We start from the raw sequence: 57,671 nt of genomic DNA on the forward strand, positions 1-57,671 counted from the left end.
TGTGCTTGACCGAGATCTTGATGTCACGGAAGTCGTGCTCCTCGAAGAGGGACGCCTCCCACAGCGCGGACTCGACGAGCGCCTCGGGCGTCGCCTTGCCGTACTTCTGGAGCAGCCGCTTGTCGAGGGAGCCGGCGTTGACGCCGATCCGGATCGGGGTGCCGGTGTCCTTCGCGGCCCGCGCGATCTCCTTGACCTGGTCGTCGAACTGCTTGATGTTGCCGGGGTTGACTCGGACGGCCGCGCAGCCGGCGTCGATCGCGGCGAACACGTACTTCGGCTGGAAGTGGATGTCCGCGATGACGGGGATCTGGGACTTCCTGGCGATGGTCGCGAGCGCGTCGGCGTCGTCCTGGGTCGGGCAGGCGACCCGGACGATCTGGCAGCCGGACGCGGTCAGCTCGGCGATCTGCTGGAGCGTGGCGCCGATGTCCGACGTGCGCGTGGTCGTCATCGACTGCACCGAGACAGGCGCGTCTCCACCCACGGCCACGGTTCCGACCTGGATCTGCCGGGTCTTCCGGCGCTCGGCCAGCTTGGTCGGAACGGACGGCATGCCGAGAGAAATCGCAGTCATCTGCTGTGCAACCCCAAGTTATGGATCAAGGTCCCGGAAATCGTGGGCTCCGGGCTTCGAGATTACGGTACGAGCGCGCCACCGGGCACATCACGCCCCCGGCACTCAAACCCACTCAATGGAAGGCGGCCGGACACCCAGGGTGCCCGGCCGCCACCAACACGGTATGACTATGAGATTTTCACGGGATTTACGACGTCGGCGATGAAGACGAGGACCGTGAAGCAGACGAAGATCCCGGCCACCACGTAGGCCACCGGCATCAGCTTCGCCACGTCGAACGGGCCCGGGTCCGGGCGGCGCATGACGCGGGCGAGGTTCCGCCGCAGGGACTCCCACAGGGCACCCGCGATGTGCCCGCCGTCGAGCGGGAGCAGCGGGAGCATGTTGAACAGGAACAGGGAGAGGTTGAACCCGGCGACCAGCAGGAGCATCATCGCGACCTGCTGCGACGCGGGGATGTCCAGGGTGAAGACGTCGCCGCCGATACGGGCCGCGCCGACCACGCCCATCGGGGAGTCGGCCTTGCGCGGGCCGTCGCCGAAGGCCGCGTCCCACAGGTCGGGCACCTTGCCGGGCAGCGACACGAGGGACTCGACGCCGTTCTGCATCATGTCGCCCATGCGGTCCACGGACTGGCCGAAGGACTGCTCGACGATGCCGGTGGCGGGTGTGAAGCCGAGGAAGCCGGCGTACACGTACTTGCCCTCGACGTAGCCGCCGTTGCCGTCGGTCTTGCTCACCTGGTTCTTGATCAGCAGGGCCTTCAGCTCGACCCGCTCGCCCTTGCGGTCGACGACGATCGTGACGTCCTTGCCGGGGTTGGCCCGGATGTCGGACTGGAGGGCCGCCCAGTCGTCGACGGACTTGCCGTCGAACGCGATGATCTTGTCGCCGCCGCGAAGCCCGGCCGCCTTGGCCGGCGCCGCCTTGTCGCCCGCCGCGCACTTCGTGCGGTTCTCGCTCTGCTGGATGACGCAGTCGGAGACCTTGCCGACCGTGGTGGTCTGGGTCTGGACGCCGAACGTCATCATCACGCCGAGGAAGATCGCGACGGCGAGGATCAGGTTCATGAAGGGACCGGCGAACATCACGATCACGCGCTTCCACGGCTTGCGCGTGTAGAAGAGGCGGGTCTCGTCCCCGGGCTGCAGTTCCTCGAAGGCCGCCGACCGGGCGTCCTCGATCATCCCCCGGAAGGGGGACGTCGAGCGGGCCTCGATCCGGCCGTCCGGGCCGGGCGGGAACATCCCGATCATGCGGATGTAGCCGCCGAGCGGAACGGCCTTGATGCCGTACTCGGTGTCGCCCTTCTTGCGCGACCAGATGGTCGGGCCGAAGCCGACCATGTACTGCGGCACCCGGATGCCGAAGAGCTTGGCCGTCGACAGATGTCCCAGCTCGTGCCACGCGATCGAGATCAGCAGGCCGACCACGAAGACGACTATGCCGAGGATCATCATCAGGGTCGTCATGCACGAGCCTCCGCGATTGTCGTCTGTGCCGTCAGTTCACGGGCCCGGGCCCGAGCCCAGGTCTCCGCTTCGAGGACGTCCGCGAGGGTCAGGGAAGTTCCCGTACGCGGTGTGCCGTGTTCCTCGACGACCCGGGTGACAGTCTCCATGATCCCGTTGAACGGCAGGGTGCCGTTCAGGAACGCGTCCACGCACTCCTCGTTGGCGGCATTGAACACCGCCGGGGCCGTACCCGCGAGCCGCCCCACGTGCCGGGCGAGTCCCACCGACGGGAAGGCGTCGTTGTCGAGCGGGAAGAACTCCCAGGTCGACGCCTTCGTCCAGTCGAAGGCGGGCGCCGCGTCCGGGACGCGCTCGGGCCAGCCGACGCCGATGGCGATGGGCCCCCGCATGTCGGGGGGCGTCGCCTGGGCGATCGTCGAGCCGTCCGTGAATTCCACCATCGAGTGGACATACGACTGCGGGTGCACGACCACCTCAATGCGGTCGAAGGGAATGTCGTAGAGGAGGTGCGCCTCGATGACTTCCAGTCCCTTGTTGACCAGGGTCGCGGAATTGACGGTGATCACCGGGCCCATGGCCCAGGTGGGGTGCGCGAGGGCGTCGGCCGGTGCCACGTTCGCCAGCTCCGCCTTCGTACGGCCGCGGAACGGGCCCCCGGAGGCGGTCACCACGAGCTTGCGCACATCGGCGCGCGTGCCGGAGGCCAGCGCCTGGAAGAGGGCCGCGTGCTCGGAGTCGACCGGGATGATCTGGCCCGGCTTCGCCAGCGCCTTCACCAGCGGGCCGCCGACGATGAGCGACTCCTTGTTGGCGAGCGCGAGGGTGCGGCCCGCCTCCAGCGCGGCGAGGGTGGGCGCGAGGCCGATGGAACCGGTGATGCCGTTCAGGACGGTGTGACAGCGCGACGCGGCGACCTGGGCGGCCGCGTCCGGTCCGGCGAGGATCTCGGGAAGGGTCTCACCGGGTGCGTACCGGGCCGCGAGGGCCTCCCTGAGCGCCGGGACGGCGTCCTCGCGCGCCACGGCGACCGTCCGTACCCGCAGCCGGTGGGCCTGCTCGGCGAGCAGGGCGACCCTGCCGCCGGCGGCGGACAGCGCGGTGACCCGGAACCGGTCGGGGTTGCGCAGCACGAGGTTGATGGCCTGGGTGCCGATCGATCCGGTGGATCCGAGGATCACGACATCCCGGACTCCGGTCACGGGGTCGAAGACGAGATGCGGATCAGCGAGGGGGGCTGGACTGTCGCTCATCCCCCCATTGTGGCCGCAACGCGGCGGCCGTAGGACAGGGCGTCCCTCATTCCCACCGTCTCTCCCCGTGAACGGCGGCGCTCCGGCGCGTCGGGAAGCGACGGCGGGAGCGCGCGTCGGCGGGGGCCGCGGGGCCGGGTGCCCGGCGACGCGCGGCCGTGGTGAGACCGTCCGCCCTGCTGATCCGCAGGTCGGCGCCCACGGTGGCGCACGGGCGCGGGCTCCGGCGGGCGGGGACGGCCGCGCACGGGCCGCCCGACGGGCGGCCCGTGCGCCTTCGCGGGACGGACGTCAGCGAATGGGCCGGTGCACGTTCTCCCGGGTGCTCGCGCCGGGGGTGGCGTCGGCGATCCAGGGGCCTTCGCCCGACGGGTCCAGGACGCCTTCCTCCAGCCAGGTGTACGTGCCCGACAGGACCCCCTTGACGACCTTGCGGTCGAGGTCGTCGGTGTTGGTCCACAGGCGTCCGAAGAGTTCCTCGACACGGATGCGGGACTGGCGGCAGAAGGCGTCGGCGAGCTGGTAGGCCTCGCGCCCGTGATCGCCCTTCTTGCGCAGGTGTTCCGCCCGTACGCAGGCCGCGCTCATCGCGAAGAGCTCGGCGCCGATGTCGACGATCCGGCCCAGGAAGCCCTGCTTGGTCTCCATGCGGCCCTGCCAGCGCGACATCGCGTAGAAGGTGGACCGGGCGAGCTTGCGGGCGTTGCGCTCCACGTACCGCAGATGCGTGGACAGGTCCACGTCCTGGTGGAACTCGCTGTACGAGCGCGGGAGCTGGCCCGCGCCCGCCACCAGTTTCGGCAGCCACTTGGCGTAGAAGACACCGGCGTTCGCGCCCGCCTTCGCCTTCTCGGAGAGGGACTTGTCGGGGTCGATGAGGTCGCCGGCGACCGAGAGGTGGGCGTCGACGGCCTCCCGGGCGATCAGCAGGTGCATGATCTCCGTGGAGCCCTCGAAGATGCGGTTGATGCGCAGGTCGCGCAGGACCTGTTCGGCGGGGACCGCTCGCTCGCCGCGGGCCGCCAGCGACGCGGCCGTCTCGAAGCCCCGGCCGCCGCGGATCTGGACCAGCTCGTCGGCCATCAGGCAGGCCATCTCGGAGCCGTACAGCTTGGCGAGGGCGGCCTCGATGCGGATGTCGTTGCGGTTCTCGTCGGCCATCTGCGACGACAGGTCGAGCACGGCCTCCAGCGCGAAGGTGGTGGCCGCGATGAAGGAGATCTTGGAGCCGACGGCCTCGTGGAAGGCGACCGGCTTGCCCCACTGCTCACGCACCGACGTCCACTCACGGGCGATCTTCAGGCACCACTTGCCGGCGCCCACGCACATCGCGGGCAGCGAGAGGCGGCCGGTGTTGAGGGTGGTGAGGGCGATCTTCAGGCCCGCCCCCTCGGGTCCGATGCGGTTGGCGGCGGGCACGCGCACCCGGTGGAAGCGGGTGACGCCGTTCTCCAGGCCGCGCAGGCCCATGAACGCGTTGCGGTTCTCGACGGTGACGCCCTCCGAGGCCGCCTCCACCACGAACGCCGTGATGCCGCCCTTGCTGTCCTCGGACTTCGGGACACGCGCCATGACGACGAGGAGGTCCGCGACGACGCCGTTGGTCGTCCAGAGCTTCACCCCGTCGAGGATGTAGTCGTCGCCGTCCGGCACGGCGGTCGTGGCGAGCCGCGCCGGGTCGGAGCCGACATCCGGTTCGGTGAGCAGGAAGGCGGAGATGTCGGTGCGGGCGCAGCGCGGCAGGAAGATGTCCCGCTGCTCCTGGGTGCCGAAGAGCTTCAGCGGCTGGGGCACGCCGATCGACTGGTGGGCGGACAGCAGCGCGCCGAGCGCCGGGTTCACGGAGCCGACCAGGGCGAGGGCCTTGTTGTAGTACACCTGGGTGAGGCCGAGACCCCCGTACTTGGTGTCGATCTTCATGCCGAGCGCGCCGATTTCCTTGAGCCCGGTGATCGTCTCGTCCGGGATCCGTGCGTCGCGCTCGATCCGGGCGGAGTCGATCTTCGTCTCGCAGAAGTCCCGCAGTTTGGCCAGGAACTCCTCGCCGCGCAGCGTGTCCTCGTCGGCCGGGAGCGGGTGTGGGTGGATCAGGTCGAGCCGGAAGCGGCCCAGGAAGAGTTCCTTCGCGAAGCTGGGCTTGCGCCAGTCCTGTTCGCGCGCGGCCTCGGCGACCTGCCGTGCCTCGCGCTCGGTGACTGTGGGCTGGTGGGGTGTGGCGGACATGAGGCTCACCTCGCCGCGAATAGGGATCTTGGGACAGTCCATTACCGACCGGTTCTACTCGATCGTATTTACCCGATTCCGGATGACCCCACCAGTCCTCGCGCAGCGTTCGGCCCGATGCGCTCCCCCCGCGAACCGGCCACCGGCGTTGCGCCGGAGGCCCGCTTCGCGGGACGGTCTGAATGCTCCGAACGGGGGAGGCGCCGCTCGGCCGGGAGGGAGGTGCGCCGCGATCGGGGATCACCGTCGCGCCACGGCCGGGATCGGCGCCGCGCTGCGGCCGGAATCGCCGCTGTAGTGCGGCCGGGACCGGCGCTGTGACGCGGCCGGAATCGCCGCTGGGCCGCGTCCGGGATCGCCGTCGCACCACGGCCCGGAAATCACCTTCGCACCGAGGCCGGGAAACCACTGTCGAAGCGCTTCGACAGCCTCTGGACACGATTCCTTCACCGAGCTAGTGTCGAGCCACCCTCATTCGCCCCGATCGGTACCGCGCGCACTGTCGAAGCGCTTCACAAAACTGGGAGAGCTGGATGGTCACCCTCGCCGAGGTCGCCCAGCACGCCGGAGTCTCGGCGAGCACGGTGAGCTATGTCCTCAGCGGCAAGCGGTCCATCTCCGCGACCACCCGGCAGCGGGTCGAGCGGAGCATCCAGGAACTCGGCTACCACCCGAACGCGGGCGCCCGCGCCCTGGCGAGCAACCGGTCCAACATCATCGCGCTGATGGTCCCGCTGCGCACCGACATGTACGTACCCGTGATGATGGAGATCGCCATCGCCGTGGCCACCAGCGCCCGGACCCACGGTTACGACGTCCTGCTGCTCACCGGCGAGGAGGGGCCCGACGCGGTGCGCCGGGTCACCGGCAGCGGGCTCGCCGACGCGATGATCCTGATGGACGTCGAACTCGACGACGAGCGGCTGCCGTTGCTGCGCGCGACGGACCAGCCGTCCGTGCTCATCGGGCTCCCCGCCGAGACCACCGGCCTGACCTGCGTCGACCTCGACTTCGGGGCGACGGGCGCGCTGTGCGCCGAGCATCTGGCGCTGCTCGGTCACCGTGACATCGCTGTCATCGGCGAGGCGCCCGCCGTCTACGAGCGGCACACCGGCTTCGCCGAGCGGACGCTCGACGGACTCCGGGCCCGTTCCCGGGAGTTGGGGCTGCGCGTGCTGCACCGGCCCTGCGAGGGCGGCTACGACGCGATGGCCCTCACCCTCGCCCGCGTCTTCGACGAGCGCCCGGGCACCACGGGCTTCGTCGTGCAGAACGAGTCGGCGGTCGAACCGCTGCTCGCGCTGCTGCGCCAGAAGGGCCGTGCCGTGCCCGAGGACATCTCGGTGATCGCGATCTGCCCGGACCAGGTCGCCACCCAGGCCTCGGTGCGGCTGACGTCGGTCGCCATTCCCGCACAGGACATGGGCCGCCATGCCGTCGAGCATCTGATCGCCAAGATCGAAAGGCGCGGCAAGGACGAACTCGTACTGCTCGCACCCAAGTTGACGGTACGGGCGAGCACGGGTCCGGCGCCGGCCGCTCCCTGAACCGCTCTCCCGTCGGGGGCCCGCCCGGCGGCACCCCCCTCGCGGACCTCGCGTCCCCTGCCGGGTGTTCCCGCCGTCCACGTGCTCTCCGTGCCACCGCCCCGCCCGAACCCGTCGCGTCCACGCCCCACCCGTGTCCCAGCGTCTGTTCCCCGCTCCGCTCCTCCGGGCCGTCCCCTCCGTCCGCACCCCGGAACGGCCCCTACCGCACTCCCTGTCTGCATTCCTTGCGCAGGTGCGGCAACTCGGAGTTGACGGTGGTTGCTTGACGGTGGTCGGCGGCCGGGGTGGTCACTCGCACGGGTGATGTCGGTCGATGGTGTGCGCGGTCGGGGAACGCGTTGGCTAGGTTCACGGTCATGGCACGGTTTCGGATGTACCCGACGAGCGAGCAGGCGGGCGTCATGCTTGGCCACTGCGCGCATGCCCGGTACGTCTGGAACCTGGCCGTCGAGCAGCACGCGCACTGGTACAAGGGCCGCGGTGCGGCGCCCGGCTTCGCCGAGCAGTGCCGCCAGCTCACCGAGGCCCGGCGTGACAACGCATGGCTGGCCGCAGGCAATGCCGATGTGCAGCAGCAGGCCCTGAAGGACTTCGCCAAAGCCAAGAACGCCATGTTCACCTCCGGCTTCGGTGAGCCGACCTGGCGCAGGAAGCACGTGCACGAGGGTTTCCGTGTAATCGGCACGGACCGTATCGGGGAGTTCGAGGCGGACGGTTCACCGAAGCTGAACGCCAGGGGCAGGCAGGTCATGGGCCGCTCGGTGGTGATGCAAAAACTCAGTCGGCGGTGGGCGCGGGTGAAGGTGCCCGGCTGCGGCTGGGTCCGCTTCCGGCTCAGCCGCAAGGGCAGGGGCTCTGAACTGCCGAAGGCGAAGACGTTCCGTGTCACCTGCCGCAACGGCCAGTGGCACATCGCGTTCGCCGTCGTCCCTGCCCCCATCGAGACGCCCGGCACGGGCGAGATCATCGGCATCGACCGGGGCGTGGCCATCACCGCCGCTCTCTCTGACGGGCGGCAACTGAACTGCCCCCAGCTCACCGTCAGGGAACGCGTCCGGATCCGCAAACACCAGCGCCGGGCTGCCCGCGCACCCAGGGGCAGTGAGCGCAAGAGCACTGAGTACGCGAAGGCCGCCCGTATCAAGGCCCGCGAAGCGAACCGGCGCAAGGACTGGTGCGAGAAGACCAGCACGATGCTCGCCCGCACCTATGACCTGGTGCGGTTCGAGAAGCTGAACATCAAGAACATGACCCGCTCGGCCAGGGGAACCACCGAGCAGCCCGGCAAGCAGGTCAGGCAGAAGGCCGGCCTGAACCGGGCGATCCTGGCCCAGGGCTGGGGCCTGCTCCGGCAACGCACCGGGCACAAGGCCCCGGGCCGCATCGAGACCCGGGGCTGCCGCTCGGCCCCGGGATGACCGGCGGCCCGAACGAGGTCTGGTCGTACGGCGAGGAGGCCGACGCCGTCATGGAGAAGTACCTGCGCCTGCGGGAGCGCCTGAAGCCGTATCTGCTGGACGTGATGCGGGAGGCCCACGAGGAGGGGCTGCCGGTGATGCGCCCGCTGCTCCTGGAGTTCCCCGGCGACCAGACGGCCTGGTCGGTGGACGACGCCTACCTCCTCGGCCCCGACCTGCTGGTCGCTCCGGTCCTCACCGCGGGCGCGACGGCCCGTACGGCGTATCTCCCGGCGGGCGCGCGCTGGACGGACGCGTGGACCGGGGAGTCGTACGAGGGGGGCGCGTGGGTGACGGTGGACGCGCCACTGGACCGGATCCCGCTGTTCCTGCGGGACGGCGCACGGCTGCCCGTGGCGGGCTAGGACACTCCCGAAGGTGCGGCCGACCCCCGCGAGGGACCGGCCGCACCCGCGCGTCCGGATCAGCTACTGCTGACCGTCAGGTTGTTGGTGACGAAGTCGAGGCCGCCCGCCGACGAGGTGATCTCGAAGCCGAACTGCACGTCCCCGATGGTCGCGCCGCTCGACATCCAGCCCTTGGTGTTCGCGATCCACTTCAGGATGGGGAGGATGTTCATGGTTCCGGAGGTGGAGTCGGAGCTGCGGAGGAACGAGAAGACGTCGTTCGCGCCGTTGTTGCCCTTGTAGACGGTCCAGGTGTTGCCGCCCAGCGTGAGCATTCCCTGCGAGGTGCCGAGCGCGCCGACGGCTCCGTTGTAGTTGACCCAGAGCATGATCTCGTGGACGTAGCCGGTGTCCCAGATGTCGTACGAGGTGTTGTACGCGCCGGATGACGGGACGGTGACGTTGTAGCTGCTGGTGAGGGAGGACAGCCCGGCGATCGTCCTGCCCACGTACTTCTTGGAGTTGGGGTAGGACTTGATGCCGCCGGTGTTGGGGTGGTTGGCCCAGACTCCCCAGTTGGTGCCGGAGTTGGCCCAGACGCACTGGCTGCCCGCTCCGGAGCCCCAGATGTTGTTGTAGAGCGTGTAACCGTTCAGGGTGGTGTTGCCCCACTGGTCGCAGGAGGACCAGACGGCGGCCTGGGCGGGGGCCGAGGCGAGGCCGATCGTGGCTCCGAGTGCCAGCGCGGGGGCGATCAGCGCCCTGGTGATCCTGTTCAGCGTGCGAAGTGCCATGGCTTTCCTTCCATGGGTGGGGGGATGTGCGGGGGCTACCGCGGCCCCAGGGTGAGGACGCGGTCTTCTCCGGCGCTCAGGGAGAGCGGTCGCGCGCCGGTGGAAGTCCGGAGTTCGATGCGGCACGTGCGGCCCGGACGCAGGACGACGGTGGCGCCGTCGGGGGTCCAGGTGAGGTCGGCCTCCGCGCCGAACCTCGTCCGGAGGCCTCGGAGTTCGCCGCTCGGCAGGCTCGTGGGGAGCGCCGGGAAGAGGACGAGCCGCCGTGGGGTGGACTGGAGAAGTGCCTCGATGACGACGGAGGGCAGGGTGTGGGCGGCGTCTGCGTTGTAGACGTGGCGGTTCGGGTAGTGGCCGCTCATCAGGGAGACGTGGAAGAAGTCCCCGGCCAGGACGTTGTCGAGGGCCCGCGCCACCCGCCCGGCGTCCCGCAGCCGGGCGGCCACCAGGGCGTGGTGGAGGTGGCCGTGCGCCGAGTCGTTCTCGGCGCCGCGCAGTTCGAGGGCGCGGCGGGCCGCGGCGGCGAGGCCGGGGGCGTCGTAGGGATTGATCTCGTCGAGGGGCCAGACGCCGTAGAGGTGGCTGAGGTGCCGGTGGTCGTAGGTGTCGTCGAGTCCGGGACGGGCCCATTCGGCCAGCGCTCCGTCGCAGTTGACCCGGTGGGGCGGCAGCCGGTCGGCGAGCGCGAGCCAGCGTTCGGCGTCGGGGCCCGGGTGGTACTCGGCCGCTGTGCGCAGGGCGTGACGGGCCGCCGAGAGGTCCATGGCGGCGTTGACGGTGACCCAGCTCGCGTTCGCGGGACGGTTCTCCGGGGAGTAGGACGGCACGATCACCAGGTGGCCGTCGGCGTCGGTCCGGGTGAGGAAGTCCTCGTAGAAGCGGGCGGTCTCGGCGAGGGCGGCGGCGAGGCGCGGGTCGCGGCCGCCGTGTGTCTCGTCGTGGTCCACGAGGGGCTTGAGCAGCCAGTCGGCGCCCGCGGTCCACACGTGGAGCGGGTAGGCGCGGCTGAGGTGGTGGATGTGTCCCGACTCGCCGTCGGTGTGGGCGGGGGCGACCACGCCGCGGGCGCCGAACACGGCTCGGGCGTTGTCCCGCCAGTGCGGCAACTGGCCGTGGACCAGGGCCGCGTGGGCCTCGGTGACCTCGGGGAGGGCGGCCGCGGCAGCCGACGCCGTCTGCAGGTTGAGGTTGGCGTCCGTGGTGAACGCCCCGGACCAGGCGGTGTCCCAGTCGCCGGTCCACAGACCCGTCAGCCGTGGCGGGAGGGTGCCGGACGCGGACAGCAGGTGGTACCGGCCGGCCGCGAAGAGCCGTTCCACGAGAGCGGGGCTCTTCGGGCGCAGGACCAGCTCCGATCCCGGCAGTGCCCGTTCGGCCGGATCGGCGCCCAGGTCGAGGGTGACCCGCAGATAGGCGGCCCGGTGCGGGGCGGTGTGCCGGGCGAGCAGGTGGGTGTACGCGTGCTCGATGCCCTCGGGGCCGCCGTGACCGGCCTCGGGCAGCACCTCCCGCAGCGCGCGGAGCTCCGCGAGGGCGTCCGGGTCGCCCCGGTGCCGGCGCACCCGGGTGAGCAGCAGCATCGAGCGGGCGCCGTCGACCCGTACGCCGGGAAGGGCGGGACGGACGGCGCCGTCCGTGACGAGGAGGGTGACCCCGGTGTACGCCAGGTCGCTGCCCGGGTAGCGGGCGCGCAGGGTGAGCAGGGCGCCCTCGGGGGTGTGGACGGTTCCGTGCTCCACTGCCAGGTCCGCGGGCGCTCCCGGCAGCCGGTGGTCCAGCGTCACCTCGGTCGCGGGGCCGGGGGTCCTCACGTACTGCGTGATCACGTCGTCGGCGCGTGAGACGAACACCTCGGCCCGCCGGTCCCCGCTCACTGAGCGGACGACCCCGGTGGTGAAGTCGCTCTCGCGCCGGTAGCCGCGCGGTTCCTCGGCGGGGCGGCGCAACCGCACCTGGAACGCCGGGTGGAAGGGCTGTACCCAGAGCAGCGGCCGGCCGTCGGTGAAGTCCTCGCCGGCTCTCGCGTCTCCGGCGAGCAGCCGGTCCTGCACGTCGGTGAGGCGGTCGGCGAGCTCGGGCGGGCGGGCTTCCGAGCTGCCGTTCGGACGGACCAGACGGTGATGGTTGACGATGACCCGGTCGTCGTTCGGATCGCCGAAGACCATGACGCCGTGTGTGCCGTTGCCGCTCAGGAAGGCGTCCTCCCAGCGGGCGGCGGGCTGCGGTTCCCAGGTGCCGTGGACGGGGGCGGAGCCGAGGCCGCCCTCCGTCGCGGGGCGGTCCGCGTGGGGGCGGGGGCGGGCCTGACCGGTCATGGGGCGAGCACCGCCGCCCCGTACCGCTCCAGTCGTACGGAGTCCCGCACCGACGCGCCGCCGAGCAGGTCGCGGTGGGTGCCCGGCACCTCGACGGTCACCGGGGCGCGCCCGTGGTTGAGCAGGAAGAGCAGGTCGCCGCGCCGGACGGCCTCGACACCCTCGGGCAGTCCGTCGAGCACCGCCCGGACGCCCGCGCCCAGGGCCGCCCCCGCCAGCAGGGCACGCAGGGCGGCCGGTTCGGGGAGCGTGGAGAGGTAGCGGGCGGTGCCCCTACGGAGCACGGCGGGCCGTCCGTCCAATTCACCGCCGCGGTACCGCGCCTCGACGGCCGCGGCGTCCTCGGCCTCGATCTCCTCGGACCAGAGCGTGCCCGTGAAGCCGTCGCACGCCACCTTCTCCCCCGCGTCCAGCGGCCACCATTCGTGCAGCGCCCGGATGCCGAACAGCGCGCGCAGCCGCTCGTCCATGCCGCCCGGCCGCACCCGGTCGTCCTCGTCCGCGACGCCGGTGAGGAAGCCGCAGACGAGCGTGCCGCCCGCTCGCGCGTAGGCCAGGAGGTTCTCGACGGCCGTGTCGGTGAGCAGGTAGAGCTGGGGCACGACGACCATCCGGTAGGCGGAGAGGTCGTGCTCGGGATGGGCGAACGCGGTGGTGAGGTGGGCCTCCCACAGGGCGCGGTGCCAGGCCCGTACGACCTCGGCGCAGTCGTTCTCCGCGGACAGCCGGCCGTCGTGCGCTCCCGCCCACCAGGAGTTCCAGTCGTGCAGGACCGCGATCTCCGCGCCGACCCGAGTACCCGTCACATGGGGCGCGAGGGCCGCCAGTTCGGCGCCGATCTGTTTGATCTCCTGGAAGGTACGGCCCCGCTCCCCCGCGTGGCCGATCATCCCGGAGTGGAACTTCTCTGCGCCCTGCCGGGACTGCCGCCACTGGAAGTAGCAGACGGCGTCGGCGCCGCGCGCCACGGCCTGCAGGGACCACAGCCGGTTCAGCCCGCGCGGCTTGGGGTGGTTCACGCCGCGCCAGTTGACCGCTCCGGCGGCCTGTTCCATGAGCATCCAGGAGCCGCCCGCCGCCTGCGAGCGTGTCATGTCCTGGATGAGCGCGCCGTGCTGCGCCCCGAGGGGGTCGCGCGGGTCGGGGTAGAGGTCGACCGAGACGACGTCCTCCTCCCCGGCCCACCGCCAGGCGTCCTGGCCGACCCACATCGGCATGAAGTTGCTGGTCACCGGGATGCCGGGGCTGTGGCGACGCACGATGTCCCGCTCGGCGACGTAACACTCCAGGAGCATGTCGGAGGTGAACCGCTTGAAGTCGAGGGCATGCGTCGGGTTCTTCATGTAGTGGGCGTGACGCGGTGGGATCACCTCGTGCCAGCCGTCGTAGCCCTGGCCCCAGAAGGCCGTACCCCAGGCCGTGTTGAGTGCCTCGACGGTGCCGTATCTGTTCCGGAGCCAGCGCCGGAAGGCGGCGGCCGCCTCGTCGCCGTAGTCGAAGGTGCAGTACTCGTTGTTGATGTGCCACATGGTGAGGGCGGGGTGGCCCGTGTAGCGGGCGGCCAGGTCCTCGGTGATGGCGGCGGCACAGCGGCGGTAGACGGCGCTTGAGTGCGAGAAGTGCTGCCGTGAGCCCCACCATTCGGTGCGGCCGTCCTCGTCCCGGGGCAGGGTCTCGGGGTGCAGCCGGCCCATCCAGGGTGGCGGGGAGGAGGTGGGGGTGGCGAGCACGACGCCGACGCCGTGCTCGTGCATCAGGTCCATGACCCGGTCCAGCCAGCCGAACTCGCGTGCTCCCGGGCGGGGTTCGAGTCTCGCCCAGGAGAAGACGCCGACGGTGACGGAGTTGACGCCGGCCTCCTTCATGAGACGGACGTCCTCGTGCCAGATCTCCTCGGGCCACTGCTCGGGGTTGTAGTCGCCGCCGAACAGGATGCGGCCCCGGGTGGCCGCGCTCAGACTCGGCCGCCCGGTCTCTCGGCCGGTTCCGCGGAGCGTGCGCATGAGCCACCTCGATCGGGGTGAGGGAGTGGACCGCCGCGGCCGGCCGCCGGTCAGGAGCGGGTCGGCCGCGGCGAGCTGGGAAGGCGGCGCAGGGCGGGCAGGGCGGTACCCCGGCAGGGCGGGCCGGCCGGGTCAGCCCTTCACCGCGCCGGTGAGCATGCCCTTCTTGAAGTGCCGCTGGACGAAGGGAGAGAGGACCGCGACGGGCAGCAGCGCCATCACCATGACGGCCATCTGGATGGCGAGCGGGGACAGTTGACCGGTGTTGATCTGGGTGGCGAGGCCGACCGGCCGTTCCTGCTTCTGCACCAACTGGATCATGACGTTCTGCAGCGGCATCATGTCCTGGTCGGTCAGGTAGATGGAGGCGTTGAACCAGGCGCTCCAGTAACCGACCGCGTAGAACAGCGAGATGACCGCGAGGACCGCCCGGGAAAGCGGCATCACGATCCGCCACAGGATGCGCCAGTCGCCGGCGCCGTCGATGCGGGCGCTGTCGACGAGTTCGGGTGAGATACCCATGAAGAACGCCCGCAGCACCAGGATGTTGAACACGCTCACCGCGCTGGGGAGGATCAGCGCGAGGTAGGTGTCGGTGAGGCCGAGCGCCTGCACCAGCAGATAGGTGGGGATGAGGCCGGCGCCGAAGAACATCGTGGCGAGCAGCAGCATCAGGAACCAGCGGTGGCCGAGCGACCCGATCCGGGAGAGACCGTACGCGCACAGCACCGAGACCGCCATGCTGAACAGGGTGCCGGCCAGGGTCACGCCGACGCTGACGAGCGCGGCACGCTGCACCTGCCCGCCGGTGAGCAGTTCCCGGTAGGCGACGAGGGTGACGCCCCTGGGGACCACGACCAGGCCGCCGGCCGCGTCGATGGTCTTCTTCGACTGGAGACTGGTGACGACGACGATCCAGAGCGGGAAGAGGATCGCGAAGGCGGCCAGGGTGAGGGCGATCCCCTTGCCCGCGAGGCCGGCCCTGGACGGCTCCTCCTCCCAGGGCGGCCGGGGCGGAGCCGCCCAGCGGCCGGGCCTGTCGCGCGGTGCCCGCGTCACGGCGGTCATTTCTCGTACACCCCCTGCTCGCCCATGAGGTGGGCGACCTTGTTCGCGGTCAGGACGAGCCCGAGGCCGACCACCCCCTTGATCAGTCCGGCCGCCGCCGCATAGCCGAAGTCCTGGTTGCGGATGCCGTTCCACCACACGTAGGTGTCGAGGACCTCGGAGGCTCCGGGGCCCACCGCGTCACGCTGGAGCAGGAGCTGCTCGAAGCCGACGGTGAGCGCGTCGCCCACGCGCAGCACCAGCAGCAGGGCGATCACCGGGCGCAGGGCGGGCAGGGTGATGTGCCACATCCGGCGCCAGCGCCCGGCCCCGTCCATGGCGGCGGCCTCGTACAGGTCGGGCGACACGGACGACAGGGCCGCGAGGAAGACGATGATGCCCCAGCCCGCGTCCTTCCAGACGCCCTCGGCCGTCACCAGGAACTTGAAGATCCCCGGGTCGGTCATCAGGTCGATGCCCTGGTGGCCGTGGCGGCGCAGGGTCTGGGCGATGATGCCCGCCCCGCCGAAGATCTGCTGGAAGACGGTGACGACGAGGACCCAGGAGAAGAAGTGCGGGAGGTACATGACCGCCTGGGCGACGGCCCGGACCCGGGGCCTGACCACGCTGTTGATGAGCAGGGCGAGGGCGACCGGGATCGGGAAGTAGAGCACGAGCTGGAGGAGGAACAGGACGAACGTGTTCTGCACGGCGTGCCAGAACTGCGAGTCCGCGAAGATCCGCTGGAAGTTCTCCAGTCCGGTCCAGGGGCTCTCGAAGATCGCGACGAAGCCGTTGTCGCTCAGGTACGGGTCGTAGTCCTGGAAGGCGACGACATTGCCCAGGACCGGAATGTAGGTGAAGACGAGCAGCAGCGCGACCGCGGGCAGGGTCATCAGGAGCAGGGTGCGGTCGCGTCTGAGGCGCAGCCGGAAGGCCGGCTTTCCCGCGCCCTGTTCGGCGCTCCCGGCGGCCCGCCGTCCGGTCGCGCCGTCCGGCGGGTTCCCGTCCGGCGCCTTCTTGCCCGTCCTGGCCCCGGCCCTGCTCCGCGGCACCGTGCTGTGGGACACGGCCTTCTCCTCGCCTCAGTTCCGGGTCACTTGGCCGCGGAGCCGTTGGCGTCGAGCAGCTTCTTGTACCAGGCGCGCAGGTCGTCGCCGCCCTTCTGCTTCCAGTCCGCGACGGCCTGCTGCATGTCGGCGATCTTCTTGCGGCCGCGGACGATGTCGTCCTCGAGCTGTTCGAAGTCGTTGGCGAGGTTGGTCCACCGGCTGGGCTCGGTGATGGTCAGGCCGTAGAAGGAGGACTTCCTGGTGAAGGCGCCCATGCGCTGCTGCCACTCGACCTGGAGCTTGGCGATGTCCGGCAGGTCGGGGTGGGCGAGGTACGCGGCCGGGTCGCCGGTGTAGTCGTAGGCGCCGTTGACCTCGTTGGTGCCCTTGGTGGTCTTGGTGGGCAGGCCGTTCTTGACGGTGTAGTCGGTGCCCTCGACGCCGTACACCGTCAGCATGTACTCCTTGGTGCCGTACGGGGCCGCGCAGAAGTCGGCGAGCGCGAGGAAGTCCTTGATCTGCTGCTTGGACGCCGTCCTGCTGACGAAGGTGAAGATGCCGGCGGGCTGGGTCGCCCAGAGCGTGGGGTCGCCGCCGTCGGGGCCGAAGATGTCGAAGGCGCCCATCTCGAAGTCGGTCTTCTGGGTGCGCTGTTCGGCCGTCGAGCCGTACCAGTAGGACAGGTCGCCGTTGAAGACGAGGGACTGGCCCGCGGTGAACCGGTTGGACGCGTCGCCCTTGACGGCCTTGGCGTCGGGGTGGACGACGCCCGCCGCGTACAGCTTGCGCGTCCACTCCAGGGCTTCGAGGTACTCGTCGGTCTCGATCCGGTTGACGAGCTTGCCGTCCCTCAGGTCCCACCACAGGGCCTTGTCGCTGCCGTTGAGGACGCCGTAGATGTTGAAGGCCGTCCACTTGAGGTCGTCGCAGGCCCACACCTTCGCCTTGGCGTCGGTGGCCTCCTTCGCCCAGGCCAGGAACTCGTCGGGCGACGTGGGGAGCGTGTAGCCCTTCGCGGCGAAGATGTCCTTGCGGTAGAAGGCCGCGATGTTGGTGACGTACGAGGCCGGCATCGGGATCGCGCGCAGCCGGCCGCCGAAGATGGAGCGCTGCCAGGCGTCGGTCGGCACGGCTGCGAGGTTCGGGTAGTCCTTGACCTTGTCGCCCGACAGATACGGGCCGAGGTCGGCGAACTTGGCGTTGATCGCGCTCGGTATCTTGCCGTTCAGGTTCCAGCCCGGGACGACCACCACGTCCGGGGTGTCGCTGGAGGCGAGGACCGCGCCCAGTTTCTCGTCGTAGGTGTTGCCGTCCTGGTTCTGCCAGGTCGCCTTGATGCCGATGGCCTCGTTCATGGCCGTGTAGTAGGCGTTGTCGCCCGTCGGCGGGGTGCCCCAGAACGGCGACATGATCTTCAGGTCGCCGCCTGCGCCCAGCTTCTTCGGGACGGACGTCTTCAGCGCGTCCAGGTCGATCGCCCGGGTGAACCCGGCCGCCGATCCGTTCTTCGACGGGAGGTCGGGCGTGACGACGCTCGACGCCACGAACGCCGGAAGGATCTTCTGGGCGTCCTTCCCCGAGGTGGTGCCGTCCTTGCTGCCGTCCCGTCCTCCGCCGCAGGCGGCGAGCAGGGGCGTTCCGCCCGCCACGGCGGCCGCTGCGACTGCCGTGGAGGCGAGGAAGCTTCTCCGGCTGGGGGCGGATGTGGCGGAGTTCGGCGTCATTGCGTCAACCCTTCATGGCGCACAGCAGGACACCCGGCGGTGGAGCCGTCGGCTGCGGTGTCTTGAGTGGAGCTGCCTGAGCCGAAGCGGTCCTCGGAGGACTGTGCCCCGGGAAGAGGGAAGCCCGACAATCGAAGCGCTTCGATGTTGCTGCGAGGTTAAGTGAACGCCTGGGGGTGCACAAGGGTCGATCCCAAGATTCCTCGGAGCCGCCAGACAACAGAGCGTGTCCGGGCGGCACTTGACCTCACTGGCGGGAAACAGAGGTGGCCCGGTCACGCGTCTTGACACCCACCCCGTGGTCGATCGAGCATCGAAGCGCTTCGAAAGACCTTCGATGCCCCACCGCGAAGGGATCACCACGTGCCCGCAGAGACGCCACCCATGCCGCCCTTCCGCGACGCGAGCCTGTCGTTCGCGAAGCGCATCGACGACCTGCTGACGCGGCTCACGCTGGAGGAGCGCATCGCGTTCCTGCACCAGTACGCGCCCCCCGTCGAGCGGCTCGGGATACCCGCCTTCCGCACCGGCCAGGAGGCGCTGCACGGGGTCGCCTGGATGGGGCCGGCGACCGTGTTCCCGCAGGCCGTCGGGCTCGGCGCGACCTGGAACACGGACCTCGTGCGCCGGATCGGGGAGGCGGTCTCCTCGGAGGCGCGCGCGATGCGCGCCCGCGACGACCGCGTGGGGCTCAACGTCTGGTCCCCCACGGTCAATCTGCTGCGCCACCCGTTGTGGGGCCGCAACGAGGAGGGCTACTCGGAGGACCCGGCGCTCACCTCCGCCATCGCCACCGCGTACACCCGCGGGCTGCGCGGCGACCACCCGGTCTACTGGCGTACGGCGCCGGTCCTCAAGCACTGGCTCGCGCACAACAACGAGACGGACAGGGACACTTCGTCCGCCTCCGTCCGGCCGCGCGTGCTGCACGAGTACGACCTCCTCGCCTTCCGCGACACCGTGGCGGCGGGCGCCGTCGCCGGGGTGATGCCCGCGTACAACCTGGTCAACGGCCGCCCCAACCATGTCTCGCCGTATCTGCGCGAGCATCTGCGGGCCTGGACCGACCAGGAGCTGCTGGTCTGCTCGGACGCGGGCGCGCCCTCCAACCTGGCCGACTCCGAGCACTACTTCGACACCCACGAGGAGGCGACCGCCGCCGCCCTCCTCGCCGGCGTCGACAGCTTCACCGACCACGGCACGGACGGCTCGCGGATCACCGCACGCGTCCGGGGCGCACTGGAACGCGGCCTGCTGACCGAGGCCGACATCGACACCGCGGTCCGCCGCCAGCTCGCCGTGCGCTTCCGGCTGGGCGAGTTCGACCCGGACCTCGACCCGTACGCGGACACCGGGGAGTTCGACACGCCCGCCCACCGCGCGCTCGCCCTCGAAGCCGCGGAGCAGGCGGTCGTCCTGCTCGAGAACGACGGTCTGCTGCCCCTGCGCCCCGGCGTCCGCCTCGCCGTCGTCGGACTGCTCGCCGACGAGTGCAAACTCGACTGGTACAGCGGCACGCTCATCCACCGGTCGACACCGCTGGAGGGTCTGTACGAGCGTTTCGGCGCCGAGCGGGTGGACTTCGCCGAAGGCGTGGACCGCGTACGCCTGAGGACCGCGTCCGGCCGGTATCTCGCGGTACCCGCCGTGGAGGACGCGCCGAAGGAGACGCGGGGTGCCGAGGGCGCCCTCGATCCGGCGCTGCTCACGGGCCGCACCGACCTGCCCCCGCTGACGGCCGACACCGTCGGCACCGAACTGGCGCTGATCGACTGGGGCGAGGACGTCCTCACGCTGCGCGCCCCCGACGGCCGCTGTCTGTCGGTCGCCGACGACGGATTCCTCCGCGCCTCCGCCGAGCAGCCGGGCGGCTGGATCGTCCAGGAGACCTTCCGGCTGGAACCCTCCGCATCCCATCGAAGCGGCCACCTCCTGAAGCACCTCGGGACGGGCGGATACGTCTGTGTCGCCGCCGACGGCGTGAAGGTTGCCGGGCGGGACGCCGGGGAGGCCGAGACCTTCGAGGTGGAGTTCACCGAACGCGGTGAGGACGCCGTGGCGCGCGCCGCGGCCGCGGCCGACGTGGTCCTCGTCGTCGCGGGCAACGACCCGCACATCAACGGCCGCGAGACCGAGGACCGTAGAACGCTGCGGCTGCCCGCCCACCAGGAGCGTCTGCTGGACGCGGCCCGCGCGGCGAACCCGGACACCGTGCTGGCGCTGGTCTCCGCCTACCCGTACACGGTCGGCCGCACCGGCCTTCCCGCCCTGCTGTGGACCGCGCACGGCGGCCAGGCGGCGGGCACCGCGCTGGCCCGTGTGCTCGCCGGGGACGTCTCGCCCGCCGGACGGCTTCCGCAGACCTGGTACGCCGGGGACGGCGACCTTCCCGGTCTGCTCGACTACGACGTGATCGGCGGACGGCAGACCTACCTCTACTTCGAGGGGACTCCGCTCTACCCCTTCGGGCACGGGCTGTCCTACGCCTCGTTCGCCTACGCGGACCTGCGGGTCCTCCGGGAGGCCGACGCGTTGACCGTCTCCTGCACCGTGACGAACACCGGGGCCGTGACCGCCGACGAGGTCGTCCAGCTCTACACCCGGGCGGTCGCGCCGTCCGTGCCCCGCCCGCGCCGCGCGCTGGCGGCGCACCGCCGGGTCCGGCTCGACCCGGGGGCTACGACCGGTGTCACCTTCGAACTCTCCCTCTCCGTACTGGAGTTCTGGGACGTGGCCTGCGGGCGCCGTCGCCTTGAGCCGGGCGCGTACGACCTGCTGGTCGGGGCGTCCAGCGAGGACATCCGGCTGGCCGAGACCGTCGAACTCGACGGCGCACCGGGCATGTTCCGCCCGGTGCGCGAACGCGGCCTGAACGCGGCCGACTTCGACGAACACGCCGGCATCGCGATCGTCGACCGTACGAAGTCGGCGGGCGACGCGGTGACCACGGTGGACGGCGGCCCGGGCGAACTCCTCTACCTGGGGTGCGACTTCGGAGCGGGCGTCAGCCGTGTCGCCGTGGAGGTCGCGGGCGAGGGCGTCGTGGAGGTCACGCTGGACGACGGACCGTCGATCCGGGTGTCGCCGCGGGGCTCCGGGCCGGTCATCGGAGAGCAGCGGGGCTCCGGGCCGGTCGCCGAAGTGCCGGCGAGCGGGACGGGCGGACCTTACAACTACCGCGTGCTCACCGCCGCGTTCACCGCCGACGGTGTGCGCGACGTCCGCCTCAGACTGCGCGGCCGGCTCCGGCTCGCGCACGTCGGCTTCTCCGGTTGAGGGTCCGGAGAAGCCGGCACAGGGGCCCGGCACCGGAAGGCATCGGTGCCGGGCCCCCTCTCCGAGGACGTTAGCTGAAAACGATTGTCACTAGACACGTCGTTTTCGGTCACGTCCGACAGCCCGACAGGCACGGTCTCCCGTCACCGGGGGTCCAGAGTGACCAGGGGTCAGGGGGTCGGCGGCGGTGAGCCGTCGGGCAGAGCGGCGCTCGCGGCCGGGTTGCGGCGGCTGAAGGAGAAGTCCGGGCCCAGCTTCGGACGCCTCGCCGACAGGACGCACTACAGCCGCTCGTCATGGGAACGCTTCCTCAACGGCAAGCAACTGCCCACCGCGGCGACCCTGGAGGAATGCGCCACGGCCACGGCCACCGATGCGGACGCGGACGTGCTGCGCGGGCTGCCGGAGGAGGCCCTGAAGCGGACGGACTCGGCGGGCCCGGCCGGACAACCCGGCGTCGTGCAGCCTGGTCCCGCGCATGACGGTGCTGATGCCGCCGGCTCACAGCACTACAGCCGAATTCGCCCTGCCCACGGGGAACACGCCAGAATGGAAAGTCGTGGATTCAGTCACGGGCGAGGTCGCGTGATCCGTAACTGTGTGGCGAGTCCGGCCATATCCGGCTCATATCAGCAGTAGGCCGCGCTGGCGGTGAGGGTCTACGTCGCATTTGATCCGCCCGCACGCTCGCCGCCCAAGGTTTTTGGCGACGACCTCGATGACGCAGCCGGGAACAGGTTATTAGCCGGGTCTGCCGTCATAGTTCCCGCCCGCTCTACCCGTCGCATGCAGAACGGATCGTCAGGTCAACCTGAACAGGGCCCCCGTCGCTGTAGCGCCTTGGACCTTATCGGCCCAAGGCGCTATAGCACATGCCAGATCCCTCGTCAGTCCTTCTCGGGTTGGCCAGGGTGAAGCATGCCCCGCCGGCGCGATGAAACCGCCTCGACCATGAGTTTCCACGACCGGTTGCGCTTGAAGGGCATTTCAAATACCTCGGCGAAAATCCACGCCGCCAGAAGCGAAACAGGCACCCCGAGCAAGAGTGTGAACCAGAACGTGGACAGCCCCGGAGATACATAGTGTGGGGCGACCTTTCGAACTATGGTCATGATGATCGGCAAATGGATGAGATACAGACTGTAAGAGAAGTTGCCGAGACGGCGAATGGGGCGCGTGTTCAGAAGCCATACAAGGAAAGCGGGCTTCCCCGTGGAAACCGACACGACAAGCAGCGTCATGGCGGGGACGACCGCGAGATCCATCCAAAAATAGTGCCCCACCGTCCAGACCGATCCCCTGATCACCACGAGCGACAGAACCGGAACAGCCGCCACGAGCGCCATCCAATGCCACGGCAGGCGCCGAACCTTCTCCGATGCCGCGATGACACCCGCGCCGACCAGGCCCGCAACAAAGACCGGGGCGAGATTCAACGTCAGTCCGTTCATGCCCTCGACCGGCAATGCGTTCTTTGACAGCAGGCCACGCGCGACGACGATAAGCGTGACGACGGAAATCAGAGGTATCGCCCCCACCCGTCTCCGAAGCAGCACGAAAATCGGGAAGACGAGATACAGCTCGGCCTCCACGGCGATCGACCAGAACGCACCGTTCGGAGTAGGCGCCGTGAATACGTCCTGGGCTACGAGACCGTAGACCAGAATTGTTTTGCCGTCCGGAGGTCCGAAATGTGATGCGGGCACCACCAGCCAGGCAATCATCAAACTGAATGCAAGTGCCGCCCAATAGGGAGGAAAAATTCGCCAGGCACGTCGGCTTAGGAAAGTAGCAACACTGCCCAGGCGCCAATCCTTACGCGCCGTCGAGATGGCCAGGGAGAATCCGGAGAGAATCAAAAAGAAGACGACAGCGAAACGCCCGTACATCAGCCAGCCCAGCCATGAAGGGCCCGAATTGGCAGGAAAGCCTCGAAACGCCAGTAGCCAGCAATGAAACAGGAGTACGTACAGTGCGGCCAAGCCGCGGAGCCCATCGAGACCCGACACATGGTCTCGAACGGACGCCGAGTCTGCGCCGGTGCCGGTGCCGGTGCCAAGATCGCTGCTGATTGGCTGGCTCACAATTAATGAGATCGTTCGGCCCTCTTCCAGTGTCCTGTTCGCGACACGCAGCCACCGCCTCGGCGATCCGTGCACGATGGTGTCCTGAGGCCGGTGCTCCGCGCCGACCTCACAGTCCGCCCTGCGTTTTCGGGCAGCACAGGAACGCTCCCCGGCGACTGATACGTTGCACGTGGCCGAAGGGTTCAACGGTGACCGCGCCACCTTCGAAGCCGGACGAAGATCCTCACGCACCAGGCAACATTCAGGCATCTCTGCACGTCAGAGCATGAGAAACGCCGACGGCCCGAGTCCCCGCACAGTGGACTCGGGCCGTCGGCCTCGGGTGGGTCTCCGTCAGAGTGCGAGACCCGTCAGCACGAGCACGCGCTCGTAGGTGTAGTCGTCCATCGCGAACGTGACGCCCTCACGGCCGACACCGGACTGCTTGGCACCGCCGTACGGCATCTGGTCGGCGCGGTAGGACGGAACGTCGCCGATCACGACGCCGCCCACCTCCAGGGCGCGGTGCGCGCGGAACGCGGTCTGCAGGTCGTGCGTGAACACGCCGGTCTGGAGGCCGTACTTGGAGTTGTTCGCCGCCTCGAAGGCAGCCGCCTCGCCGTCCACCTTCTGCACGGTCAGGACCGGTCCGAAGACCTCCTCGCAGGAGATCGTGACGTCGGCCGGAACGTCCGCGAGGACGGTCGGGGCGTAGGAGGCGCCCTCTCGCTTGCCACCGGTGAGCAGCGTGGCGCCGGCCGCGACGGCCTCGTCCACCCAGGACTCGACGCGCTCGGCGGCGGCCTCGCTGACCAGCGGGCCGACATCCGTCGTGTCGTCGGACGGGTCGCCGGTGACCTGGGCCTCGACGGCGGCGACGATGCGCGGCAGCAGGCGCTCGTACACCGCGGCGTCCGCGATCACGCGCTGCACCGAGATGCAGGACTGGCCGCCCTGGTAGTTGGAAAAGGTCGCGATCCGGGTCGCGGCCCAGTCCAGGTCCGCGTCGCTCGCGAAGTCGGCGAGGACGACGGCCGCGCCGTTGCCGCCGAGCTCCAGGGTGCAGTGCTTGCGCGGCACCGAGTCCATGATCGCGTAACCGACGGTCTCGGAACCGGTGAAGGAGATGACGGGAAGGCGCTCGTCCTGGACCAGGGCGGGCATCTTGTCGTTGGCGACCGGCAGGATGCTCCAGGAGCCGGCGGGCAGGTCGGTCTCGGCCAGCAGGTCACCGAGGATCAGGCCGGACAGCGGGGTCGCGGGCGCCGGCTTGAGGATGATCGGGGCACCCGCGGCGATGGCCGGGGCGACCTTGTGGGCGCACAGGTTCAGCGGGAAGTTGAAGGGCGCGATGCCGAGGACGACACCCTTGGGGAAGCGGCGCGTGAGCGCCAGTCGGCCCTGACCGCCCGCGTCGGTGTCGAGGCGCTGCGCCTCGCCGCCGTTGAAGCGGCGGGCCTCCTCCGCGGCGAACCGGAACACGGACACCGCGCGGCCGACCTCACCGCGGGCCCACTTGATCGGCTTGCCGTTCTCGGCGGAGATGAGCTGGGCGATCTCCTCGGTGCGCTCGGCCAGCCGGCGCGAGACGTGGTCGAGGGCGGCGGCGCGTACGTGGGCCGGGGTCGCGGCGAACTCGTCGCGCACGGCGTACGCGGCGGCCACGGCCTCCTCGACCTGGGCCTCGGTGGGCACGCTGACCTGACCGACGAGCCGGTCGTCCCACGGCGAGGTGACGTCGAAGGTGGTCTCGCCGGTGGCCTGGCGGCCGGCGAGCCAGAAGGCGTGGGTGGCCCCCACAATCTTGTTCTGGGGCATGTGCGAGTCCCGGGCCCTTCCGTAGTGGGGGTGACGACTGGGATGTTTCTGGTGGTGCTGCGCTTCCCGTCCACGGTAGGGCCGGGACCATCTCCGGCCGTTTGTCCGACGCGTAGCAGTCGGAGGGCGGGGTACGCCGGTTTGGACTGATCGCCCGAGGTCGCACGCCCCATTGCCCGAGCGGGTCGCCGCCGACGGCGGGAAGACCCGTTCACGCCCCGTCCCGGCCGTCCCGTTCACTCCCCCGTCGCGGCCGTCGTCTTCAGGGCCAGCCAGAGCTCCATCCGGACGTCGGGGTCGTCCAGGGAGCGGCCGAGGATCTCCTCGACCCTGCGCATCCGGTAGCGCAGCGTGTGCCGGTGGACACCCAGGTCGGCGGCCGCCGCGTCCCACTGCCCGTGCCGGGACAGCCAGGCCCGCAGCGAGGCGACGAGGTCCCCGCGGCCGGTGGCGTCGTGATCGTGGAGGGCCCGCAGGAGCCCGTCGGCGAACGCCCGCACGGCGTCGTCCGCGAGCAGCGGAAGTACGGACCCGGCCGCCAGCTCCTCGTGCTCGACGAGGACCCTGCCCCGCCGCCGGGCGACGGACAGGGCCTGTTCGGCCTGCTTGTAGGCGGCGCGGGCGGCGATCGGTCCGGCGGGGGCCGAGAGCCCGACGACGAGTTCGTCCTCGTCGCCCGCGGCCCCGGCGGACTGCTCGCGCGGGACGGCCCGCGCGGACTCCAGGCCGACGGCGTAGTCCCCGCAGGCCGCGACCGCGGCACCGCCGTCCACGGCGAGCACGACCAGCCGTTCCCCGTCGGGCACGACGAGCACGGACTCCCCCGAACGCGCGGCGGCGGATTCGACGACCTCCGCGAGCCCGCCCAGCGGATCGCCGTTGACGTCGGGCGCGGCGACGGCGCTCTTCGCGGGCGCGGCGGCACTCACCCGGGCGTGCCCGTCGGCGTGCGCCCGGCCGGCCGACCCGGACACCGACTCGGCGATGATCAGCCGGAAGGGGGCGTCGAGCAGTTCGCCGTACAGGTCTCCGGCGACGGCCCGCGCGTGGTCGGGTTCCCCGGCCAGCAGCATCCCGAGCACGGCCGCGCCGATCCGCTGCTCGGCGGCGTGCAGGGACCGCGAGCGTTCGGTGGTCAGGGTCAGCAGGGCGATGGCCGAGTGCACGGCGTAGCGCTCGGCGGTCCCGAGGGCGCCGGCGGTTCCGACGGCGAGCGCGGCGCGCGGCCTGCGTCCCGTTCCGAGGGAGTGCAGTTCGACGCGGTCCTCCCCGCCCACCACGGAGCTCGCGGGGGCGGGCCGTTCACGCAGCCGCTCCACGTCCGGGGTGAGCCGGGCGGCGCGGCGTCCCGCCCAGTCGGGTGCGGCGGCGACGACGGCGCCGGACGCGTCGTAGAGCGCCGCCCATCCGTCGACCTGTCCGGCGAGTGCGGCGAGCAGTCCCTCGGGGCCGTCGTTCAGTGCCTGCTTGGTGAGCTCGCGCTGTGCGGCGAACCCCGCGGTGACGGCCCGGTACTGGTCCGCGGCGATGGCGGCGGACACGGCCTTGCTGATGGCGAGGAAGGGGGTGCGCCGGGGCACTTCGAGGAGCGGCAGTCCCTCCTCCTCGGCCGCGTCGACGAGGGCCTTCGGGATCTCGTCGTAGTTGACCCCGACGGCGAAACCGATCCCGACGACTCCGGCGCCGGCCAGCCGCTTCACGTACCGCCGCATGACCTCGGGATCGTCCGCGTCCAGCTTGAGCGCGGTGATCAGGAGCAGTTCCCCGCCCTCCATGTACGGCACGGGGTCGGCGAGCTCGCTGACATGGGCCCAGCGGACGGGCACGTCCAGGCGGTCCTCGCCCGCACGCACCGTGAGCTTGAGCGCGGAGTGGTGGACGAGCGAGGCGAGCGTGGGGGGCATGGGGCCTTCAGGTCGGTGTGAGCTCGGTGATCTCTGTGATCTTTTGGCCGCGGCGTATGAACGGCCTGTGTCGATTCTGCCTCACCGTACGGTCGCCGTGTGCGTTCATCCCCATACGCCCTGGTCAGCGGGTCCGCACACCCGTACGCCCGGCCGACCCTCAGCCCCGTGTCCCCCGCGCCCGGCCGGCCCTCAGCCCCGCAGGTCCACCAGCAGCGGCGGGGCGTGCTCCCCCTTCACGCTGGTCAGCGACAGTACGGCGTGGCCGGGCGGGACCGCGTGGGCCAGTTCGGAGGCGGACCAGCGCTCCCGCTCGACCTGACGCACGGTCACGGCGTCCGTGGTCACCGCCTTGCCGGTCACCAGCTTGCGCAGCGCGTGGATGGCCCGGGTCATGGGCTGGTCGGCGAAGACGGTGTGCTTGGCCACATCGCGTGCCTCCACCCATTCGGTGCCCCAGGACTCGGCGAAGCGGCCGCCGTCCCAGGTCGTGACGCCGGAGAAGGCCATGCGGCAGCCGACCGCGCCGTAAAGCGGCCCGTGCAGGGCCTCGGGGATGTCGCCGATGGTCCGCAGGGCGAGAACCACTCCGGCGTTGTGCGCCCGCAGGCCCTGGATACGGCGTACGGTCTCCGCGGTCAGGGCGCCGGTCGCGTCGTCGAGGACCAGGCAGGCGAAGTGGCCGCGCCGGTCGCCGCCGCGGACGACGGCGGCGAACTGGGCGAGCAGGAGCCGGGTGACGAGCTGCGACGCCTCTTCGTAGCCGCGTTCCGGCAGGTCGACGCGGACGCGCAGCGGATGATGGGCCACCGCCCGCAGCGAGAACGGCCGGGCGCTCGCGCCGGAGCCGAAGAAGTCCGCGAAGACGGGCCGGTCCAGCAGCGCCAGCCGGTCGGCCAGAACCGGGCCGGGGTCGTTCGGGCCGCCGCTCTGCCGCAGCCGTGCCTCCAGTTCGCGGAGCATCGCGGGGTGCCCCCCGGCCGACAGGTCCTGCCGCAGGGGCTCCAGCAGCGCGGGCACTCCTTCGAGCAGTTCGCGCAGCACCGGGATCGTGGGGAACGTGCCGTGCACGGCGCGGTAGGGACCGAGCAGCTGGGCCAGGGCGGTGGCGGCGCGCCGGACGTCGACGCCGTCGACGCTGCCGACCAGGCCTTCCGCGAGGAACGCGGCGGCCTCGTCGGCGTCGTCGCAGTCGGCGTACAGGTCCAGGTCGTGGACCGACTCGGGGTCCCCGAGCTTCACGACGACGTCGTACGACGCGTCGGGGCCGACCGGCGTCCCGGCGGCGGCCACGACGACGACGGCACAGCGCGCGGTGAGGGCCTGCAGCCCGAGGGATTCGGCGACGGGTCCGACGAGGTGGCGTGTCTTCCCGGAACCGGCCGGTCCGACGGCGAGGAGGGAGGTGCCGAGCGTCGCCGGGCCGAGGGCGGTGCCCGCGCCGGAGTAGGCGAGCGGGGTGCGTTCCCTGGCGACCCACCGGCCGAGCCGCACCTGGCCCGCGAGGAGGTCGTGGGAGGCGGCGCGGACGGGCAGGTCGCGGGCTCCGGAGGGATGGGTCCAGGCCGCCGCGCCGCGGCGCAGCACGGTGTCGCTGAAGACACCGAGCCGTCCGTCCTGCTTGGCCGTGGTCCAGACGCGCAGGATCCTCGCGCAGTCGACGTCGTTCATGCGTTCGGTCAGTATTTCGGAGGACAGCAGTTCCGCCGCCTTGTGCTGTCCGGTCGCCCTCAGTTCGGGCCATTCGGCAGGGGGGCCGGACGGCTCTTCGGGGGCGGCCGGGGACGCCGCCGCGGTGCCCGTCGCGGCCGGGGGGGAACCCAGGCGTTCCTTGGCGAGCGGCCACCAGCCGCCCAGTTTGGCGAAAGGCAGCAGAACCAGCACGGTGATCAGCGCTTCGACGCCGTAGCTGACCACGAGTGACGCAAACACGTCACGTCCGCCGGCGATCAGCGCCACCAGGGACAGCACCGGATCGACGATCGGCAGAGGGTCCCACCCGACGCCCGGAAAGGCGCCCGGCCAGACGAACGTCAGGGTCAGCAGGGCCGCCAAAGCCGCGATGACGGCCCGGCCCGGCTGCGCGCGCTGTACGACGAAGTGATGGGCGATCTCGCGCCAGCTTCCGAGACGCCCCATCACGTAGACCAGCACGGCGAAGAAGAGACCGTCGTAGACGATCCGGGCGTCCTCGCCCTGCCAGGTCCTCGGGGCCGTCGTCCCGCCCCACCACCAGCCCTCCGGCGTGAACAGTTTCAGCACGACCAGTTGGTAGGGGACGTTCCCCCGGCGCCACAGGGACCAGACGACGAGCCCGAGCACCAGGGGGATCACCAGGCCGACGACCGTCACGGAGGGCAGACGCCGGCGCTCCTTGGACTCCCGGGGGGCGACGTACCCGTACCGCCAGATCCCGAGGGCGGCGTCGGGGCGGGGCGCGTTGAGCCAGTCGCGCACGGCGGGGCGGGCCGCCGGCGGGCCCCCGGGCGGGGGCGGCGGGCTCGAGGGCCTGGGCGGAGCGCTCCCGGGGACGGCCCCGGGGGGTGCGGCCGGACGAGGCACGGGATCGGCATGCGTGCCACGTGCGTCGCGCGTACCGTCGAAGTCCATCGTGTGCGCCCCCTGACCAGCCAGTCCGCCTGTAGCTCTCAGGCCAATCTAGTGGTCCCGCGGGGCGAGTTCACCGTTTACGCGGCCGGGCCCGCGGTGGGACGGAAGGACCGCGCGTCCGCTCCTCTATGTCCATCGCGGACAACGGATTCCTCCGACAACGCCCACATGGCGCATGCCGAGCCCCCCTCCTCGGCTCTAGCCTGCGAAGAAACAAGGCAAGCGTCCGAAAACCCCCCGCCCGGACCGCCCCGCATCCGCCGGGGACCGTCCGGTTCGCAAGATCATCAGGGAGCCCCTCATGACCGCAGTTCCGCAGGAGCGCCGCGTCGTCACCGCCATCCCCGGCCCGAAGTCGCAGGAGCTGCAGGCCCGACGCCTCGCCGCGGTCGCGGCCGGTGTGGGGTCGACGCTCCCGGTCTTCACCGCGCGCGCCGGCGGCGGCATCATCGAGGACGTCGACGGCAACCGCCTCATCGACTTCGGCTCCGGCATCGCCGTGACGTCGGTCGGCGCGAGCGCCGAGGCCGTCGTGCGCCGGGCCTCCGCCCAGCTCCAGGACTTCACCCACACCTGCTTCATGGTCACGCCGTACGAGGGGTACGTCGCCGTCGCCGAGGCGCTCGCCGAGCTGACCCCGGGCGACCACGCCAAGAAGTCCGCCCTGTTCAACTCGGGCGCCGAGGCCGTCGAGAACGCCGTCAAGATCGCCCGCGCGTACACCAAGCGCCAGGCCGTCGTCGTCTTCGACCACGGCTACCACGGCCGGACGAACCTGACGATGGCGCTGACCGCCAAGAACATGCCGTACAAGAACGGCTTCGGTCCGTTCGCGCCCGAGGTCTACCGCGTGCCGGTCGCCTACGGCTACCGCTGGCTGACGGGCCCGGAGAACGCCGGCGCCGAGGCGTCCGCCCAGGCCATCGACATGATCAACAAGCAGATCGGCGCCGACAACGTCGCCGCGATCATCATCGAGCCGGTGCTCGGCGAGGGCGGCTTCATCGAGCCCGCGAAGGGCTTCCTGCCGGCGATCAGCCAGTTCGCCAAGGACAACGGCATCGTCTTCGTCGCGGACGAGATCCAGTCCGGCTTCTGCCGCACCGGCCAGTGGTTCGCCTGCGAGGACGAGGGCATCGTCCCGGACCTGATCACGACCGCCAAGGGCATCGCGGGCGGTCTGCCGCTCGCCGCCGTGACGGGCCGCGCCGAGATCATGGACGCCGCCCACGCGGGCGGTCTGGGCGGCACCTACGGCGGCAACCCGGTGGCCTGCGCCGGCGCGCTCGGCGCGATCGAGACGATGAAGGAGCTCGACCTCAACGCCAAGGCGAAGCACATCGAGTCGGTCATGAAGACCCGCCTCGGCGCCATGGCGGAGAAGTTCGACATCATCGGCGAGGTCCGCGGCCGCGGCGCCATGATCGCCATCGAGCTGGTCAAGGACCCGGCCACCAAGGAGCCGAACGCGGAAGCGGCCGGCGCGCTCGCCAAGGCCTGCCACCAGGAGGGCCTGCTGGTCCTGACCTGTGGCACCTACGGCAACGTCCTCCGCTTCCTGCCCCCGCTGGTCATCGGCGAGGACCTCCTGAACGAGGGTCTCGACATCATCGAGCAGGCCTTCGCCCGCATCTGACACGGACGGCGCCGCAGCACCGCGCCCCCGAACCCGCCCATGGGCCGATTCGGGGGCGCGGTGCTGCGGCGTTCCCGTGGGGGCGTGTGAAGAAGGTGTGCGAGGTGGATGGCGGGACGCGAATCCGCCTGTCGGAGGCGCACCCCCTGCCGTAGGTTCTAACCAGATCAGGGATACACCCGCCCGCAGGGGACTGTGGGCTGCACCGGGCCGAGGCCTCCCCGGCTTCGCCCTGGTCGTGCCCTCGCGCACACACCCGGAGCTTGCGGCTCCGGTTCTCCTCACCGATCGGACAGTCGCCCGCCCCAAACCCCCCGGGGCGCGCGACATTCCGGTCCGGGCGGCCGCCTCGGAACCACCCCCCCTGTTCCGGGGCGGCCGACTCCTTCTCCGGCCGGCCCATCGGTCCGCCGGCTCCTCGGCTCCGCTCGTCCGCGGGCCTCTTCCTTCCGCTTGTTCCCGGTCCTTCCGCCGTCGGTGGCGGGCGGGCCCGTGCCGTGGCGGCTCCGGACAATGGCAGGCTGTCCCCCATGTCCCGCACGCCTCTTCTGTTCGGCCTGCCCGGCCTGTGCTTCCTGCTCATCACCTGGCAGGTCACGGCGGGCGGTCCGCTCGTGAGCCTGGACGAGCGGCTGAGCGGCGGCCTCGTGCACCCGGACCGGTTCTCCGAACTGCTCGCCGACCTGGGCAGCGTCCAGGTGGCGGTCCCGGTCCTCGCGTCGGCACTGGTTCTCGTCGCCCTGCGGAACCGTGCCACCGGTCTGGACCGATGGTGGCTGCCCCCGGCCGCCGCCGCGGTCCTGATGCTTCTCGTCCCCGCGGTGATCGTGCCCCTGAAGGAACTCGTCTCCCGGACGGGCCCCCCGGTGATGGGGCCCGGCACCGGCTTCTATCCCTCGGGGCACACCGCCACCGCCACCGTCGCGTACGGCGCGGCGACCCTGCTGCTCCTTCCCCTGCTCCGCACCGCGGGCGCCCGTGGGGCGCTGCTGTGCGTGTGCGTGGCCCTGAACGCGGGCGTGGCCTTCGGCCTGGTCCGGCGCGGCTACCACTGGCCACTGGACGTGGTGGCCAGTTGGTGCCTCTGCGCGGTGCTGCTGTCGTCCCTGTGGCTGTTCGTCAGCCGAAGTACGCGTCGAAGTTCCGCGAGAACTCCCAGCCTCCGAACCGGTCCCAGTTGACCGACCATGTCATCAGACCGCGCAGGCCCGGCCAGGTGCCGTGCGTCGCGTACGAGCCGCAGTTGGTCTTCTTCGTCAGGCAGTCCAGGGTCTTGGTGACCTCGGCCGGGGCGACGTAGCCGTTGCCCGCGTTGGTGGTGGCGGGCATGCCGATCGCTATCTGGTCGGGGCGCAGGGGCGGGAAGACGTTGTTCGCGTCGCCCGCCACCGGGAAGCCGGTCAGCAGCATGTCGGTCATCGCGATGTGGAAGTCGGCGCCGCCCATGGAGTGGTACTGGTTGTCGAGGCCCATGATCGACCCGGAGTTGTAGTCCTGGACGTGCAGCAGGGTCAGGTCGTCGCGCAGGGCGTGGATCACCGGGAGGTACGCTCCGGCGCGCGGGTCCTGGCCGCCCCACTTCCCGGTGCCGTAGTACTGGTAGCCGAGCTGGACGAAGAAGGTCTCCGGGGCCATGCTCAGGACGAACTTCGAACCGTACTTGGCCTTCAGGGTCTTCAGGGCCGAGATGAGGTTGACGATCACCGGGGTGGTCGGGCTCTTGAAGTTCGTGTCGCTCGCGTCGAGGGAGAGCGAGTGGCCCTCGAAGTCGATGTCCAGGCCGTCCAGGCCATAGGTGTCGATGATCTTCGAGACCGAGGAGACGAAGGTGTCGCGGGCGGCCGCGGTGGTGAGCTGGACCTGTCCGTTCTGGCCGCCGATCGAGATCAGCACCTTCTTGCCGGCCGCCTGCTTGGCCTTGATCGCGGCCTTGAAGTCCGCGTCGCTCTCGACGGTGGGGCATTCGGTGACCGGGCAGCGGTTGAAGCGGATGTCGCCCGAGGTGACCGAGGTCGGCTCACCGAAGGCCAGGTCGATCACGTCCCAGCTCGCGGGCACGTCGGCCATGCGCGTGTAGCCGGCGCCGTTGGCGAAGCTCGCGTGGAGGTAGCCGACGAGCGCGTGCGCGGGCAGGTCGGAGGAACCTCCGCCGCCTCCGCCCGAGCCCGCGGAGGTGGTCGCGGTGACGGTCGCCGACTTCGCGGACTCGCCCGCGTCGTTGGTCGCGGTGACCTGGAAGGAGTACGCGGTGGAGGCCGTGAGCCCGCTCACGGTGGCCGAGGTCCCGGTGACGCTCTGGACCTTCGCCCCGTCGCGGTAGACGTTGTAGCCGGTCGCGCCGGACACCGCCGTCCAGGACAGGCCGACCGACGAGGACGTGACCGTACCGGCCGTCAGCCCGGCCGGCGGGGCCGGCGGCTGTCCCGCCTCGACGCCGGGGCCGGTCAGCGAGAGGTCGTCGGCCCAGTAGGAGCCGGTGCCGTACCAGCCGTGCGTGTAGATCGTGACCTGCGTGGTGGACGCGCCGGTGCGGAAGGTGGTGCTCAGCTGCTGCCAGTCGGCGGCGGACGGGGTCCAGGTGCTGACGTCGGTGGTGCCGGTGCCGGTCGCGCCGAGGTAGACGTAGCTGCCGCGGACGTAGCCGGAGAGGGTGTACTGCGCGTCGGGCTTCACGGTCACGGTCTGCGAGCACTGCGCGTAGTCACTGCCGGCCGGCGTCGCCATCATCGCCGAACTGCCACTGTGCACAGGAGAGTTGACGATCGTGGACGCCGTGCAGGTCCAGTTGCCCAGGCCCGACTCGAAGCCGCCGTTCTTGGCCACATTGACGTCGGCCGCCTGGGCGGCGGTGGAGAGCGCCACCAGGCCGGGCACGGCCAGGACGGTGGCCGCGCAGGCGGCGAGCAGCCTTCGGCGACGGTGCGCGAGGGGTCTGTCGTATCTGGTGGGGGCCATGAGTGCCTCCGGGCATGGGGGAGTTGGAGGAGGGAGCGCGCGCCCAACTTGGTCCAGACCAATTCGGTTGTCAAGACCCCTGACAGGCAACGGAGTTCGCACGGCCGCCCGGACCTCCCCCTCACCGGCTCCGGTTCCCCACTCCGGCTCCGGTTCCCCACTCCGGCTCCGATTCTCGTCACCGGCGCCGGTCCCCGCCACCGGCGAGGCCCGCCGCGGCCTCGTGCATGGCCAGTTCGAGCAGTGCCGGATCCGTGAGCGTGCCCGAGCCGTCCGGCGCGACCAGCCAGCGGACCCCGCCGGTCGCCCGTCCCGGGTAGGGCACCACGATCCAGGTGCCGAGGCCCGCCGTGCGCACGCCCGTGCCCAGCCACCTGGCGGCGGTGCCCGCGGGCACGAAGAAGCCCATCCGGGCGTCGCCGAAGTCGACGAGCACCGGCCCGGGCTGGTCGAGCACCCGGGTCAGGACGTCGAGGGTCGGATAGCCGAGCTCGGCCGGCAGGATCAGGACGTCCCAGGACTTGCCCGCCGGCAGCAGCGCGACCCCGCGAGGGCTGCGCTCCCATTCCCAGCGGCAGGCCTCGGGGTCCGGTGCCACGGATGCCAGCCACTCGACCGCCGCCTTGGGCCCTGTCATGACGGAACCTCCCTCTCGTGTGACGCGGGTCGCGTCACAGAGGAGAGGGAGGTCCGGGCGGTTCATTACGCGGGTTCGGACGACGAATTGACAAGAATTCGGTTCACCGGGCCGGCGCGGGGCAGGACGGTTCGCCGTCGACGACGGGCGGGCACCGCACCACCGGCGCCGAGCCGCCCCGGATCACCGGGTGCGCGTGCTCCTAACTGTCGAAGCCGAGGCCCAGTCTGTCCATCGTCTTCAGCCACAGGTTGCGCCGGCCGCCGTGCGTGTCCGCGCGGGCCAGCGACCACTTGGTGAGCGCGATGCCGGTCCAGGCGAACGGCTCGGGCGGGAACGGCAGCGGCTTCCTGCGGACCATCTCCAGCTCGGTTCGTTCGGTGCGCTCCCCGGCCAGCAGGTCGAGCATCACGTCGGCCCCGAACCGGGTGGCGCCCACACCGAGGCCCGTGTAGCCGGCCGCGTAGGCGACCCTGCCCTGGTGGGCGCTGCCGAAGAACGCCGAGAACCGGGAGCAGGTGTCGATCGCGCCGCCCCAGGCGTGGGAGAAGCGGACGCCCTCCAACTGCGGGAAGCAGGTGAAGAAGTGCTCGGCGAGCTTGGCGTACGTCTCGGGACGGTCGTCGTACTCGGCGCGCACCCGGCCGCCGTAGGGGTAGATCGCGTCGTACCCGCCCCACAGGATGCGGTTGTCGGCCGAGAGCCGGAAGTAGTGGAACTGGTTGGCCGAGTCGCCGAGCCCCTGGCGGTTCTTCCAGCCGATGGAGGCGAGCTGGTCGGCCGTGAGCGGTTCGGTCATCAGCGCGTAGTCGTAGACCGGGACGGTGTACGGGCGGACGCGCTTGACCAGGTTCGGGAAGATGTTGGTCCCGAGGGCCACCCGGCGGGCGCGGACGGAGCCGTACGGCGTGCGGACGGCCATGCCGGCGCCGGACGGCTTCAGGGCGAGGGCGGGCGTGTGCTCGTACACCCGCACGCCGAGCTCCACGCACGCGCGCTTGAGGCCCCAGGCCAGCTTGGCCGGGTGGAGCATGGCGACCCCGCGGCGGTCGTGCAGCCCGGCCAGGAAGGTCGGGGAGTCGACCTGGTCCCGTACCGCCGCCGTGTCGAGGAACTCGACGCCGTCGGCCAGACCCCGCCGCTCCAGCTCCTGGTGCCATTCACGCAGTTCGGCCGCCTGGTGCGGCTCGGTGGCGACGTCGATCTCGCCGCTGCGCTCGAAGTCGCAGTCGAGGGAGTAGCGGGCGACGGCCGCCTCGATCTCGTCGAGGTTGCGGGCGCCCAGCTCCTCCAGCTTCCCGATCTCGTCCGGCCAGCGGGTGAGCCCGTTGGACAGACCGTGGGTGAGGGAGGCGGCGCAGAAGCCGCCGTTGCGGCCCGAGGCGGCCCAGCCCACCTCGCGCCCCTCCACCAGGACGACATCCCGCCCGGGGTCGCGCTCCTTGGCGATCAGCGCGGTCCACAGTCCGCTGTAGCCGCCGCCGACGACGAGCAGGTCGCAGGTCTCGGCGCCGGTGAGCGCGGGCTCGGGGTGGGGTTTGCCGGGGTCGTCCAGCCAGTAGGACACCGGCTGGACGTCGGAAAGGGATTTCGTCCACTGATTACCACGGGTCATGGCGCTCGGGGCCATGATTTCAACTCCCTACAAAGGTGACAGGCGTTATGCCTTCTGCCTGTTCCGGCGATTTCCGATGATCATTCCGGACAGGACGAACAGTACGGCGACGAGGAACATGGCCGTGCCGATGACATTGATCTGAACGGGTGTTCCGCGCTGTGCCGAACCCCAGACGAACATGGGGAACGTGACGGTCGAGCCCGCGTTGAAATTGGTGATGATGAAATCGTCGAAGGAGAGCGCGAAGGCGAGCAGCGCGCCCGCGGCGATTCCGGGGGCCGCGATGGGCAGGGTGACCCGCAGGAACGTCTGCGCCGGGCCGGCGTAGAGGTCCTGGGCGGCCTGTTCCAGCCTCGGGTCCATCGACATGACACGGGCCTTGACGGCTGTCACGACGAAGCTGAGGCAGAACATGATGTGGGCGATCAGGATCGTCCAGAAGCCGAGCTGGGCTCCCATGTTGAGGAACAGGGTGAGCAGCGAGGCGGCCATGACGACCTCGGGCATCGCCATCGGCAGGAAGATCAGCGAGTTCACGGCGCCGCGTGCGCGGAAGCGGTAGCGGACGAGCGCGAAGGCGATCATCGTGCCGAGGACGGTGGCCCCGATCGTCGCCCAGACGGCGATCTGGAGGCTGAGTCCGAGCGAGCCGCACATGTCGGCGACGCCGCACGGATCCTTCCAGGCGTCCGTGGAGAACTGCTGCCACTCGTAGTTGAAGCGCCCCTTCGGTTTGTTGAAGGAGAACACGGTGACGACGACGTTGGGCAGCAGCAGATAGGACAGCGTCAGCAGTCCCGCGATGACGACGAGATGGCGCTTGAGCCAGGTGACGAAGGGCATTTAGACCAGGTCCTCCGTCCCGGACCGGCGGATGTAGACCGTGACCATGAGAAGAATCGCGGCCATGAGGATGAAGGAGAGCGCGGCGGCCGTCGGATAGTCCAGGATCCTCAGGAACTGGGTCTGGATGACGTTGCCGATCATGCGGGTGTCGGTCGAGCCGAGGAGTTCGGCGTTGACGTAGTCGCCGGCCGCCGGGATGAAGGTGAGCAGCGTTCCGGAGACCACGCCCGGCATCGACAGCGGGAAGGTGACCTTGCGGAAGGTCGTCCAGGGCCTGGCGTACAGGTCGCCCGCGGCCTCGTGCAGCCGGCCGTCGATGCGCTCCAGCGAGGTGTAGAGCGGCAGGATCATGAACGGCAGGAAGTTGTACGTCAGACCGCACACCACGGCGAGCGGGGTCGCGAGGACGCGGTCGCCCGCGGTCCAGCCGAGCCAGTCGGTGACGTCCAGCAGGTGCAGCGTGTTGAGCGCGCCGACGACGGGGCCGCTGTCGGCGAGGATCGTCTTCCAGGCCAGGGTGCGGATCAGGAAGCTGGTGAAGAAGGGGGCGATCACCAGGATCATGATCAGGTTGCGCCAGCGGCCCGCGCGGAAGGCGATCAGGTACGCCAGCGGGTAGCCGAGCACCAGGCACAGGACCGTGGCGGCGGCCGCGTAGGAGACCGAGCGCAGGAACTGCGGCCAGTACTCGGCGATCGAGTCCCAGTAGGTCGCGAAGTGCCAGGTGACCTTGTAGCCCTCCTCCAGGGAGCCCGTCTGCACGGACGTGGAGGCCTGGTAGATCATCGGCAGTGCGAAGAAGACGACGAGCCACAGCAGTCCGGGCAGCAGCAGCCAGTACGGGACGAGGCGGCCCCGCTTCTTCGGCGGCTTCGGCTCGGGCCGCGGCACGAGGGGTGGCGCTTCGGCCTCGGTGACGGTGGCCATCAGGCGGCCTCCTCCTCGGCCGTGTCGACACCCGCGTCGATGTCCTGGGCCGCGTCGAGGCCGAAGGTGTGCGCCGGGCTCCAGTGCAGGACGACGTCCGCGCCGGGGACCAGCCGGGAGTCCCGCTCGATGTTCTGGGCGTAGACCTCGAACTCGGGGCAGACGGCGCTGTCGATGACGTACTGCGTGGAGACGCCGATGAAGCTGGAGTCGGCGATCTTGCCGGTGATCCGGTTGCGGCCGGCGGGTATCGCGCCCGCGTCGTCGGCGTGCGTGAGGGAGATCTTCTCCGGGCGGATGCCGACGAGCACCTTGCCCCCGGTCTGCGCCGGGGCGGAACATCGCGCCTGGGGCAGCACCAGCTTGCCGCCGCCCGCCTTGAGGACGATGTCCTCGCCGCTCCTGGTGTCGACCTCGGCCTCGATGAGGTTCGAGGTGCCGAGGAAGTTGGCGACGAACGTGGTCTGCGGGTTCTCGTACAGGTCGGCGGGCGAGCCGAGCTGTTCGACACGGCCCGCGTTCATCACGGCGACCGTGTCGGCCATGGTCATGGCCTCCTCCTGGTCGTGCGTGACGTGGACGAAGGTGATGCCGACCTCGGTCTGGATCCGCTTGAGTTCGAGCTGCATCTGGCGGCGCAGCTTGAGGTCGAGGGCGCCGAGGGGCTCGTCCAGGAGGAGCACCTTGGGGTGGTTGATCAGTGCGCGGGCGACCGCGACACGCTGCTGCTGGCCGCCGGAGAGCTGGTGGGGTTTCTTGCGCGCCTGCTCGCCGAGCTGGACGAGGTCGAGCATGTCCTCGACCTGCTTCTTGACGCTCCTGATCCCGCGCCGGCGCAGGCCGAAGGCGACGTTCTCGAAGATGTCCAGGTGCGGGAAGAGCGCGTACGACTGGAAGACGGTGTTCACCGGCCGCTTGTACGGCGGCAGGTGTGTCACCTCCTGGTCGCCGAGGTGCACGGTGCCGGAGGAAGGTTCCTCCAGACCGGCGATCATGCGCAGGGTGGTGGTCTTGCCGCAGCCCGAGGCGCCGAGCAGGGCGAAGAAGGAGCCCTGTGGCACGGTCAGGTCGAGCGGGTGCACGGCGGTGAAGGAGCCGTAGGTCTTGCTGATCCCGGTGAGGCGGACGTCGCCGCTGTTCTCTGTCGTCATCATCGTCACGCCCCTGTGAGCTTCGCGAACTTCTCTTCGTAGGCCGTCTCTTCCTTCTGGCTCAGCGCGCGGAAGGAGTGTGACCTGGCCTGCATGGCCTTGTCGGGGACGATCAGCGGGTTGTTCGCCGCGTCCTGGTCGATCTTGGCAAGGTAGGGCTTCACGCCTTCGACCGGCGTCGCGTAGTTGATGTACGCGGCGAGCTCGGCGGCCTGCTCCGGCTCGTAGTAGAAGTCGATCAGCCGCTCGGCGTTCGTCTTGTGACGCGCCTTGTTGGGGACCAGCAGGTTGTCGGTCGACGTCATGTAGCCGCTGTCGGGGATGACGAAGTCGACGTCCGGGCTGTCGTTCTTGAGCTGGACGATGTCGCCGGCCCAGGCGACACAGGCCGCGATGTCGCCCTTGGTCAGGTCGGACGTGTAGTCGTTGCCCGTGAAGCGGCGGATCTGGCCCTTGTCGACGGCCTTCTGGAGCCGGGCTATCGCCGCGTCGTAGTCGTCGTCGGTGAACTTCGACGGGTCCTTGCCCATGTCGAGCAGGGTCATGCCCATGGTGTCGCGCATCTCCGACAGGAACGAGACGCGGCCCTTGAGCTTCGGGTTGTCGAGGAGGTCGGAGACCGACTTCACCTCGATCCCGTCGAGGGCCTTCTTGTTGAAGGCGACGATGGTGGGGATGCCCTGCCACGGGTAGGAGTAGGCGCGTCCCGGGTCCCAGTCGGGGTTGCGGAACTGGGGCGACAGGTTGGTGTAGGCGTGCGGCAGGTTGGACGGGTCGAGTTTCTGCACCCAGCCCAGCCGGATCACGCGCGCGGCCAGCCAGTCGGTGAGGACGATCAGGTCACGGCCGGTGGGCTGCCCGGCGGCGAGCTGCGGCTTGATCTTGGCGAAGAACTCGTTGTTGTCGTTGATGTCCTCGGTGTACTTGACCGAGATACCCGTCCGCTTGCGGAAGGTCTCCAGCGTCGGGTGGTGCTTGCCGCTGTCGTCGAGGTCGATGTACTCGGTCCAGTTGGAGAAGTTGAGGGTCTTCTCCGTGGCCGAGTGGTCCTGGGCGGACGTGCCGCCCTGGGTCCTGCCCGCCGCGGGGATCCCGCAGGCGCTCAGCGCCCCGAGTCCGCCGACGGCCAGCGCGCCGCCCGCCGAGGCGCGCAGCAGTGAACGACGGGTGAGGGACGCCCTGCCGTTCCGGAAGCTGCGCCGCATGGCGGCCAGTTGCACCGGGGACAGGCGTTCGGGCTCGTACTGCTCCATGCTCTGGTGCCCTTTCGAAAGGGTCGCGGCCGTGGTCGCGGCCTGGTCTGCCACAGGGCCGTAGCCGGTGAACGGTCTACGGCCGGTCCCCGAAGACCGTGCGGTGCCAGTCCTTCCTGGCGACCGCGGTGTTGTCGAACATGACGTGCTTGACCTGTGTGTACTCCTCGAAGGAGTAGGCGGACATGTCTTTGCCGAAGCCGGACGCCTTGTAACCGCCGTGCGGCATCTCGCTGATGATCGGAATGTGGTCGTTGACCCACACGCAGCCGGCCTTGATCTCGCGGGTCGCGCGGTTGGCCCGGTAGACGTCACGGCTCCAGGCGGAGGCGGCCAGTCCGTACGGTGTGTCGTTGGCGAGCGCGATGCCCTCGTCGTCGGTGTCGAAGGGGAGCACCACGAGCACCGGGCCGAAGATCTCGGCCTGGACGATCTCGCTGTCCTGCGCGGCGTCGGCGACGAGCGTGGGCGCGTAGTAGGCGCCGCTCTTGAGGTCTCCCTGGGGAGCCTCTCCGCCGGTGACCACGCGTGCGTAGCCGCGGGCCCGGTCGACGAATCCTGCGACGCGGTCGCGCTGGGCGTGCGAGATCAGCGGGCCGAGGTCGGTGCCGGTCGCGAACGGGTCGCCCACGCGGACGCTCGCCATCAGGGCGGCGGTGCGCTCGACGAACGCGTCGTAGAGCGGGCGTTGCACGTACGCGCGCGTGGCGGCCGTGCAGTCCTGGCCGGTGTTGATGAGCGAACCGGCGACCGCGCCGTTGACGGCGGCCTCCAGATCCGCGTCGTCGAAGACGAGGAAGGGGGCCTTGCCGCCGAGTTCCAGGTGGAGGCGCTTGACGGTCGCGGTGGCGATCTCGGCGACGCGCTTGCCGACGGCGGTCGACCCGGTGAAGGACGTCATGACGACGTCGGGGTGGCCGACGAGGTGTTCACCGGCCTCCTTGCCCAGACCCGTGACGATGTTGACGACGCCGTCCGGGATGCCCGCGTGGGTGGCCGCCTCGGCGAAGAGCAGGGAGGTCAGCGGGGTCAGCTCGGCGGGCTTCAGCACGATCGTGTTGCCGGCCGCGATCGCCGGGAGGATCTTCCAGGCGGCCATCTGGAGCGGGTAGTTCCAGGGCGCGATGGAACCGACGACCCCGATGGGCTCGCGGCGTACGTACGAGGTGTGGTCGCCGGAGTACTCACCGGCCGACTGGCCCTGGAGATGCCGGGCGGCGCCCGCGAAGAACGCGGTGTTGTCGATGGTTCCCGGGACGTCGAACTCGCGGGTCAGCTTGAGGGGCTTTCCGCACTGCAGCGACTCGGCCTGGGCGAACTCCTCGGCCCGCTCGGCGAGCACGGCGGCGAACCGGTGCAGCGCGTCGGACCGCTCCCCGGGAGTGGTGGCCGCCCAGCCGGGGAAGGCCGCGCGGGCGGCCGCCACCGCCGCGTCCACGTCGGCGGTGCTCGCCAGCTCGTACGTGTACACCTCCTCGCCGGTGGCGGGGTCCACGACCGCGTGCATGCGACCGGAGGTGCCCTGGGTGAGACGGCCTCCGATGTACTGCGCGCCGTCCGCGAGGCGGTCCTGCGCCTGGAAGCGATGGCCCGGATTGTGCATGTCGCTCTCCTCCGCCGTCCTCCCCGTCGAAACGGGGGTCGGCGTAGCTCCAGCTCGATTTGAGTGCCGATCCTGGCAGAGCAAAGGGACTCCAACAAGTGATTTCGTTGTTGCCTTTTGGTTACGCGACGGAATCCTTTGACCAGGTGTCGAGTCCTCCCGGAAAAGGCGGGACGGTGTGTCAGTGGTGCGTGCCAAAGTGGCATGCATGGGGAAGATCGATACACGGGACGCACTGGTCAGTGCTGTCGCGTCGGGGACGCCGGTGAAGTACCTGCACTTCTGGGGACACCGCCCGAGGGCGGACGGCACGGTGGGATCGAGCTGTCTCAGCCAGTGGTGGCCCTCACCCTTCGTGGTCGAGGAGGTCGAATACGCGACGGCCGAGCACTGGATGATGGCGTCCAAGGCGCGCCTCTTCCGCGACGCCGAGGCCGAGCGGCAGGCGGTCGGCGCCTCGAATCCCGCGCTCGCCAAGAAGGCCGGGCGGCTGGTGCGCGGCTTCGACGAGGCCGTCTGGCGGCGCGAGCGGTTCCGGATCGTCGTCGAGGGCAGCGTCCACAAGTTCTCCGCCGACCCCGGCCTGCGGGCGTTCCTGCTGGGCACGGGCGGGCGGGTGCTGGTCGAGGCGAGCCCCATGGACCGGGTCTGGGGCATCGGACTCGCCGCGAACGACGACGGCGCCTTCGACCCCCGCCGCTGGCGGGGCGAGAACCTGCTGGGCTTCGCCCTGATGGAGGCACGCGAGCGGTTGCGCTAGCCGCTGGGCTCGGCAGGGAACCCGGGGACCACCGACCGTCGCTGCCCCGGTCCCGCCACCGGGTCCGCTCGGAGGCCGACGGCCTCGGCTCGCCGGGGGTGGCTTCACAGGTGCGGGGCGGAGCGCCCCGCCACATGACGGGCTCGGCGGCGCGGGGCACAGCGGCTCCGTGGGCGGCCATCGGCATGTGGCCGCGTGTGCCCGACAGCGCGGCGGCCCGGATGCGACGGTGGGCGGGCCGGTTGAGACTGTGCCCGTGACCGGCATCGATGCAGAGCGGGACGACACCGCGCCCCCAGCACCCCGCACACCGAACCAGTCGCTGGCGCTCGCGGCGATGCTCTTCGCGGTGGCGATGACGTTCATCGACCAGACGATCGTCTCCATCGCGGCGCCGGACATCGTCCGCGAGCTGGGGCTCTCGACGTCCGGCATGCAGTGGGTGGTGAACGCCTACCTGCTGTCGCTGGCCGCCTTCTTCGCCCTCGGCGGACGGCTGGCCGACCTGTTCGGGCCACGCCGGGTCGTGGTCGTCGGCACCCTCGTGTTCGTCGTCTCGTCGGTGCTGTGCGGCTGTGTGCCCAAGGGAGACTTCGCCCAGACCTGGCTGATCCTCTTCAGGGCGACCCAGGGCCTGGGAGCCGCTCTCCTGTTCCCCGCGGCACTCGCCGTGGTCGTGGCCGTGTTCCCGGTGGAGCGGCGCGGCCGGGCGCTGGCGCTGTTCTTCGGACTGTCGGGAGCGCTGACGGCCATCGGCCCGCTGCTGGGCGGCTGGCTCACGGCATGGACCTGGCGGGCGATCTTCTGGGTCAACGTGCCCGTCGCCGTGGTGGCGCTCGTCCTGACCGTGCTGGCGCACATCCCCGACCGGCGGCGCGACGAGTCGCTGGACGTCGTCGGGGCCGTGCTCATCGCGGCGGGCATGGGACTGAGCGTGCTCGGATTCCAGCAGGCCGGGACCTGGGGCTGGGGCAGCGTGGCGACCTGGGCCTGCATCGCGGGCGGCCTCCTCGTCCTCGTCCTCTTCTGCCGCTACGAACGCGAGCGGCGCCATCCGCTGGTCAACCTGGCGGTCTTCCGGGACAAGGCGTTCACCGTGGACGCCCTGGTGCTCTTCTTCGCCATGCTGGCCTTCGTCCCGGTCTTCTTCTTCGCCTCGGTGTACGCGCAGGTCTCGCTCAGCGCCTCGCCCAACCAGGCGGCGCTCTACCTGCTGTACTTCTTCGCGGGCTTCGCCATCGCCTCCCAGTGGGGCGGCCGCATGCTGGACAAGAAGGGCGCACGGCCGCCCATGAAGATCGGTACCGTCCTGGGCGCGGTCGGGTTCTACCTCTGGGCCGGCAAGCTGACCGACCTGTCCATGCATGACCAGTGGCCGTACGTCGCCCTCGCGGGAGCCGGGATCGGCTTCATCCTGGCGCCCGCGTCCACCGACGCCGTCAACCGGTCCATCGGAGCCTCGTACGGCGAGGTCACCGGCATCACCCAGACCGTCCGCAACTACGCGGCCAGTGTCGGGCTGGCCGTCTTCGGGACCGTCCTGACGCACACGATGACGGACAGGGTCGTCTCGACGCTCACGTCCCACGGCCTGTCGTCGGCCAGGGCCCACGACGTCGCCGACGACATCGCCCAGGCCGTCACGGGCAACGCCGACGCAAGCCGGCCGACGGGCACGGGCGTGGCCGCTTCGACCATGCGCGAGGTGATGTCGGACGTGCGGATGGACTTCGCCGAGGCCAATCAGTATGTCTTCTACGGCATGGCGATCGCGCTCGCCGTCGGCTTCTTCTGCGCCCTGCGCCACCCCGGAGACCGCGGTGGGACGACGGAGCAGGAGCCCGAAGCCCCGCGGGCCGGCTGACACCACCGCCGGGCCGGGCCTCAGGGGTGTGGGCCCGGGCTCACGTCACGAGGGGCCGCGGGCCCCGGGTCACCGCCCGTGCGTCACCAGGGAGGTGGAGAAGCCGTCGTCGCCTCCCGAGTCACCGCCGTCGTCCGGGGCGTAGAGGATGACGAGGACGAACACGGCGACGGCGAGGACCAGCCCGACGGCTCCGCAGATGACCCCGGCCAGCGCCTGCCCGGAGTTCGTGGCCTCGCCGCGACGCGCCTTGGCCCCGCCGATCAGCCCGAAGATCACGGCGAGGACGCCCAGCACGATCGCCAGCGGCCACACGATGAAGAGGACCGCCGCGATGATGCCCAGCACGAGCCCGGCGGTTCCGAGCCCGTTGCTCGGCATCGGCCGGCTCAGGGGCCACCCGTATCCGGGCGCGCCCGGATGGGCGGCACCCGCGGGAAAGCCGGGGTACTGCGGGTAGCCGTAGCCGTACGGGAGGCCGGGACCGCCGGGGGCGATCGGCGGCGGCGGGACGGGCTCGCCGGGAGAGGGCCGCGGGTAGGGGGTGCGGGCCGCCGGCGGAGCGAAGGGGTTGTCCCAGGGACCGCCGGGGTTCCCGGGTCCGGGCGGGGCCGGCGCGCCGGGCAGCGAGGTGATCGTCGGAAGTCCGTACGCCGGAAGGGGCGCGCCACTCCCCCGTACGGTTCTGCCGGGCGAGGCGATCTCCTCGGGCGGGGCCCAGGGGTCGAGCTCGGATCGCGGGCCGGGGCCGGGCTTCCCGAGGGAGACCCGGGCGTCGGGTCCGGGGGCGGCGAAGGGGCCGGTGCCCTGCGCGGGCACGGAGCCCGCGGGCGCCGCGCCGAAGGCACCGCCCGTCGAGGGTGCCGCGTGCCCCGCTCCGTCGTCGAACGCCCTGTCCGCCCACCGCGCGGCCTCCTCGGCCCCGAGGACAGGTCCACCGCCCGAGCCGCCGCCCGGACCGCCGTCGGGTCCGCCGTCCGACGGAGGTGCCGCTCGACCGGGGCCGGCGCCGGGTGTCAGGTGATCAGGGCCGGCCGCGGACACCGCGTGGTCCCGGCCGGCCGTGGGTATCGCACGATCCGGACCGGCCGCCGACGCGCGATCCGCCTCGGGTGCCCCGTCCTCGGCGGGACCCGAACCCGGCACGGTGCCCGCACCGGACGGTCCACGCCCCTCGGGGGACCCGTCCCGCGCGGGCTCCGGGGCCGGCCCGCCCGGTGGAGCCCACCTACCCGCGTCGCGTGGCGCTGCCGGCCTCTGGGCGTCGTCGGACATGGGCGAGTCCCCTCTCTCGTACGTTCCGTCATGCTACGGCCCGGGCCGTGGCGGCGGATCTCCGTCGTACGACGGCCCCCTCGCCCTGCGCGGGGCACACGGGGCCCGGACGGCGGTGGCCGCCTACGATGATCCCGAACCGTCGATCAGCCGATCACCCGCGTCCGGACCGAAACGGCCCAGGGACGCCGTTCCGGGGAGGAACCCGTTGACCGAGCACATCACCGCACGCGACGACGCCCGCGACCTGCGCGCCTTCATCGCCGGGCTGCCCAAGGCCGAACTCCACGTCCACCACGTCGGCTCCGCCTCCCCGCGCATCGTGTCCGAACTCGCCGCCCGCCACCCCGACTCCCGGGTGCCCACCGACCCCGAGGCGCTGGCGGACTACTTCACGTTCACGGACTTCGCGCACTTCATCGAGGTGTACCTGTCCGTCGTCGACCTCATCCGCACCCCCGAGGACGTACGGCTGCTGACGTACGAGGTCGCCCGCGACATGGCCCGTCAGCAGGTGCGCTACGCGGAACTGACGATCACTCCGTGGTCCTCCACCCGGCGCGGAATCGACGAACGCGCCTTCATGGACGCGATCGAGGATGCCCGCAAGGCCGCCGAGGCCGATCTCGGTGTCGTGCTGCGCTGGTGCTTCGACATCCCGGGCGAGGCCGGTCTGGAGGCCGCCGAGGAGACCGTGCGGCTCGCGACCGACGACCGGCTGCGGCCGGAGGGGCTCGTCTCCTTCGGACTCGGCGGCCCCGAGATCGGCGTACCGAGGCCCCAGTTCAAGCCCTATTTCGACCGCGCCCGCGCGGCCGGACTGCGCTCCGTGCCGCACGCCGGTGAGACGACGGGCCCGGAGACGGTCTGGGACGCGCTGAACGTCCTCGGCGCCGAGCGCATCGGCCACGGCACGAGCTCCGCGCGGGACCCGCGACTGCTCGCCCATCTCGCCAAGCACGGCATCGCGCTGGAGGTCTGCCCGACCTCCAACATCGCCACCCGCGCCGTCCGCAGCCTCGACGAACACCCCGTCAAGGAGTTCGTGGCGGCCGGGGTGACGGTCACCGTCAACTCCGACGACCCGCCGATGTTCGGCACCGACCTCAACACCGAGTACGCGGTTACCGCCCGCCTCCTCGGTCTCGACGAGCCGGGCATCGCCGGGCTGGCCAAGAACGCGGTGCACGCGTCGTTCCTCGGCGAGACGGAGAAAGCCGGACTCGCCGCGGAGATCGACACGTACGCCGCGACCTGGCTCGCGCTCTGACCCGGTCACAATGGCCCCATGCGCACCGTGACCGCAGTCGCCCACCGCGGCGACCCCTACCGCGTCCGTGAGAACACGATCGACTCACTGCGTTCCGCGCTCCGACAGGGCGCGGACGCCGTCGAGATCGACGTACGCCTGACGCGCGACCGCGTACCCGTCCTGCTGCACGACGCGACGCTCAAGCGTCTGTGGGGACACGACCGGCCGCTGAGCTCGCTCTCCGGCGACGAGGTGCGCGGAGTCACGGCGGGCGGTGTGCCGACGCTGGCGGAGGCCCTCGGGGCGACCGGCGACAGCAGGGTCATGGTCGATCTGCCGGGAGCGGTGGACGTGCGGGTCGCGCGCGAGATCGTGGACGTGGTGCGGGCGTGCGGGGCCGGGGAGCGGGTGTACTACTGCGCGGCGGCCCCCGCCATGCTCGCGGTGCGGGCCGCCGACGCGTCCGCGGAGATCGCGCTGACCTGGACGACCCTGGCCCCGCCGCGCCCGGGCCTGCTCGACGTCGTACGCCCGCGCTGGCTCAACTACCGCTTCTCGCTGGTGAGTCGCGATCTCGCGGCGCGTGTCCACCGCGGCGGGCACCTGCTGTCCGTATGGACGCCGGACACCCGCCGCTCCATGCGCCGCCTGCTCGACGCGGGGGTCGACTCGATCACGACCAACCGGATCGACGCGCTGACCGCCCTGCGCAGGGACTGAGCCGTCGGTCAGCCGGCGGGCGCCGGCACGGGGCCCGGTCCGGCGCCGAGCGCTTCCAGGCGCTTGATCTTCTTCCGTACGACGTACAGCGGGATCACCCCGACGATCCCGAAGGACATGTCGATCACCGTCCACCAGAAGGGAATTCCGCGGATCGGTCCGCAGATCAGGGCCAGCGGGACGATGCCGGCGCAGGCGATCATCCCGAACTCGACGACCCAGATGTTGCGGACCGGATCGCGGTACGGACCGTAGAACGCGACCGCGATGACGAGATGCGCGAACGCCAGCCAGTCCGTTCCGTAGAGCAGGAAGGGGTACTGGGCGTCGGCGGTGTCGAGGCCGCGGCTCACGCGTTCGATCCAGTCCATCAGGACGGGGATGTGTTCCGGCACGGACAGGGCCCTCAGCAGGTCCTCGGTCCAGTGCAGTTCGTGCACCAGCGGGAAGGCCGTGGCGCCGCTGAGCACCAGGCCGACGACGAAAAAGGCAAGCCACGCGCGAATGCCCCGGAGCAGGGCGGCTCTGTCGCTCATACCGGGAGCGTACGCCCCGACTTGAACGTGTTCAAAACTGCCCCCGTCCGGGGCATCGGTGGCTCAGGCGCCGCTCTCCCGCAGCATGTCCTCGCGCTCGACGAGCTTCACGCGCTCGCGGCCCTGCGGCTCGCCCAGCGCCTTCTCCGCGGCGTCGAGCCGGTACCAGCCCTCCCACGTGGTGAAACGGACGTCCCGCTCGCCGAGGAAGGCGTCGACGGCCTCCGGCTCGGGTGAAGCGGGCGTGAGCAGACGGCCGTTCGCGTGGTCGTCGAGCAGGCTCGCGACCGTCTCGTTGGCGTCGCCCTTGGTGTGACCGATCAGACCGATGGGACCGCGCCGGATCCAGCCGGTGACGTACGTGGACGACAGGTGCTCGCCCGTGTCCTCAAGCACCCGGCCGGCCGCGTCCGGCACCGTGCCCGACTCGACGTCCCAGGGCAGCTTGGGCAGGCTGTCGGAGAGGTAGCCCACGGCCCGGTAGACCGCGCTGACGTCCCAGTCCTTGAACTCGCCGGTGCCCTTGACGTTCCCGGTGCCGTCGAGGGCGGTGCGCTCGGTGCGCAGGCCGACGACCTCGCCGTTCTCGCCGAGGATCTCGGTGGGCGACTCGAAGAAGTGCAGGAACAGCTTGTGCGGGCGGTCGCCGGTGTCGCGGATCGCCCAGTTCTCCAGGGTCTTGGCGACCATGTCGGCCTGCTTGTTGCCGCGCCGGGTGGCGATCGAGCCCTCGTCGTAGTCGATGTCCTCGGGGTCGACGACGACCTCGATGTTCGGCGAGTGGTCCAGCTCGCGCAGCTCCATCGGGCTGAACTTCGCCTGCGCCGGACCACGGCGGCCGAAGACGTGCACCTCGAGGGCCTTGTTGGCCTTGAGCCCGTCGTACACGTTCGGCGGGATCTCGGTGGGCAGCAGTTCGTCCGCGGTCTTGGCCAGGACGCGGGCCACGTCCAGCGCGACGTTGCCGACGCCGAGGACGGCGACCTTCTCGGCCTCCAGCGGCCAGGTGCGCGGGACGTCCGGGTGACCGTCGTACCAGGACACGAAGTCCGCCGCGCCGTACGAACCGTCGAGGTCTACGCCGGGAATGTCGAGGGCCCGGTCGGCCGTCGCGCCGGTGGAGAAGATCACCGCGTCGTAGAAGGCGCGCAGATCGTCGAGGCTGATGTCGCGCGGGTAGTCGACGTTGCCGAAGAGGCGGATCTGCGGCTTGTCGAGCACCTGGTGCAGGGCGGTGATGATGCCCTTGATCCGGGGGTGATCGGGGGCGACGCCGTAACGGATGAGACCGAACGGGGCCGGCATCCGCTCGAACAAGTCGATGGAGACACCGGGCTCGGCGGCCACTGCGGATTTCAGCAGCGCGTCGGCGGCGTAGATTCCGGCGGGGCCGGCTCCGACAATGGCTACCCGCAGAGGGCGAGGCATGATCAGATTCCCTTCGAGCAGGGGCAGGGGGCTCGACGGGAAGCCTAAACTGAGGCAAACCTAAGTCAGTAGGCGGGTCCTGGCTATGACCTCATAAGACTGACTTATGGCTACTGAAGGACCGCTTTATGGGCGGCGCCCGCACCCTCTCACCGCGAGAACTCCGGCCCTCCTCCGCACCCTGCGGTCGGGCCCGGACGGGGCGGGTACGCACCCCCTCTACCGCTGGTCCCCCCTGGTCGGAGTGGGAACGGCGCCGGTGCGGACGGCGGAGGGCCGGGCGGTCACGGGCGCGGAGCTCTGCGTGGCCGACGGAGTACGGGTTGGGGTGCGATCTCCGGTCGTCCGGGCCGTGGGCACGGGCACGGTGCTGGGAGCCGCGCTCCGGCCGGGCGGACCGCTCCCGCCGGGACGGGGGCTGACCCGCCCGGGCGAGACCGACGGAGTGGGCTCGGCCGACGGGCCGGTCGCGGGCGGCGGGGCCAGCGGGACCACCGGGGCCACGGGCGCCTCGGGGGCGGCCGACCGGAGCGGCAGCACGACGAGAGCGCCGAGGGCGCACGCCACAGCGGCCCCGGCCGCGGCGCGCAGCAGCCGGCGGCGGGCCGCGCCCCGGCGGATCGCCTCGTAACGGCCGGGCGGTGGGGAGAGGTACTCGGACGGGGGCCGCATGATGACGGCGAGCGGATCGTCGGGGCCGAAGTCCGGACCATCGTCAGAGTGTGTGATCAAGGCTTCTCCTCAGGTGGGCGCGGAGCATTTCGCGGGCCGCGTGGAGATCGGCCTTGATCGTTCCTTCCTTGCGCCCGGTCAGCGCGGCCACCTCCCGGATCGGCATGTCAGCGTAGTAGTGCAGCAGGATCGGGACGCGCAGCCGTTCGGGCAGCGACTGCACGAGCAGGCGTACGGACGGATCGGCCTGCTCGTTCGGCGGGCCGACGGCGGCCTCGGCGGTGGCCCGGTGCACGGCCCTGCGTTCGCGCTCCAGCTTGCGCCAGTGGTCCCGGACGAGGTTGGCCGCCGTGACGTAGAGGAATCCCCGCGGCTCGGCCACGGAGGTCCAGCGGGACCAGAGCCGGGTGAACGCCTCCGAGGCGATCTCGTGGGCCGTCCCGTCGTCGTCGACGAGACGGCGGCACCAGCCGGCGAGGCGCGGGTAGAGGGCGGCGAACAGCTCGGACGCCGCCTTCTCACGGGACCCTTTCAACATTCTCCATGGTCGTGACGGTGCCGGGAGCGGACGATCCCGGGCCGCGGGGGTACGGTCCCGCGGCCCAGGATCCCGGACAGCCGGCCGGGGGTCAGTTGCTCGCGGACGTCAGCGCCGCGAACACGATCACGTTGTCGCGGTAGCCGCTTCCGGAGCGGGGACCACCGCAGGTGATGAGCCGCAGCTCCGGGCGGTCCACGTCGCCGTAGACCGCGTCCGACGGGAAGTCGGCCTTGGCGACGGTACGGACGTCGTCGACGGTGAACCCGGCCGACCCGCCGTTCTCCAGGCGCACGACGATCCGGTCGCCGTGGCGCAGGCGCGCGAGGTGACGGAAGACGCCGTCGCCGTACGAGCCGACCGTCACGTGACCGAGGATCACCGACGGACCCTTCTGGCCCGGCGTCGGCGAGTACCGGTACCAGCCGGCCCGGTCGTGTGCCGTGACCGGCGGCACCTGCGCGCTGCCGTCCGGGGCGAGTCCGAGCCGCGTCAGCGGGGTGTCGACCCCGATGGCCGGTATCCGCAGCCCGACCGGCACCGAACGCGCCATCGCGCGCGCCGGCTTCACGGCGGCCCGCGAGGCCGCGGGGGCGCCGTCCGACCCTGCGGTCGCCGGCCTGCCCTCGGATCCCGCGCTCGCGTGTGCGCCGCCGGGCCGCGCGTCCGCGGCCGGGCCGGCCGGGTGGCCGCCGCAGCTCACGAGCAGCGCGGCCGCCGCCGTGGCGACGAACGCGCGCCTGGAGAGGGGCGTCATGCCCCGGTCGCCCGCCGACGGCGTACGGCGAACACGCCCGCGCCCACGGCGAACACGGCGGCGGCGCTCCCGCCGACGAGCCCGGCCGCCAGGCCGGAGGACGAGGCCGCGGTCGCCGCCACACCGGTGTCGGGCGCGCCGGCCGGACGGACGGAGACCTGCCGCGAGGCCGGCGCCCGCGTCGGCGCGGCACTGGGCACTGCGGAGGGAGCGCGGGTCGGCGCGGCGCTGGGAACGGCGGAGGGCGCCCGGGTCGCGGTGGGGCTCGCGGGGGCCGGGGCCGCGGTGACGCTCGGACGGGTCGAGGGGCGCGGGGAGGCCCCGTCGGCGAACGCGGGCACCGTGCCCACCAGCACGGCGGTGCACGCGAGTGCCGTGGCACTGAAGACGGTTCGGCGCATGGATCGCTCTCTTTCGTCGGTCCGCCCGCCGGTGGGAACGGCGGGCCGGTTACGGATCGAGCGGAGAGACGAGCGGGCGGCGGACCGGGTTGTAAAGAGCGGGCAAAGGCGTAAAGGGGGCGGGAGAAGCCGGACTTCGGCGCCCGGACGACCCGGCCGGCACCGGGCCCGCGCGTCCGGTCGGGCCAGACCGGGGCTCGCCCACCGCCTCCGGGGCCACCCCAACGCCGGACCGGGGTGGTTGGCGCCTCCGGGGCCAACCAACTGCCGTAGCGGGGTGGTTGATTTCACACCACACACGCCGAGGGGTCGGGTTCGCCCTGGATGAGGGTCAGTTGTACGACCGCTCCACACCCTGTAATGCCCGAGTAACGGCCTCTGCCTAGCGTCCGAGCTCCCCCCTACCGTTCCCGGAGGAGCACCCCGATGCACCTGCCCCGACCGCCGCGGCGCAGATCCGCCGTATGGACGGCGGCCGCGTTCACCGCGACCGCCCTGGTTTCCGGCGTGATGCCGGCCGTCGCGTCCGACACCCCGTCCACGGCCGCGACCTCCAAGATCGACTCGTCGCTGCGCAGCGCCGTCGCCGAGGGAGGCGACGCCACCTTCTTCGTCGTCCTCAAGGACCAGGCCGACCTGTCCGACGCCAAGAAGCAGAAGACGCACACGGCCAAGGCCAAGGCCGCCTTCAAGGAGCTGCGCGCCAAGGCCGCGGACACGCAGACCCCGCTGAAGTCCTTTCTCGACAAGAAGAAGGTCGGTCACAAGGACTACTGGATCGCCAACGCGATCCAGGTCACCGGTGACGCGAAGCTGGTGAACGAGCTGGCCGCGCGCCCGGACGTCGCGAAGATCGTCAAGGAGCAGCATTACAAGCTCGACGACATCGAGACGGCCGACACCAAGGTCACGACGTCGCGCACCGACTCCTCCGCCGCCGGTGACGACAGCCCGGAGTGGGGCGTCGCCGACATCAACGCCGACGACGTCTGGAACCAGTACGACGACCGCGGCGAGGGCATCGTCGTCGCCAGCGTCGACTCGGGCGTGCAGTACGACCACCCGGACCTGGTCGCGAACTACCGCGGCAACAACGGCGACGGCACCTTCACGCACGACTACAACTTCTACGACCCGACCGGCGAGTGCGGCACCGGCGGCACCCCGTGCGACAACAACGGCCACGGCACCCACACGATGGGCACGATGGTCGCCAAGCACGGCATCGGGGTCGCGCCGAACGCGAAGTGGATCGCCGCCAAGGGCTGCGAGTCCTCCTCCTGCTCGGACGAGTCGCTGCTCGCGGCCGGTCAGTGGATCCTCGCGCCGACCGACCACAACGGCCAGAACCCGCGCCCGGACCTCGCCCCGAACATCGTCAACAACTCCTGGGGCGGCGGCGACACGACGTTCTACCAGGACATCGTCGAGGCCTGGAACGCGGCCGGCATCTTCGAGGCGTTCGCGGCGGGCAACGACGGCGACGGCAAGACCTGCTCCACCGCGCACGCCCCCGGCTCGCAGGCCCCGTCCTACGGCGTCGGCGCGTACGGCTCGACCGGCACGATCGCTTCCTTCTCCGGCTTCGGCCCGTCCCTGGTCGACGGCTCGGCGAAGCCGAACATCTCGGCGCCGGGCGTCAACATCCCGTCCACCTGGCCGGGTTCGTCCTACAACACCATCTCGGGCACGTCGATGGCGACCCCGCACGTCGCGGGTGCCGTGGCCCTGCTCTGGTCGGCGGCACCGTCGCTGATCGGCAAGATCGACGAGACGCGCGCGCTGCTCAACGAGGGCGCCCGTGACGTCGACGACACGCACTGCGGCGGCACCGCCGGCATGAACAACGTGTGGGGCGAGGGCAAGCTCGACATCCTCGCCTCCGTCGACAGGGCCCCGCACACCGCGGCCACCGTCACCGGCAAGGTCACCGACAAGGCGACCGGCGCGGCGCTGCCCAACATCACGGTGAAGGCCACCGCCGCCGGCACCACCCGTACGGTCACCACCGGCACGGACGGCGCCTACCGGCTGCCGCTGCCCGCCGGCACGTACTCCTTCACGTTCGGCGGCTACGGCTACGCGAACGGCTCGGCCACCGGTGTCACCCTCACCGACAGCCAGGCCTTCACGCAGGACATCGCGCTGACCGCGGTCCCCTCGCACAAGGTCTCCGGCACCGTCCTCGACGTCACCGGCAAGGCGCTGCCCGGCGCGAAGGTCGAGCTGACCGGCGCCCCGCTGGACGCCGTCACCACCGACGCCAAGGGCCAGTACTCCTTCGCCAAGGTCTCCGAGGGCTCCTACAGCCTGTCGGTGAAGCCGGCCGCCCCCATCCTGTGCAACGGCGTCTACAACGGCACCGCCACCGTCGGCTCCGCCGACCTGGCCAAGAACGTCCAGGTTCCCAACCGCACCGACAACTCGGCCAACTCCTGCGCCCCCGCCACGTACGCGTGGATCGCGGGCTCCAAGAAGGTCGCCCTGTCCGGTGACGAGGACGCCGCGAAGGTCACGCTGCCCTTCCCGGTGAAGCTGTACGGCGTCTCGTACTCCTCCGCTTCCGTCACCACCGACGGCCTGGTCAACTTCCTGTCCTCGCGCGTCGGCGACTACAGCAACACCGCGCTGCCGACGACCGGTGCGAACGGCGTCAAGGGAATCGTCGCCCCGCTCTGGGACGACCTGACGCTCGACGGCAAGTCGTCCGTGCAGACCGCCACCACCGGCAGCACGGGCAGCCGCAGGTTCGCCGTCGTGTGGAACAACGCCGCCTACGCGAACGGCACTTCGGGCCGCACCACCTTCGAGGCCGTCTTCGACGAGGCCACCGGCGCCGTGACCCTCCAGTACAAGTCGGTCGCCGACAAGGGCGCGGGCGCCACCGTCGGCATCGCCAACCAGAACGGCACCGACGCCCTCCAGTACGCGTACAACCAGTCCGTCCTCACCGACGGCACCGCCATCCGCTTCGCGCAGGGAGCCAAGTGATGAGAGCCCACCACTCACGGCGGGCCGTGCGCCTCGCCTCCGCGCTGGTCGCGGCGGGCCTGTGCCTGACCGTCACCCCGCAGGCTCTGGCCGCCGACGACAGCGGCTCGGCCATGAAGCTGACCGGCGCCGAGGCGAAGACGCTGGCCGCCAACCTGACCCTCGACCCGTACGGCCAGACCGAGGCCGAGACGATCGAGCCGAAGCCGGCCGACGACTCCACCACGACGGACTCGGGTTCCGCCACGGGAGACTCCGGTTCCGGCAGCGGCGCGACCCTGGACGGCACGTCCACCGACGTCGACCCGGCCACCAAGGTCACCACGACCGCGAAGTCCACGCTGGAAGGCGTGCGCGGCATGGGTGCCACGGTGCCGATCGGCAGGAGCGGCGACTACTTCTCCGTCAACAGCATGGGCTACGTGCAGCGTCACGCCGCCGACGGCAGCGAGACCTGGGCACGCAACGGCAGCTCGTTCTTCGCGGACTGGCAGGTCAAGCCGCTCCAGGTGTGGCGGGTCGAGCCGTACCCGCCGCAGATCCTCATGGGCTACAACGCGGTCTCGCCGTTCTCACCCAACTCGGACTCCGGTTACTCGACCGGCGACCTGACCGGTGACGGCGTCCCCGACCTGGTGTTCTCGGCGCTGGTCGGCACGAACCCGTACCCGCGCCCCTTCTCCTCGCCGGGCTCCGCCCTCACCACCGGCACGTTCGTGACGGTCCTCGACGGGAAGACCGGCACCACGGTCTGGTCGAAGCTGTACAACCACGCCTCCATGGTCAAGATCGTCGACGGCACGCTGCTGATCGCCGACGCGCCCCGGATGAGCGGCGACGCGAAGGTCCCGGCCGCCGCGACGGCCACCCTGACCGGCATCCGGTTCTCGTCCGCGGACGGCAAGCTGACTCCGGCGCAGACCTGGACGTACGACACCGGGGAAGCCCGGTACGCGAACTGGGGCGACATCCAGGACCTCGGCGGCGGCAAGGTCGCCGTCTCCTGGAACCTGGGCAAGGCCACCGGTGTCGACGCGCGCGGCCGCACCCTGGTGCTCGACACCGCGGACGGCTCCGTCGCCTGGCAGACGGACAGCACGATCTACAGCCGTCAGCTCCGCCTGGACGCCGGCCGGAAGCGTCTCGTCGCCGTCGAGCAGGCGGACGCCACGGACGCGGTGCGCTACGAGGTCGTGTCCTACGACCTGAAGACCGGTGACCGCACCACGCTGGACGGCCGGGAGAACGTGGTGCCCACCGCCCTGACGGTCGGCGACCTCGGTGCCAAGCCCGGCGCGGAGTACGCCGTCGCGGAGTCCTCGCTCGACGAGAACTACTTCGTCAACGCCGGCACCGTCCGTGTCGTCGAGGGTGCCGACCCGAGCACGCTGCTCTGGTCGAGCACGATCAAGCGCGACGCCGACAACAGCAAGAACGGGCCCAGCGTCTGGCGCCTGGGAGTGGCCGACGGCTCGCTGGTCGCCTCCGCCCAGGACGACCGGAAGATCAACGACCCGGACAACCGCGGCGGCACGCGCTACGCGTCGCTCACCGTGTTCTCCGGCAAGGGCGCCGTCAGGTGGCAGCAGAAGGGCGTCACCGCCGCGCCCATGTACCAGGACCTCTACAGCGACGGCCGGGGCACGCACGTACGCGTCGTCGACCAGGCGCAGAACATCCGTACCTTCAAGGTGGGCAGCGGCAAGGCGGAGAACGTCACGCCCCTGCAGGGCGACATCGCCTACGCCAAGAGCGCGGACCTGGACAAGGACGGCAAGTCCGACCTGATCATGGGCGGTTCGTCGAACGGGGTGTGGGCCTACTCCGGTCCCTCGCTGGTGGACGGCGGCAAGCCGAAGAAGCTGTGGCAGGCCACCGTCCCGGGCGCCGTCCACGACATCGAGACCGGTGACGTCAACGGCGACGGCAAGCCCGAGATCGTGGTCGCGGCCGACACCGCGACGGTCGTGCTCAACGGCGCGACGGGCAGGACGCTCGCCACCATCGACGCCGTTGAGGGCCAGTACGTCCGCACCGCCGAGCTGGCCGACCTCGACGGCGACGGCAAGCAGGACATCCTCGTCCCGACCGACGCCCTGCGCGCCTACAGCGGCACCGGCCGCGCCCTGTGGACGTACAGCGCGCCCAAGGACGCGGGCGACGTGCGCTTCACCGACCCGTCGGTGAACGACGGCCAGGTGTACGCGTCGTACGCCAGTCTCGACGCGTTCCAGCTGACCTCGCCCGTCACGAACGCGGTCGCGCTGAACGCCAAGAGCGGCAAGGTCCGCTGGTCCGCCGTGCCGAAGGCCCCCGACACCGCGGTGGACGGCATCCGTACCGCCATCCCGAACCAGGGT

At 70.9% G+C, this 57,671-nt stretch carries 40 protein-coding genes and 2 pseudogenes (1 of these 42 running past the window's edge); 13 read left to right on the forward strand and 29 right to left on the reverse strand.

Features of this window, described 5'->3' with window-relative positions; genetic code table 11:
• The 4 genes from ACWEBX_RS13085 to ACWEBX_RS13100 form a co-directional block, all read right to left on the reverse strand.
• Positions 1–577: flavodoxin-dependent (E)-4-hydroxy-3-methylbut-2-enyl-diphosphate synthase (locus ACWEBX_RS13085; RefSeq protein WP_451884937.1), on the reverse strand; the 577-nt coding region annotated here is incomplete at its 3' end.
• Between the two features lie 170 nt (positions 578–747).
• The gene (locus tag ACWEBX_RS13090; RefSeq protein WP_451884938.1) at positions 748–2,052 is read right to left on the reverse strand and encodes a M50 family metallopeptidase; all 1,305 of its coding nucleotides are present in this window, start codon (positions 2,050–2,052) and stop codon (positions 748–750) included.
• Positions 2,049–3,305 carry a 1-deoxy-D-xylulose-5-phosphate reductoisomerase gene (gene dxr / locus ACWEBX_RS13095; protein ID WP_451884939.1) on the reverse strand — a complete coding sequence of 419 codons (1,257 nt, stop codon included), beginning with the start codon at positions 3,303–3,305 and terminating at the stop codon, positions 2,049–2,051. Before dxr ends, ACWEBX_RS13090 begins: the two co-directional genes overlap by 4 nt.
• 291 nt (positions 3,306–3,596) lie before the next feature.
• A complete protein-coding gene (locus ACWEBX_RS13100; RefSeq protein ID WP_451884940.1) occupies positions 3,597–5,528 on the reverse strand; it encodes an acyl-CoA dehydrogenase family protein in 1,932 nt (643 codons plus the stop codon).
• 533 nt (positions 5,529–6,061) lie between these two features.
• Here ACWEBX_RS13100 and ACWEBX_RS13105 point away from each other — a divergent pair.
• The 3 genes and pseudogenes from ACWEBX_RS13105 to ACWEBX_RS13115 form a co-directional block, all read left to right on the forward strand.
• Positions 6,062–7,075, forward strand: a complete 1,014-nt coding sequence (locus tag ACWEBX_RS13105) for a LacI family DNA-binding transcriptional regulator (protein WP_451884941.1) — start codon at positions 6,062–6,064, stop codon at positions 7,073–7,075.
• Positions 7,076–7,434: 359 nt separating this feature from the next.
• Entirely contained in the window at positions 7,435–8,496 is a 1,062-nt protein-coding gene (locus tag ACWEBX_RS13110) for an RNA-guided endonuclease InsQ/TnpB family protein (RefSeq protein ID WP_451884942.1), read from the forward strand.
• Positions 8,463–8,900 (forward strand): annotated as a pseudogene (locus ACWEBX_RS13115) (TIM-barrel domain-containing protein); the annotation flags it as partial. The gene ACWEBX_RS13110 and the pseudogene ACWEBX_RS13115, both read left to right, overlap by 34 nt.
• A 59-nt stretch (positions 8,901–8,959) precedes the next feature.
• Here the strand turns inward: ACWEBX_RS13115 and ACWEBX_RS13120 are convergent.
• The 6 genes from ACWEBX_RS13120 to ACWEBX_RS13145 form a co-directional block, all read right to left on the reverse strand.
• Positions 8,960–9,676, reverse strand: a complete 717-nt coding sequence (locus ACWEBX_RS13120; RefSeq protein ID WP_451884943.1) for a glycoside hydrolase family 12 protein — start codon at positions 9,674–9,676, stop codon at positions 8,960–8,962.
• A gap of 35 nt (positions 9,677–9,711) precedes the next feature.
• Positions 9,712–11,991, reverse strand: a complete 2,280-nt coding sequence (locus ACWEBX_RS13125; RefSeq protein ID WP_451884944.1) for a glycosyl hydrolase family 95 catalytic domain-containing protein — start codon at positions 11,989–11,991, stop codon at positions 9,712–9,714.
• Positions 11,988–13,994, reverse strand: coding sequence for a beta-galactosidase (locus ACWEBX_RS13130; protein ID WP_451884945.1), 2,007 nt, complete (start codon positions 13,992–13,994; stop codon positions 11,988–11,990). Before ACWEBX_RS13130 ends, ACWEBX_RS13125 begins: the two co-directional genes overlap by 4 nt.
• 132 nt (positions 13,995–14,126) lie before the next feature.
• The gene (locus ACWEBX_RS13135) at positions 14,127–15,062 is read right to left on the reverse strand and encodes a carbohydrate ABC transporter permease (RefSeq protein ID WP_451884946.1); all 936 of its coding nucleotides are present in this window, start codon (positions 15,060–15,062) and stop codon (positions 14,127–14,129) included.
• Complete coding sequence (locus ACWEBX_RS13140) at positions 15,059–16,111, reverse strand: ABC transporter permease (protein ID WP_451884947.1); 1,053 nt, start codon at positions 16,109–16,111, stop codon at positions 15,059–15,061. Before ACWEBX_RS13140 ends, ACWEBX_RS13135 begins: the two co-directional genes overlap by 4 nt.
• Before the next feature lie 26 nt (positions 16,112–16,137).
• A complete protein-coding gene (locus ACWEBX_RS13145; RefSeq protein WP_451884948.1) occupies positions 16,138–17,817 on the reverse strand; it encodes a Tat pathway signal sequence domain protein in 1,680 nt (559 codons plus the stop codon).
• Positions 17,818–18,180: 363 nt separating this feature from the next.
• Here ACWEBX_RS13145 and ACWEBX_RS13150 point away from each other — a divergent pair, with 363 nt between their 5' ends.
• Together ACWEBX_RS13150 and ACWEBX_RS13155 are read left to right on the forward strand one after the other, a co-directional pair.
• The gene (locus ACWEBX_RS13150; protein WP_451884949.1) at positions 18,181–21,093 is read left to right on the forward strand and encodes a glycoside hydrolase family 3 C-terminal domain-containing protein; all 2,913 of its coding nucleotides are present in this window, start codon (positions 18,181–18,183) and stop codon (positions 21,091–21,093) included.
• Between the two features lie 159 nt (positions 21,094–21,252).
• Positions 21,253–21,732 carry a helix-turn-helix domain-containing protein gene (locus ACWEBX_RS13155; protein ID WP_451884950.1) on the forward strand — a complete coding sequence of 160 codons (480 nt, stop codon included), beginning with the start codon at positions 21,253–21,255 and terminating at the stop codon, positions 21,730–21,732.
• A gap of 248 nt (positions 21,733–21,980) precedes the next feature.
• Here ACWEBX_RS13155 and ACWEBX_RS13160 read toward each other — a convergent pair whose 3' ends face one another.
• The 4 genes from ACWEBX_RS13160 to ACWEBX_RS13175 form a co-directional block, all read right to left on the reverse strand.
• Positions 21,981–23,177 carry an acyltransferase family protein gene (locus ACWEBX_RS13160; RefSeq protein ID WP_451884951.1) on the reverse strand — a complete coding sequence of 399 codons (1,197 nt, stop codon included), beginning with the start codon at positions 23,175–23,177 and terminating at the stop codon, positions 21,981–21,983.
• A 336-nt stretch (positions 23,178–23,513) separates the two neighbouring features.
• On the reverse strand, positions 23,514–24,959 hold the full coding sequence (locus ACWEBX_RS13165) for an aldehyde dehydrogenase family protein (protein ID WP_451884982.1): 1,446 nt from the start codon (positions 24,957–24,959) through the stop codon (positions 23,514–23,516).
• 254 nt (positions 24,960–25,213) lie between these two features.
• Positions 25,214–26,881 (reverse strand): PucR family transcriptional regulator, encoded by a 1,668-nt coding sequence (locus ACWEBX_RS13170; protein ID WP_451884952.1) that lies wholly within the window; start codon positions 26,879–26,881, stop codon positions 25,214–25,216.
• Between the two features lie 192 nt (positions 26,882–27,073).
• The gene (locus ACWEBX_RS13175) at positions 27,074–29,491 is read right to left on the reverse strand and encodes an ATP/GTP-binding protein (RefSeq protein WP_451884953.1); all 2,418 of its coding nucleotides are present in this window, start codon (positions 29,489–29,491) and stop codon (positions 27,074–27,076) included.
• Between the two features lie 301 nt (positions 29,492–29,792).
• Between ACWEBX_RS13175 and gabT the strand changes: the two genes are divergently transcribed.
• Both gabT and ACWEBX_RS13185 read left to right on the forward strand, forming a co-directional pair.
• The gene (gene gabT, locus ACWEBX_RS13180; RefSeq protein WP_451884954.1) at positions 29,793–31,127 is read left to right on the forward strand and encodes a 4-aminobutyrate--2-oxoglutarate transaminase; all 1,335 of its coding nucleotides are present in this window, start codon (positions 29,793–29,795) and stop codon (positions 31,125–31,127) included.
• Between the two features lie 530 nt (positions 31,128–31,657).
• Positions 31,658–32,308 (forward strand): phosphatase PAP2 family protein, encoded by a 651-nt coding sequence (locus ACWEBX_RS13185; RefSeq protein ID WP_451884955.1) that lies wholly within the window; start codon positions 31,658–31,660, stop codon positions 32,306–32,308.
• Here the strand turns inward: ACWEBX_RS13185 and ACWEBX_RS13190 are convergent.
• The 8 genes from ACWEBX_RS13190 to ACWEBX_RS13225 all read right to left on the reverse strand — a co-directional run bounded on the left by ACWEBX_RS13190 (position 32,247) and on the right by ACWEBX_RS13225 (position 42,117).
• Positions 32,247–34,082 carry a chitinase gene (locus tag ACWEBX_RS13190; RefSeq protein WP_451884956.1) on the reverse strand — a complete coding sequence of 612 codons (1,836 nt, stop codon included), beginning with the start codon at positions 34,080–34,082 and terminating at the stop codon, positions 32,247–32,249. The two genes, ACWEBX_RS13185 and ACWEBX_RS13190, sit on opposite strands and share 62 nt — an antisense overlap.
• A 178-nt stretch (positions 34,083–34,260) precedes the next feature.
• The gene (locus ACWEBX_RS13195; RefSeq protein ID WP_451884957.1) at positions 34,261–34,719 is read right to left on the reverse strand and encodes a hypothetical protein; all 459 of its coding nucleotides are present in this window, start codon (positions 34,717–34,719) and stop codon (positions 34,261–34,263) included.
• A 202-nt stretch (positions 34,720–34,921) separates the two neighbouring features.
• The gene (locus tag ACWEBX_RS13200; protein ID WP_451884958.1) at positions 34,922–36,349 is read right to left on the reverse strand and encodes an NAD(P)/FAD-dependent oxidoreductase; all 1,428 of its coding nucleotides are present in this window, start codon (positions 36,347–36,349) and stop codon (positions 34,922–34,924) included.
• Between the two features lie 30 nt (positions 36,350–36,379).
• Positions 36,380–37,180, reverse strand: a complete 801-nt coding sequence (locus tag ACWEBX_RS13205) for an ABC transporter permease (protein WP_387299300.1) — start codon at positions 37,178–37,180, stop codon at positions 36,380–36,382.
• Positions 37,181–38,110, reverse strand: coding sequence for an ABC transporter permease (locus ACWEBX_RS13210; protein ID WP_451884959.1), 930 nt, complete (start codon positions 38,108–38,110; stop codon positions 37,181–37,183).
• Positions 38,110–39,261 carry an ABC transporter ATP-binding protein gene (locus ACWEBX_RS13215; RefSeq protein ID WP_451884983.1) on the reverse strand — a complete coding sequence of 384 codons (1,152 nt, stop codon included), beginning with the start codon at positions 39,259–39,261 and terminating at the stop codon, positions 38,110–38,112. The genes ACWEBX_RS13210 and ACWEBX_RS13215 overlap by 1 nt, the downstream gene beginning before the upstream one ends.
• A gap of 5 nt (positions 39,262–39,266) precedes the next feature.
• On the reverse strand, positions 39,267–40,514 hold the full coding sequence (locus ACWEBX_RS13220; RefSeq protein WP_451884960.1) for a polyamine ABC transporter substrate-binding protein: 1,248 nt from the start codon (positions 40,512–40,514) through the stop codon (positions 39,267–39,269).
• Positions 40,515–40,590: 76 nt separating this feature from the next.
• A complete protein-coding gene (locus ACWEBX_RS13225; RefSeq protein WP_451884961.1) occupies positions 40,591–42,117 on the reverse strand; it encodes a gamma-aminobutyraldehyde dehydrogenase in 1,527 nt (508 codons plus the stop codon).
• Between the two features lie 208 nt (positions 42,118–42,325).
• Here ACWEBX_RS13225 and ACWEBX_RS13230 point away from each other — a divergent pair, with 208 nt between their 5' ends.
• Positions 42,326–42,877, forward strand: coding sequence for an NADAR family protein (locus tag ACWEBX_RS13230; protein ID WP_451884962.1), 552 nt, complete (start codon positions 42,326–42,328; stop codon positions 42,875–42,877).
• A gap of 337 nt (positions 42,878–43,214) precedes the next feature.
• Positions 43,215–44,741 (forward strand): MFS transporter, encoded by a 1,527-nt coding sequence (locus ACWEBX_RS13235; RefSeq protein ID WP_451884984.1) that lies wholly within the window; start codon positions 43,215–43,217, stop codon positions 44,739–44,741.
• A gap of 69 nt (positions 44,742–44,810) precedes the next feature.
• On the opposite strand, the gene ACWEBX_RS13240 is transcribed toward ACWEBX_RS13235, so the two are convergent.
• Positions 44,811–45,785: a DUF4190 domain-containing protein gene (locus tag ACWEBX_RS13240; protein ID WP_451884963.1), complete on the reverse strand. Its 975-nt coding sequence runs from the start codon at positions 45,783–45,785 to the stop codon at positions 44,811–44,813.
• 346 nt (positions 45,786–46,131) lie between these two features.
• Between ACWEBX_RS13240 and ACWEBX_RS13245 the strand changes: the two are divergent.
• Together ACWEBX_RS13245 and ACWEBX_RS13250 are read left to right on the forward strand one after the other, a co-directional pair.
• Positions 46,132–47,286, forward strand: a pseudogene (locus ACWEBX_RS13245) (adenosine deaminase).
• Positions 47,287–47,304: 18 nt separating this feature from the next.
• Positions 47,305–47,988: a glycerophosphodiester phosphodiesterase gene (locus tag ACWEBX_RS13250; protein ID WP_451884964.1), complete on the forward strand. Its 684-nt coding sequence runs from the start codon at positions 47,305–47,307 to the stop codon at positions 47,986–47,988.
• A gap of 8 nt (positions 47,989–47,996) precedes the next feature.
• On the opposite strand, the gene ACWEBX_RS13255 is transcribed toward ACWEBX_RS13250, so the two are convergent.
• From ACWEBX_RS13255 to ACWEBX_RS13280, 6 genes are all read right to left on the reverse strand, one after another.
• Positions 47,997–48,524, reverse strand: coding sequence for a hypothetical protein (locus ACWEBX_RS13255; protein WP_451884965.1), 528 nt, complete (start codon positions 48,522–48,524; stop codon positions 47,997–47,999).
• A 63-nt stretch (positions 48,525–48,587) separates the two neighbouring features.
• Positions 48,588–49,952, reverse strand: coding sequence for an FAD-dependent oxidoreductase (locus tag ACWEBX_RS13260; RefSeq protein WP_451884966.1), 1,365 nt, complete (start codon positions 49,950–49,952; stop codon positions 48,588–48,590).
• A 219-nt stretch (positions 49,953–50,171) separates the two neighbouring features.
• On the reverse strand, positions 50,172–50,684 hold the full coding sequence (locus ACWEBX_RS13265) for a hypothetical protein (RefSeq protein ID WP_451884967.1): 513 nt from the start codon (positions 50,682–50,684) through the stop codon (positions 50,172–50,174).
• Complete coding sequence (locus tag ACWEBX_RS13270; protein WP_451884968.1) at positions 50,668–51,159, reverse strand: RNA polymerase sigma factor; 492 nt, start codon at positions 51,157–51,159, stop codon at positions 50,668–50,670. Before ACWEBX_RS13270 ends, ACWEBX_RS13265 begins: the two co-directional genes overlap by 17 nt.
• A gap of 94 nt (positions 51,160–51,253) precedes the next feature.
• The gene (locus ACWEBX_RS13275; RefSeq protein WP_451884969.1) at positions 51,254–51,919 is read right to left on the reverse strand and encodes a class F sortase; all 666 of its coding nucleotides are present in this window, start codon (positions 51,917–51,919) and stop codon (positions 51,254–51,256) included.
• Positions 51,916–52,320, reverse strand: coding sequence for a sortase-dependent protein (locus ACWEBX_RS13280; RefSeq protein ID WP_451884970.1), 405 nt, complete (start codon positions 52,318–52,320; stop codon positions 51,916–51,918). Before ACWEBX_RS13280 ends, ACWEBX_RS13275 begins: the two co-directional genes overlap by 4 nt.
• A gap of 426 nt (positions 52,321–52,746) precedes the next feature.
• Here ACWEBX_RS13280 and ACWEBX_RS13285 point away from each other — a divergent pair, with 426 nt between their 5' ends.
• Together ACWEBX_RS13285 and ACWEBX_RS13290 are read left to right on the forward strand one after the other, a co-directional pair.
• The gene (locus ACWEBX_RS13285; RefSeq protein WP_451884971.1) at positions 52,747–55,311 is read left to right on the forward strand and encodes a S8 family serine peptidase; all 2,565 of its coding nucleotides are present in this window, start codon (positions 52,747–52,749) and stop codon (positions 55,309–55,311) included.
• A protein-coding gene (locus tag ACWEBX_RS13290) for an FG-GAP repeat domain-containing protein (RefSeq protein ID WP_451884972.1) crosses the window boundary here: on the forward strand, positions 55,311–57,671 show its 5' portion. Its footprint extends 600 nt past the window's final position; the window shows 2,361 of its 2,961 coding nt (coding positions 1–2,361); the start codon lies at positions 55,311–55,313; the stop codon falls past the right edge of the window. The genes ACWEBX_RS13285 and ACWEBX_RS13290 overlap by 1 nt, the downstream gene beginning before the upstream one ends.

Source organism: Streptomyces sp. NPDC005070 (genome assembly GCF_053600395.1).

Excerpts from the sequence above, each read along its gene's own strand:
- ACWEBX_RS13190 (WP_451884956.1), bottom strand. The coding sequence starts at position 34,082 with ATGGCCCCCACCAGATACGACAGACCCCTCGCGCACCGTCGCCGAAGG.
- dxr (WP_451884939.1), bottom strand. The coding sequence starts at position 3,305 with ATGAGCGACAGTCCAGCCCCCCTCGCTGATCCGCATCTCGTCTTCGAC.
- ACWEBX_RS13235 (WP_451884984.1), top strand. The coding sequence starts at position 43,215 with ATGCTCTTCGCGGTGGCGATGACGTTCATCGACCAGACGATCGTCTCC.
- ACWEBX_RS13145 (WP_451884948.1), bottom strand. The coding sequence starts at position 17,817 with ATGACGCCGAACTCCGCCACATCCGCCCCCAGCCGGAGAAGCTTCCTC.
- ACWEBX_RS13090 (WP_451884938.1), bottom strand. The coding sequence starts at position 2,052 with ATGACGACCCTGATGATGATCCTCGGCATAGTCGTCTTCGTGGTCGGC.
- ACWEBX_RS13255 (WP_451884965.1), bottom strand. The coding sequence starts at position 48,524 with ATGAGCGACAGAGCCGCCCTGCTCCGGGGCATTCGCGCGTGGCTTGCC.
- ACWEBX_RS13175 (WP_451884953.1), bottom strand. The coding sequence starts at position 29,491 with ATGGACTTCGACGGTACGCGCGACGCACGTGGCACGCATGCCGATCCC.
- ACWEBX_RS13205 (WP_387299300.1), bottom strand. The coding sequence starts at position 37,180 with ATGCCCTTCGTCACCTGGCTCAAGCGCCATCTCGTCGTCATCGCGGGA.
- ACWEBX_RS13200 (WP_451884958.1), bottom strand. The coding sequence starts at position 36,349 with ATGGCCCCGAGCGCCATGACCCGTGGTAATCAGTGGACGAAATCCCTT.
- ACWEBX_RS13215 (WP_451884983.1), bottom strand. The coding sequence starts at position 39,261 with ATGACGACAGAGAACAGCGGCGACGTCCGCCTCACCGGGATCAGCAAG.
- ACWEBX_RS13260 (WP_451884966.1), bottom strand. The coding sequence starts at position 49,952 with ATGCCTCGCCCTCTGCGGGTAGCCATTGTCGGAGCCGGCCCCGCCGGA.
- ACWEBX_RS13135 (WP_451884946.1), bottom strand. The coding sequence starts at position 15,062 with ATGACCGCCGTGACGCGGGCACCGCGCGACAGGCCCGGCCGCTGGGCG.
- ACWEBX_RS13130 (WP_451884945.1), bottom strand. The coding sequence starts at position 13,994 with ATGCGCACGCTCCGCGGAACCGGCCGAGAGACCGGGCGGCCGAGTCTG.
- ACWEBX_RS13170 (WP_451884952.1), bottom strand. The coding sequence starts at position 26,881 with ATGCCCCCCACGCTCGCCTCGCTCGTCCACCACTCCGCGCTCAAGCTC.
- ACWEBX_RS13230 (WP_451884962.1), top strand. The coding sequence starts at position 42,326 with ATGGGGAAGATCGATACACGGGACGCACTGGTCAGTGCTGTCGCGTCG.
- ACWEBX_RS13220 (WP_451884960.1), bottom strand. The coding sequence starts at position 40,514 with ATGGAGCAGTACGAGCCCGAACGCCTGTCCCCGGTGCAACTGGCCGCC.
- ACWEBX_RS13280 (WP_451884970.1), bottom strand. The coding sequence starts at position 52,320 with ATGCGCCGAACCGTCTTCAGTGCCACGGCACTCGCGTGCACCGCCGTG.
- ACWEBX_RS13285 (WP_451884971.1), top strand. The coding sequence starts at position 52,747 with ATGCACCTGCCCCGACCGCCGCGGCGCAGATCCGCCGTATGGACGGCG.
- ACWEBX_RS13275 (WP_451884969.1), bottom strand. The coding sequence starts at position 51,919 with ATGACGCCCCTCTCCAGGCGCGCGTTCGTCGCCACGGCGGCGGCCGCG.
- ACWEBX_RS13110 (WP_451884942.1), top strand. The coding sequence starts at position 7,435 with ATGGCACGGTTTCGGATGTACCCGACGAGCGAGCAGGCGGGCGTCATG.
- ACWEBX_RS13105 (WP_451884941.1), top strand. The coding sequence starts at position 6,062 with ATGGTCACCCTCGCCGAGGTCGCCCAGCACGCCGGAGTCTCGGCGAGC.
- ACWEBX_RS13225 (WP_451884961.1), bottom strand. The coding sequence starts at position 42,117 with ATGCACAATCCGGGCCATCGCTTCCAGGCGCAGGACCGCCTCGCGGAC.
- ACWEBX_RS13120 (WP_451884943.1), bottom strand. The coding sequence starts at position 9,676 with ATGGCACTTCGCACGCTGAACAGGATCACCAGGGCGCTGATCGCCCCC.
- gabT (WP_451884954.1), top strand. The coding sequence starts at position 29,793 with ATGACCGCAGTTCCGCAGGAGCGCCGCGTCGTCACCGCCATCCCCGGC.
- ACWEBX_RS13195 (WP_451884957.1), bottom strand. The coding sequence starts at position 34,719 with ATGACAGGGCCCAAGGCGGCGGTCGAGTGGCTGGCATCCGTGGCACCG.
- ACWEBX_RS13185 (WP_451884955.1), top strand. The coding sequence starts at position 31,658 with ATGTCCCGCACGCCTCTTCTGTTCGGCCTGCCCGGCCTGTGCTTCCTG.
- ACWEBX_RS13210 (WP_451884959.1), bottom strand. The coding sequence starts at position 38,110 with ATGGCCACCGTCACCGAGGCCGAAGCGCCACCCCTCGTGCCGCGGCCC.
- ACWEBX_RS13250 (WP_451884964.1), top strand. The coding sequence starts at position 47,305 with ATGCGCACCGTGACCGCAGTCGCCCACCGCGGCGACCCCTACCGCGTC.
- ACWEBX_RS13100 (WP_451884940.1), bottom strand. The coding sequence starts at position 5,528 with ATGTCCGCCACACCCCACCAGCCCACAGTCACCGAGCGCGAGGCACGG.
- ACWEBX_RS13125 (WP_451884944.1), bottom strand. The coding sequence starts at position 11,991 with ATGACCGGTCAGGCCCGCCCCCGCCCCCACGCGGACCGCCCCGCGACG.